This is a genomic window from uncultured Dokdonia sp. (assembly GCF_947492535.1).
GTDB lineage: Bacteria > Bacteroidota > Bacteroidia > Flavobacteriales > Flavobacteriaceae > Dokdonia.
The window spans coordinates 346029-403699 of the sequence record NZ_CANLNH010000003.1 but is presented as its reverse complement, the minus strand read 5'-3'; the positions used below and the strand labels follow the sequence as shown (position 1 = coordinate 403699).

Annotated in this window: 48 protein-coding genes and 1 tRNA gene (2 of these 49 cut by a window edge); 25 read left to right on the top strand and 24 right to left on the bottom strand. The window is 34.3% G+C overall.

The annotated features are described in order from the left end of the window. Together Q1A60_RS06330 and Q1A60_RS06325 are read right to left on the bottom strand one after the other, a co-directional pair. Window positions 1–2274, bottom strand: the 5' portion of a protein-coding gene (locus tag Q1A60_RS06330; RefSeq protein WP_299764990.1) for a methylmalonyl-CoA mutase family protein. Its footprint begins 1149 nt before the window's first position; 2274 of the gene's 3423 nt are visible here — the first part of the coding sequence; its start codon is at window positions 2272–2274; its stop codon lies off the left edge, out of view. 264 nt (window positions 2275–2538) lie between these two features. After that, the gene (locus tag Q1A60_RS06325) at window positions 2539–3492 is read right to left on the bottom strand and encodes an MBL fold metallo-hydrolase (RefSeq protein WP_299764992.1); all 954 of its coding nucleotides are present in this window, start codon (window positions 3490–3492) and stop codon (window positions 2539–2541) included. Window positions 3493–3524: 32 nt separating this feature from the next. On the opposite strand from Q1A60_RS06325, the gene Q1A60_RS06320 reads away from it, so the two are divergent. From Q1A60_RS06320 to Q1A60_RS06310, 3 genes are all read left to right on the top strand, one after another. After that, window positions 3525–4232, top strand: a complete 708-nt coding sequence (locus Q1A60_RS06320) for a DUF4197 domain-containing protein (RefSeq protein ID WP_299764994.1) — start codon at window positions 3525–3527, stop codon at window positions 4230–4232. A 207-nt stretch (window positions 4233–4439) separates the two neighbouring features. Then, complete coding sequence (locus tag Q1A60_RS06315) at window positions 4440–4607, top strand: Lacal_2735 family protein (protein WP_299764996.1); 168 nt, start codon at window positions 4440–4442, stop codon at window positions 4605–4607. A gap of 330 nt (window positions 4608–4937) precedes the next feature. Beyond that, window positions 4938–5108 (top strand): hypothetical protein, encoded by a 171-nt coding sequence (locus tag Q1A60_RS06310; protein WP_299764999.1) that lies wholly within the window; start codon window positions 4938–4940, stop codon window positions 5106–5108. A 31-nt stretch (window positions 5109–5139) separates the two neighbouring features. Here Q1A60_RS06310 and Q1A60_RS06305 read toward each other — a convergent pair whose 3' ends face one another. The 5 genes from Q1A60_RS06305 to prfA are packed head-to-tail and all read right to left on the bottom strand — an operon-like array spanning window position 5140 to window position 8981. Further along, window positions 5140–5634, bottom strand: a complete 495-nt coding sequence (locus tag Q1A60_RS06305; protein WP_299765001.1) for a hypothetical protein — start codon at window positions 5632–5634, stop codon at window positions 5140–5142. Window positions 5635–5657: 23 nt separating this feature from the next. Further along, window positions 5658–6443, bottom strand: coding sequence for a helical backbone metal receptor (locus Q1A60_RS06300; protein ID WP_299765003.1), 786 nt, complete (start codon window positions 6441–6443; stop codon window positions 5658–5660). Between the two features lie 10 nt (window positions 6444–6453). After that, complete coding sequence (pyrF, locus tag Q1A60_RS06295; RefSeq protein ID WP_299765005.1) at window positions 6454–7275, bottom strand: orotidine-5'-phosphate decarboxylase; 822 nt, start codon at window positions 7273–7275, stop codon at window positions 6454–6456. An 8-nt stretch (window positions 7276–7283) separates the two neighbouring features. Further along, window positions 7284–7862, bottom strand: a complete 579-nt coding sequence (locus Q1A60_RS06290) for a hypothetical protein (RefSeq protein ID WP_299765007.1) — start codon at window positions 7860–7862, stop codon at window positions 7284–7286. Between the two features lie 39 nt (window positions 7863–7901). Continuing rightward, a complete protein-coding gene (prfA, locus tag Q1A60_RS06285) occupies window positions 7902–8981 on the bottom strand; it encodes a peptide chain release factor 1 (RefSeq protein WP_299765009.1) in 1080 nt (359 codons plus the stop codon). Between the two features lie 69 nt (window positions 8982–9050). Here prfA and Q1A60_RS06280 point away from each other — a divergent pair, with 69 nt between their 5' ends. Next, window positions 9051–9575 carry a peptide-methionine (S)-S-oxide reductase gene (locus Q1A60_RS06280; protein WP_299765011.1) on the top strand — a complete coding sequence of 175 codons (525 nt, stop codon included), beginning with the start codon at window positions 9051–9053 and terminating at the stop codon, window positions 9573–9575. Here Q1A60_RS06280 and Q1A60_RS06275 read toward each other — a convergent pair. Then, window positions 9562–10686 carry an aspartyl protease family protein gene (locus tag Q1A60_RS06275; RefSeq protein WP_299765013.1) on the bottom strand — a complete coding sequence of 375 codons (1125 nt, stop codon included), beginning with the start codon at window positions 10684–10686 and terminating at the stop codon, window positions 9562–9564. The genes Q1A60_RS06280 and Q1A60_RS06275 overlap by 14 nt on opposite strands. A gap of 239 nt (window positions 10687–10925) precedes the next feature. Between Q1A60_RS06275 and Q1A60_RS06270 the strand changes: the two genes are divergently transcribed. Continuing rightward, window positions 10926–11111, top strand: a complete 186-nt coding sequence (locus tag Q1A60_RS06270; protein ID WP_299765015.1) for a hypothetical protein — start codon at window positions 10926–10928, stop codon at window positions 11109–11111. Window positions 11112–11286: 175 nt separating this feature from the next. Here the strand turns inward: Q1A60_RS06270 and Q1A60_RS06265 are convergent, their stop codons facing one another. Then, on the bottom strand, window positions 11287–12468 hold the full coding sequence (locus tag Q1A60_RS06265) for an AIR synthase related protein (RefSeq protein WP_299765422.1): 1182 nt from the start codon (window positions 12466–12468) through the stop codon (window positions 11287–11289). A gap of 240 nt (window positions 12469–12708) precedes the next feature. On the opposite strand from Q1A60_RS06265, the gene Q1A60_RS06260 reads away from it, so the two are divergent. The 3 genes from Q1A60_RS06260 to Q1A60_RS06250 all read left to right on the top strand — a co-directional run bounded on the left by Q1A60_RS06260 (window position 12709) and on the right by Q1A60_RS06250 (window position 17909). Next, the gene (locus tag Q1A60_RS06260) at window positions 12709–16062 is read left to right on the top strand and encodes an ankyrin repeat domain-containing protein (RefSeq protein ID WP_299765017.1); all 3354 of its coding nucleotides are present in this window, start codon (window positions 12709–12711) and stop codon (window positions 16060–16062) included. Between the two features lie 396 nt (window positions 16063–16458). Further along, complete coding sequence (locus tag Q1A60_RS06255; protein WP_299765019.1) at window positions 16459–17145, top strand: MBL fold metallo-hydrolase; 687 nt, start codon at window positions 16459–16461, stop codon at window positions 17143–17145. A 62-nt stretch (window positions 17146–17207) separates the two neighbouring features. Next, entirely contained in the window at window positions 17208–17909 is a 702-nt protein-coding gene (locus tag Q1A60_RS06250; RefSeq protein WP_299765021.1) for a hypothetical protein, read from the top strand. A 131-nt stretch (window positions 17910–18040) separates the two neighbouring features. Here the strand turns inward: Q1A60_RS06250 and Q1A60_RS06245 are convergent, their stop codons facing one another. The 9 genes from Q1A60_RS06245 to Q1A60_RS06205 form a co-directional block, all read right to left on the bottom strand. Next, window positions 18041–19561 (bottom strand): carboxypeptidase regulatory-like domain-containing protein, encoded by a 1521-nt coding sequence (locus tag Q1A60_RS06245; RefSeq protein WP_299765023.1) that lies wholly within the window; start codon window positions 19559–19561, stop codon window positions 18041–18043. Then, window positions 19551–20978, bottom strand: a complete 1428-nt coding sequence (locus Q1A60_RS06240) for a CsgG/HfaB family protein (protein WP_299765025.1) — start codon at window positions 20976–20978, stop codon at window positions 19551–19553. Before Q1A60_RS06240 ends, Q1A60_RS06245 begins: the two co-directional genes overlap by 11 nt. 22 nt (window positions 20979–21000) lie before the next feature. After that, window positions 21001–21408 carry a curli assembly protein CsgF gene (locus tag Q1A60_RS06235; RefSeq protein ID WP_299765028.1) on the bottom strand — a complete coding sequence of 136 codons (408 nt, stop codon included), beginning with the start codon at window positions 21406–21408 and terminating at the stop codon, window positions 21001–21003. 6 nt (window positions 21409–21414) lie between these two features. Then, complete coding sequence (locus Q1A60_RS06230; RefSeq protein WP_299765030.1) at window positions 21415–22209, bottom strand: CsgE family curli-type amyloid fiber assembly protein; 795 nt, start codon at window positions 22207–22209, stop codon at window positions 21415–21417. Window positions 22210–22241: 32 nt separating this feature from the next. Continuing rightward, a complete protein-coding gene (locus Q1A60_RS06225; RefSeq protein WP_299765032.1) occupies window positions 22242–22787 on the bottom strand; it encodes a hypothetical protein in 546 nt (181 codons plus the stop codon). A gap of 175 nt (window positions 22788–22962) precedes the next feature. Further along, the gene (locus tag Q1A60_RS06220; protein ID WP_299765033.1) at window positions 22963–24417 is read right to left on the bottom strand and encodes a hypothetical protein; all 1455 of its coding nucleotides are present in this window, start codon (window positions 24415–24417) and stop codon (window positions 22963–22965) included. A 51-nt stretch (window positions 24418–24468) separates the two neighbouring features. Next, complete coding sequence (locus tag Q1A60_RS06215; RefSeq protein ID WP_299765035.1) at window positions 24469–25911, bottom strand: hypothetical protein; 1443 nt, start codon at window positions 25909–25911, stop codon at window positions 24469–24471. 293 nt (window positions 25912–26204) lie between these two features. Next, window positions 26205–27653, bottom strand: a complete 1449-nt coding sequence (locus tag Q1A60_RS06210) for a hypothetical protein (protein ID WP_299765037.1) — start codon at window positions 27651–27653, stop codon at window positions 26205–26207. Window positions 27654–28142: 489 nt separating this feature from the next. After that, window positions 28143–30329, bottom strand: a complete 2187-nt coding sequence (locus tag Q1A60_RS06205) for a glutamine synthetase III (RefSeq protein ID WP_299765040.1) — start codon at window positions 30327–30329, stop codon at window positions 28143–28145. A gap of 199 nt (window positions 30330–30528) precedes the next feature. Here Q1A60_RS06205 and Q1A60_RS06200 point away from each other — a divergent pair, with 199 nt between their 5' ends. After that, window positions 30529–31539 carry a glutamine synthetase beta-grasp domain-containing protein gene (locus Q1A60_RS06200; RefSeq protein ID WP_299765042.1) on the top strand — a complete coding sequence of 337 codons (1011 nt, stop codon included), beginning with the start codon at window positions 30529–30531 and terminating at the stop codon, window positions 31537–31539. A gap of 122 nt (window positions 31540–31661) precedes the next feature. On the opposite strand, the gene Q1A60_RS06195 is transcribed toward Q1A60_RS06200, so the two are convergent. Together Q1A60_RS06195 and Q1A60_RS06190 are read right to left on the bottom strand one after the other, a co-directional pair. Further along, complete coding sequence (locus tag Q1A60_RS06195; RefSeq protein WP_300007413.1) at window positions 31662–32006, bottom strand: hypothetical protein; 345 nt, start codon at window positions 32004–32006, stop codon at window positions 31662–31664. Window positions 32007–32090: 84 nt separating this feature from the next. After that, window positions 32091–33035 (bottom strand): calcium/sodium antiporter, encoded by a 945-nt coding sequence (locus Q1A60_RS06190; protein ID WP_299765046.1) that lies wholly within the window; start codon window positions 33033–33035, stop codon window positions 32091–32093. 154 nt (window positions 33036–33189) lie between these two features. On the opposite strand from Q1A60_RS06190, the gene Q1A60_RS06185 reads away from it, so the two are divergent. The 5 genes from Q1A60_RS06185 (at window position 33190) to Q1A60_RS06165 (ending at window position 40313) form a co-directional block, all read left to right on the top strand. Further along, a complete protein-coding gene (locus Q1A60_RS06185; protein ID WP_299765424.1) occupies window positions 33190–35394 on the top strand; it encodes a bifunctional (p)ppGpp synthetase/guanosine-3',5'-bis(diphosphate) 3'-pyrophosphohydrolase in 2205 nt (734 codons plus the stop codon). Between the two features lie 29 nt (window positions 35395–35423). Continuing rightward, window positions 35424–35876 (top strand): transcriptional repressor, encoded by a 453-nt coding sequence (locus Q1A60_RS06180; protein WP_299765048.1) that lies wholly within the window; start codon window positions 35424–35426, stop codon window positions 35874–35876. A gap of 9 nt (window positions 35877–35885) precedes the next feature. Further along, on the top strand, window positions 35886–37160 hold the full coding sequence (locus Q1A60_RS06175; RefSeq protein ID WP_299765051.1) for an adenylosuccinate synthase: 1275 nt from the start codon (window positions 35886–35888) through the stop codon (window positions 37158–37160). A gap of 146 nt (window positions 37161–37306) precedes the next feature. Continuing rightward, window positions 37307–39124, top strand: a complete 1818-nt coding sequence (locus Q1A60_RS06170; RefSeq protein ID WP_299765053.1) for an OstA-like protein — start codon at window positions 37307–37309, stop codon at window positions 39122–39124. A gap of 10 nt (window positions 39125–39134) precedes the next feature. Then, window positions 39135–40313: an aspartate aminotransferase family protein gene (locus tag Q1A60_RS06165; RefSeq protein WP_299765055.1), complete on the top strand. Its 1179-nt coding sequence runs from the start codon at window positions 39135–39137 to the stop codon at window positions 40311–40313. 135 nt (window positions 40314–40448) lie between these two features. Here the strand turns inward: Q1A60_RS06165 and Q1A60_RS06160 are convergent, their stop codons facing one another. From Q1A60_RS06160 to Q1A60_RS06145, 4 genes are all read right to left on the bottom strand, one after another. Then, the gene (locus Q1A60_RS06160; protein ID WP_299765057.1) at window positions 40449–41555 is read right to left on the bottom strand and encodes an OmpA family protein; all 1107 of its coding nucleotides are present in this window, start codon (window positions 41553–41555) and stop codon (window positions 40449–40451) included. Window positions 41556–41756: 201 nt separating this feature from the next. After that, entirely contained in the window at window positions 41757–42779 is a 1023-nt protein-coding gene (locus Q1A60_RS06155) for a GntG family PLP-dependent aldolase (RefSeq protein WP_299765059.1), read from the bottom strand. 48 nt (window positions 42780–42827) lie between these two features. After that, window positions 42828–45227: a zinc-dependent metalloprotease gene (locus tag Q1A60_RS06150; RefSeq protein WP_299765061.1), complete on the bottom strand. Its 2400-nt coding sequence runs from the start codon at window positions 45225–45227 to the stop codon at window positions 42828–42830. A gap of 99 nt (window positions 45228–45326) precedes the next feature. Then, window positions 45327–46418, bottom strand: coding sequence for a hypothetical protein (locus tag Q1A60_RS06145; protein WP_299765063.1), 1092 nt, complete (start codon window positions 46416–46418; stop codon window positions 45327–45329). A gap of 139 nt (window positions 46419–46557) precedes the next feature. On the opposite strand from Q1A60_RS06145, the gene prfB reads away from it, so the two are divergent. The 11 genes from prfB to Q1A60_RS06090 form a co-directional block, all read left to right on the top strand. Further along, a protein-coding gene (prfB, locus tag Q1A60_RS06140; protein ID WP_299765065.1) for a peptide chain release factor 2 occupies window positions 46558–47662 on the top strand; the annotation gives its coding sequence in 2 pieces (ribosomal slippage) (window positions 46558–46620 and window positions 46622–47662; 1104 coding nt in all). Between the two features lie 58 nt (window positions 47663–47720). Then, window positions 47721–48338 carry an HAD family phosphatase gene (locus Q1A60_RS06135; RefSeq protein ID WP_299765067.1) on the top strand — a complete coding sequence of 206 codons (618 nt, stop codon included), beginning with the start codon at window positions 47721–47723 and terminating at the stop codon, window positions 48336–48338. A 47-nt stretch (window positions 48339–48385) separates the two neighbouring features. Further along, complete coding sequence (arsC, locus tag Q1A60_RS06130) at window positions 48386–48727, top strand: arsenate reductase (glutaredoxin) (protein ID WP_299765070.1); 342 nt, start codon at window positions 48386–48388, stop codon at window positions 48725–48727. Between the two features lie 49 nt (window positions 48728–48776). After that, window positions 48777–49130 carry a hypothetical protein gene (locus Q1A60_RS06125; protein WP_299765071.1) on the top strand — a complete coding sequence of 118 codons (354 nt, stop codon included), beginning with the start codon at window positions 48777–48779 and terminating at the stop codon, window positions 49128–49130. A gap of 91 nt (window positions 49131–49221) precedes the next feature. Beyond that, window positions 49222–51657 (top strand): TonB-dependent receptor, encoded by a 2436-nt coding sequence (locus Q1A60_RS06120; protein WP_299765073.1) that lies wholly within the window; start codon window positions 49222–49224, stop codon window positions 51655–51657. Window positions 51658–51841: 184 nt separating this feature from the next. Next, the gene (locus Q1A60_RS06115; RefSeq protein ID WP_299765075.1) at window positions 51842–52294 is read left to right on the top strand and encodes a hypothetical protein; all 453 of its coding nucleotides are present in this window, start codon (window positions 51842–51844) and stop codon (window positions 52292–52294) included. Between the two features lie 339 nt (window positions 52295–52633). Beyond that, complete coding sequence (gene gldF / locus Q1A60_RS06110) at window positions 52634–53359, top strand: gliding motility-associated ABC transporter permease subunit GldF (protein ID WP_299765077.1); 726 nt, start codon at window positions 52634–52636, stop codon at window positions 53357–53359. Window positions 53360–53368: 9 nt separating this feature from the next. Next, window positions 53369–55063, top strand: coding sequence for a gliding motility-associated ABC transporter substrate-binding protein GldG (gene gldG, locus Q1A60_RS06105; RefSeq protein WP_299765079.1), 1695 nt, complete (start codon window positions 53369–53371; stop codon window positions 55061–55063). 121 nt (window positions 55064–55184) lie between these two features. After that, complete coding sequence (gene dnaN, locus Q1A60_RS06100; RefSeq protein WP_299765081.1) at window positions 55185–56303, top strand: DNA polymerase III subunit beta; 1119 nt, start codon at window positions 55185–55187, stop codon at window positions 56301–56303. Window positions 56304–56425: 122 nt separating this feature from the next. Beyond that, entirely contained in the window at window positions 56426–57499 is a 1074-nt protein-coding gene (locus Q1A60_RS06095) for a M28 family metallopeptidase (protein ID WP_299765083.1), read from the top strand. 110 nt (window positions 57500–57609) lie between these two features. After that, a tRNA-His gene (locus Q1A60_RS06090) sits at window positions 57610–57671 on the top strand; it runs 14 nt beyond the window's last position.

The following is a 57671-nucleotide window of genomic DNA, read 5'->3' as shown; positions in this document are numbered from 1 at the left end:
TAATACTTGATCACCCGTAACTCCTAATAGCATTAATCCTAATCCATCATTTCCTTCTGGTAAATCTCCTTGATAACTAGGTCTTGTTTTTCCTTTATAAATGGCTGCAATCTTAGCTTCTACTTCCGCTTCAAGACCATGCTCTTTAATGTATTTTTCACAATTCTGATCTATGGCAGCATTCATAAAGAATCCTAATAGCATAGGTGCTGGACCATTAATCGTCATACTTACAGATGTCATTGGGTGACTTAAATCAAATCCAGAGTATAATTTTTTAGCATCATCTAGACAACAAATACTTACTCCTGCATTTCCAATCTTTCCATAAATATCAGGACGATGTCCTGGATCATTTCCATAAAGTGTTACACTATCAAAGGCAGTACTTAGACGCTTAGCTGGCATTCCTAAACTCACATAGTGAAAACGTTTATTGGTACGTTCTGGTCCTCCTTCTCCTGCAAACATACGTGTAGGATCTTCTCCTGTACGTTTAAAGGGATATAATCCTGAGGTATATGGAAACTCGCCTGGTACATTTTCTTGTAATATCCATCTCAGTATATCTCCCCAAGCTTCATACTTAGGTAATGCTACTTTAGGAATCTGTGTGTGTGATAAAGACTCCGTATGGGTATCTATTTTAATCTCTTTATCTCTTACTTTAAATGTATAGACTGGATTTTTGTAACGATTTACTTTTTCATCCCATCCCGTAATCACTTCCCAATTATAAGGATCAAGGTCTAACTTCACACGATCAAATTGTGCGACTAAGAGTTTTAGTAGGTCTTTATCTTCTTGAGATACTTCCTCAGAGGCTTCAAACGCCACCCCTGATTTATCTAGTTCCGGTTTTGCGTTTAATAAAGTCTCTATAGTTTTATATATCCCGTAAAGACGTTGTGCTGTTTCTTGTTGCGCTTTCGCGGAAGCGTCATACGCTCTATTATTTTCTGCAATCTCACTTAAATAACGTGTACGTGATGGTGGGATCACAAAGATTTTCTCACTCATCTCTTTACTAATCGCAAAGGTAGATTCTAAGTTTGCTTCGTTTACCTCATTTACTTTCTCCATAATCTTCTTATAGAGAGTGTTCATCCCTGGATCGTTAAACTGAGATGCTATCGTTCCAAATACAGGTAAATCATCTTGGTGCGTATCCCATAAGTTATGGTTACGCATATACTGTTTTTTAACATCACGAAGCGCATCTAAAGAACCTCGTTTATCAAACTTGTTAATAGCTACCAGATCTGCAAAATCAAGCATATCTATCTTTTCAAGCTGTGTAGCAGCACCAAATTCTGGAGTCATTACATACAATGAAGTATCAGAATGCTCTAATATCTCTGTATCCGACTGTCCAATTCCTGATGTTTCGAGTATAATCAAATCATACTCGGCAGCTTTTAATACTTCAATCGCTTCTGCTACATATTTTGAAAGTGCTAAGTTACTTTGACGCGTCGCTAGCGAACGCATATATACTCTTGGAGAATTAATTGCATTCATACGAATACGGTCTCCTAATAAAGCACCTCCGGTTTTACGTTTAGACGGATCTACTGAGATCAACCCTATAGTTTTCTCTGGAAAATCAATTAAGAAACGACGTACAAGTTCATCTACTAAAGAAGATTTTCCTGCACCTCCAGTTCCTGTAATTCCTAATACAGGCGTAAGTGAAGTCTTATTTTTTATATGAATCTTTTCTAACGCTTCAGCAGCTACTTCAGGAAAGTTTTCTGCGGCAGAAATTACTCGTGCAATAGCTCTAGGGTTTTTCTCTGTTAGATGGTTTACTTCCCCATTTAATTGATCACCTACAGGAAAATCTGATTGTTGTACTAAATCATTAATCATTCCTTGTAATCCCATCTCACGTCCATCATCGGGAGAATAGATACGGGTAATCCCATAATCCATTAACTCTTTAATCTCTTCTGGAAGTATAACACCGCCTCCGCCTCCGAAGATTTTAATATGATCTGCTCCTTTTTCTTTTAAAAGGTCATACATGTATTTAAAATACTCATTATGACCTCCTTGATATGACGTTAACGCAATGGCATTGGCATCTTCTTGTATTGCTGTATTAACCACCTCTTCTACACTCCTATCATGACCTAAATGAATAACCTCTACGCCTGTACTTTGAATAATACGACGCATGATATTTATAGCAGCATCATGCCCATCAAATAGGGAAGCTGCAGTAACGATTCTTACTTTATATTTTGGAGTATAAGGTGTGGCTTGTTTCATCTTCAAAAAAAGGGTGTTTTATGGATGCAAATTTACGTAATATTCAATAAAAATGTCGATTTATTTATAATCATATAATAAAAGGCAGTAAACCTAAAAGCGTGCTCTAGACCATATAAAAGGAATCGACCTAAGAATAGAGATATTAAACCAAGATCCCGCTGAAAAAGCAGGATTAGCTTGCCTGCCGGCAAAGGCAGGTTCAACTTACACTATTAAGCGCGTCTTACAGACTTCTCAACATTGAGTTTCACTAATAAACAACTATAAACCAAAAATAGCTCCTTGGTTTGCAAAACGATACCCTTCTTCTTCTAAAGCTATTCTTTTTGAATTGTTTTTATACAATGCAGGGTTAGAATGATTAAAATGTATAAAAATCACTTTTGATTTTACGGTCTTGTTTTCATCTTTAAAAAATACTGTTGTTTCATCTATAAATGGGTGCGGTACTTCACTCATAGGCCTAGGAATTTCTCCTTCAGAAAAAAACGTTGCATCTATAAATGCATAATCTACTTTCTTAACTTCTTCTACAATAGATTTTTCCCATAGAGACCATTTATTAATATCCGGAATGAACAAGGCGGTTCTGTTAGGTCCTTCAATTCGGTACCCGACTGTTTCAGAAAACTCATCTCTGTGTGGTACAAGGAATGGTGTTATTTTAAGCTTTCGCGAAAGCGTAATTAGACTATCTCCCTGCATAGATTGAATTGCTATATTTTTTAAATCTACTAACTGGCTCCATGGACCATTGGTTTCTAAAAAAGTTTTCATCTTGGGCATTGCATACACAGGTATATCTTTACTTCCCATCGCTTCTCTACCAAAATGCATGAGTCCCGTATAATGTCCCATGTGTGCATGTGTTAAGAATACACCGTCTATAATGGATGCCGTAGGAAGCTCTTTGTCTAACAGGTATAATTGCTCTGGCATATCGGGTGTTGCTTCAAACAGGTATTTCTTTTGATGCTCACGATCTATAAGTCCTAAACTCACTACAAGTTCTCGTGTTCTTCTAGCATCTGCTACAGCCTTAAATTCCTTAGGATTATTGATATGCGGCATCCCGCCATCTTGAGCAACGCCAAGTATCTTAATATATACCTCATTTTCTAATTGAGATGGAATAGGTGCTTGGACTTCTTTAGAACTATCATTACAACCCAAAATGAATAGTGATATAGGTATTATCAAAAATCTTAAATTCATATCTTTACTGAAATTATATCAAAGATACCCAAATGAAAAAGTTTATCGCTCTCTGCATGGTCATCTGCCTAAGTTCTTGTGCAGAATTACAACAAGTTGTTAATAATCTTCCTCAAGATGGAGGAAATGTACTCTCTCAATCTCAAATAGGTAATGGTCTAAAAGAAGCATTACAATTGGGAATCGATAAGCAAGTATCAAAGCTTACAGCAAAAGATGGGTTTTATAAAAATCAACTAACAAAGATTTTACTTCCTGAAGAATTACGTAAAGTAGATAAGACATTAAGAGATATAGGATTGGGTAATCTTGCTGATGAAGGTTTAAAAGTCTTAAATAGAGCTGCTGAAGATGCAGTAAAAGAAGCGACGCCTATATTTATAGATGCGGTAAAAGGAATCACATTTGCTGATGCAAAAAATATCTTATTAGGAAGTGATAATGCAGCGACACAGTATTTAACATCCAGAACAGAGCAAGCCTTATATAGTAAATTTAACCCTGTGATTAAAAACTCTTTTAGCAAAGTAGGAGCCGATCAAATATGGGAAAACCTTATTAACCGATATAACAGTATTCCACTTACGAATAATGTAAATCCTGATCTTACTGATTATGTAACGCAAGAAGCTCTAAAAGGAGTTTATAAAATGATTGCTGTAGAAGAAAAACAAATACGTACAAAATATACGTCTAGAACTACTGATCTTTTAAAGCGTGTATTTGCACTACAGGATTAAAGTAAGAAGTATACCTCATATAAAAAAGAGCAATATGACCTAGTTCATATTGCTCTTTTTTAATACTCTCTATATAAAATATAGGTATTAAATCATTGTTGTGAGAATATACAAGTATTTAATTTCACAACATTAAACATCTAACTATCAATTTTTTACGTAACTTTAATAAGACCCAAACAATAACCAACAAACAAACCAATCTAAATGACTACTATTTCAAAACATATTCAGTTTAAAGAATATTTGGAACGAAAGCATAAACGGCTTATTGAAGAAGCGTATAATGTTAGGTATACAGACTCTAGTTTGAGTGATGTACTTACCTACGAAGCGCTTAAACTAGATCAGAAACTAAAATTTTTACAATTTTAACTGCTTCAAGTTTATACATCAATAATTAATTATACTACTCATTTTTCTTCGTCTATACTAAGATGATAGATCTGTTTTTCTACGTTATAATTTCTAGCTAAAAGTAGAGTTCACATAAATTCATTGTAATTTTTCAATATTAAAACTCCCGTAATATATTGAAGAACTACAATATATAAGATAATACCACAAAATCTTAATACAATTAACATACTGGTTATCATGTATTTACATTTAGATATTTTAATGGTATAACTTTAGCATATGACTAAATAACTATTACTTATAGTTGCTCTAACAAATTATTTCGTCAAAATTAAACACCGTATTATGAAGACTGCTAAAACAAACCAAAACAATTACAAAGAGTATTTAGAAAATGAACAAAAAAGACTTATTGAAGAAGCATATAATGTAAAATATACAGATTCAAGCTTAAGTGACATTCTTATATATGAAGCACTCAAATTAGATCAACAATTAAAATTTTTACAATTTTAATTGCTGAGATATGCGACCAATTATCATTAAATTACTGTACTAGAAATGAAATATTAGTAAAAGTTCCATTAGTTAATGTTACCATTTCTCCGTCTATGTTTGTCGCTACTCCATTAAATGTTCCAGAAATTATTTGATTTTCTATATCCAGATTTGTTATTGTTATTGTCCCAATAGGGTTTTCTGAAATAGCAGATAAAAAACTATTATATTGGATATTATTATTATTTTCAGAAACTGAAAAAATTCCTTCTGTAAGTAATGGATCATCAAAGTTAATACTTCCAATTTCAATAGTTACTAAATCAAATGTTGTCTCAATTACTGCTGTTAATCTAATAAAACGACCTTCGCTTAATAATAAAGCTGTTTCAATATTATTACTACTAAAATTTTCTCCATTTACATCTACTGTAATAGTATTGTCAGTAAATTCATTTGGAGTAATTGAAGTGTCATCATCAGAAGAACAACTTGCGATAATCAAACTACTAAAAAGTAATAAGTAAAAAATGTTTTTTTTCATTGAAATCATAGTTAATTAAAAAATTATAATTGTTTTAATAAGGAATTAAAATAATCAAACGCTCCTAGTAATCTACTTCCATACCAAGAGAAGTATTCGCCATCTACCAATACTATTTTCGCATTGGTGTATGGGGTAACTTCTTTTATGTGCTTTTCAGCGAAAGGAAAGGGTTCTGAAGATAAAAAGATATACGCTACATCTTGAAGTTGTTCTAGCTGTACTTCTGGATATCTTCCCTCTTGTGATGTAAATACATTATCAAAACCGCATATCTCTAGTAAATAATCAATAAAGGTGTCGGAACCAGCAACCATCCAAGGGTCTTTCCAAATGAAATACCCTACTCTTTTACGTGACATTTCTCTAGGCATGTTTTTTAAAAAATCTTGATATCTCTTTTGAATATTTTGAACTAGACGAGTAGCTACAGGTTCTATTTGAAAAATAGCACCGTACATCATAATGAGGGAAAGTGCATCTTCAATATTCTTGATATCAGAAACATGTACTGGAGCAATAGCTTCCATATCTCGTACTATCTGTTCTGTGTTTTCTTCTTTATTACAAAGAATGATATCTGGGTGTAGTGTTTTTACTTTATCTATATGGAGTTGCTTGGTACCGCCTACAACTGTTTTTTCTTTTGTAAGACCTACTGGATGTACACAAAACTTAGTGATACCAACAATATGTTCTTTTAATCCTAAATCAACGAGTAATTCTGTTTGACTTGGAACTAAAGAAACAATACGCAATGGAGTATCCGAAAACTGAAGTGTTCTGCCTAGTTGATCTTTATAGTGCATTGTCAAGGAATTAAAGAGCTTCTTGAAGAATAGCTCTCATCGATTCTTGCATGTTTTTTGCGACTTCACGAGCTGCGATAGCAAAGTCTTCGCCCTGTGATTTATAAATAATCCCTCTAGAAGAGTTGACTAAAAGACCAACATCTTTGGTCATTCCATATTTGCACACTTCCTCAAGACTTCCACCTTGCGCACCTACCCCAGGAACTAATAAAAAGGCCTCAGGAATAATAGCGCGGATATCGGTTAGGTATTCGGCTTTAGTAGCTCCTACAACATACATCAAACGATCACTATTTTCGTAGGTTTTTGATGTTTCTAGTACTTTTTTATAGACTTCTTGGTTTCCTATCTTCTGTGTTTGAAAATCAAAGGCTCCTTGGTTGGAAGTTAAAGCAAGTATAATGGTATGTTTATCTTCAAACGCAAGAAAAGGCTCCACAGAATCACTTCCCATATACGGAGCAATGGTGATTGAATCAAAATTAAGAGATTCAAAAAATGCTTTTGCATATCGTGTGGAGGTATTTCCTATATCTCCTCGTTTTGCATCGGCGATCGTAAATTGCTCTGGGTAATTTTCATTCAGATAGTTGATGGTTTTTTCTAGAGATTTCCACCCTTCTATACCATAAGCTTCATAAAAAGCAATATTAGGTTTATACCCTACACATAAATCATGTGTTGCGTCAATAATCGCTTTATTAAATGCAAAGATGGGATCTTCTTCTTTTAATAAATGCTTTGGAATTTTATCAAGATCAGTATCTAATCCTACGACAAGGAAAGATTTCTTTTCTCGAATTTGAGCGACAAGTTCTTGTGTGGTCATTATAATTCTTAATTAATATAATACGACAAATGAATGTAAGATATATTTTCTAAAACGGAAAAACTCATGTAATAACTTTCATATAGTCTTTGATCCATAAAATGAATATGTCTTTTATTATCTTCAACTTCAATGCTTATTCTTCCGTTCTCAATACATTCTCTGATGATTTCACCATCAAAATCCTTGATTAAATCAGATATCCATATTACTTGTTGGAAAATAAAATCTTTCTTCTCTTCAAAATCAATGACTCTATCATATACAAAATCAGCTTGAACGGTAAAATGATCACAACCGCCACGTGTTAAACCAAGTCCCCAATGATCATTAAGAATTATTTCAGCCGTTTTAGATTCATCATCCCAAACGTAATTTTCTAATTCCTTAATACCTTTTAAAAATTCATCTGTTTGCGTAGCTTGATCAAAAATACAATCTTGCTCCATTAAAACATTAGAACTATTTGTAGTGATAACTTCATTTTCGTTTTCCTGAATTTTAACTGCTACATTATTTAATGTAGCCTCTTTACATCCAATAAATAAAAATAGAATTAGGATTGATATTGATATTCTTCTTTCCAATTTATAATGTACTTTATTTTATACAACAAGTACTTACGATTACAATTCCCCTTCGTTAGCCTTCAACTTCTCTGTATTTTCAACTAATTGTAATTCGTCTAATATTTTCTGAATATCACCATTTACAATATTTTGAAGATCATATAGCGTCAATCCAATACGGTGATCAGTCACACGTCCTTGCGGATAGTTATAGGTTCTAATTTTTGCACTACGATCTCCACTACTTACTTGCGAATTACGTTTTGCAGCATCTTCTTCTTGTTTTTTAGCAAGTTCTAAATCATATAAACGTGAACGAAGTACCTTAAAGGCTTTTTCTTTATTCTTATGCTGTGATTTTTGATCTTGACATTGTGCTACTAATCCTGTAGGAATGTGTGTTAAACGCACTGCCGAATAGGTGGTGTTTACCGATTGTCCTCCAGGTCCCGACGAACAGAAAAAATCAATACGTACATCTTTCATTTCAATTTGTACATCAAACTCTTCGGCTTCTGGAAGTACCATCACAGTGGCAGCACTTGTATGCACACGTCCTTGTGTTTCTGTTTGAGGTACACGTTGTACACGGTGTACACCTGCTTCAAACTTTAACGTTCCATATACATCTTCACCTGTAATTTCAAATTGGATTTCTTTAAACCCTCCTGAAGTCCCTTCAGAAAAATCTACCGTACTATGACTCCATCCTTGTTTTCCATCTACATACTTGGTATACATTCTGTATAAGTCTCCTGCAAAAATACTTGCCTCATCCCCTCCTGTTCCTGCACGTATTTCTACCACGACATTTTTAGCATCTTCAGGGTCTTTAGGAATAAGCATCATTCTGATTTTCTCTTCCAATTCTGGAATAGCAGATTTTGCTTCATCCATTTGCATCTTAGCCATTTCAACCATCTCTGCATCACTTCCGTCTGCAAGAATCTCTTCTGCTTCGGTAAGATTATCAGTGTACTCTATATATTTTGCACGCTCATCCATGAGCGCTCTTAAATCTTTATATTCTTTATTGAGCTGAACATATCGTTTTTGATCAGATATAATATCTGGTTGAATGATTAAGTCACTCACTTCATCAAAACGTTGTTTTACGATCTGTAGTTTTTCTAACATAATTGCCTTCTGCTTGCCGCGAATTTACAATTTTCAATTGATATTTTCTTTGCGTATCATTGCTTTTAGTTGTATAATTTTCAATTAAAAGAATATCTTATTAAATCATTAGAAAAAATAGCATTTGGAGGCGGTTGCCATTGGTGTACAGAAGCTGTATTTCAAGCCATCAAAGGTGTAAAAAAAGTGGAGCAAGGCTTTATTGCTTCGACGGCACCTAATGATTCTTTTTCTGAAGGTGTTATTGTTCATTTTGACCCTCAGTGTATTCTTTTAGAACAACTTATTGAAATTCATTTACACACTCATAAATCTACGAGTAATCACAGTTTTAGATCTAAATATAGATCGGCTATGTATTATTATGATAAGACGCAAGAGTCCGCTTTCGCGAAAGCGGTATTAAAATTACAACCGCAATTTTCAGACCCCATTATTACAAAGGCGCTTCCTCTGATTACATTTAAACTAAATGACGAATCCTTTTTAGATTATTTTAAAAGAAATCCGGACGCTCCTTTCTGTACTCGATATATCGATCCTAAATTGGAAAAATTGCAAAAAGAATATGCAAACTGGATTAAGGAGTCATAAACATCTGTTTTTTCTCGACGGTTATACGTTTTCCATCTTTAAAAACAAATTCAAAACTTTTTCCTTCTTTACTTAGTTGTCTTTGATACTTATTGAATGTACAAAAATCTGTAAATGTACTTCCATTTAGACTTATGACTTCATCTCCTTGTCGGATCCCAAGATTCCATGCTTCACTCCCTTCTTTTATATGTAAAACAACAACGTTTCCATTTTTTACTACAGCGGAACAATCATAGTTCTGTAGATCGCTTTTAATGGTAGCATCAGAAACATACAATTGATCATGGCTTAAGCTCATAAACAAACGTTTATCGTTCCATAAATTATTTCCAATCTTTGTACTTTGATTTCCATAATCTACAGCTGGAGAAAGCGTCACATTTTCTGATTGTAATTCTGGTAATTGTACCGTTGTATTATATGTCTTGGTGAGTGTACCATTTACATCATAAAAACCACTGTAAAATGTAGCTTTAGGATAGCTATCTATACTTGTAAGATTATAAGCTTTTTTGTTTATATCTGAATCTCTAGCTCCTGTATCTAATAAAAATTTAATTTTCTTTCCATTCATTTCCATAAAAACAGCAGGGCGATTATTTGTAAAATCAAAATCTAACGCGTGCATTTCTTTGACTTCATCAGGATAAAAATCTGGTGGAGACATAATGAGTATTTTTTTATCAAAATCAATCGTCCAATTAAAATGTTGTGTGATATCTACCCCTAATATACCGTCTACATTATAGCAAGTAAAAATCTCACTATCACCAGCATTTAAGGTTCTATGTTTTTTAATTTCTCTACTTCCTAATTGAATAATTCCACTTTTATAATAGTGCATCTTCGTGCTAGAAGCATTAGAAGATTTTACATTTACTGATTTGGACGTTCGTTTTAAATCATCTGCGACCCATGAAAACCCAACAGTTGATTGAGCTCCTGTATCAAAAGCAAATTCTTTTTCTACACCATTAAAAGTGATAGGAACAATAATAAGCCCTAGGTCATTTCTGAAAGGAATGGTGTCTTGATATACTGCGGATTGTTGTGATTGAAGCGTTATTGATATAAAGCTTATACATAGAAAGAGAACTATTTTTTTCATAATAATAAGATGATTAACAATAAATAGACAAAAAAATGATGTGGATGTTACAATCTGTCATTTACAAAATAAAGGAAATAAGAATACCATTTCTATAGTCATCATGCTGCTAGAGTCTATTATACTAGTAATATGAGTATTACACATATAAATGTATATGTTAAAGTATATTATACATGAAGTATATTGTAAGAATATTCTTATATTTAGAATATTACTAACTTTCAAATACTACAAATATGTTTACAAAAATTAAAGGAATCAAAGGAGTCAAGTCATTAAGTAACGTTGAACAAAAAGCAATATCCGGAGGATTTTGGGGTGGTTGTGAACAAGGTATATGTGGCGATGATAATGACTGTGCTTGCGGTGTTTGTCAATTTTTTACCGAAACACCTTTCCCAGTGGGCACATGTTTATTTTAATTTGTAATTCAAAATAGGTAGTATTCACATGTCTAATAACTATCTAAAATTACATTGTGTGCCCCCTTTCTAATTAGGCAAACAAACCATTATTAAATAAAAAATCCTTTAAAATTAGCTTTAAAGGATTTTCTATTTTTAGACATTATATGATTTCCTATGTATAGGAAATGAATTAGTATTTAAACTCTCCCTTATCACTCGTAATCGTCAGTTTCTTCCCTTCTTCGCTAGCTTCTACCCTACCCACAATCTGTGCTGGTACATTAAAAGACTCAGAAATGGCTATCAACTCCTTTGCAATGGTCTCATTACAATAAATCTCCATACGATGTCCCATATTAAAGACTTGATACATCTCTTTCCAATCGGTACCACTTTCTTTTTGGATCAAATCAAATAAAGGTGGTACCTCAAAAAGGTTGTCTTTTATAATATGAAGATCTTCTACAAAGTGAAGAATCTTTGTTTGTGCGCCTCCACTACAATGTACCATTCCGTGAATGTCTGTAGCATCATATTTTGAAAGGATTTCTTTAATGATAGGTGCATACGTACGTGTTGGAGATAACACTAATTTTCCTGCATCAATAGGGCTATTGTCAACAGTGTCAGTGAGTTTTTTAGATCCGCTATAGACTAAGTTACTTGGTACGGCAGCATCAAAACTTTCTGGAAACTTTTGCGCTAAATAGTTGTCAAATACATCGTGTCTCGCTGATGTTAAACCATTACTTCCCATACCTCCGTTATATTCGATTTCATAGGTTGCTTGTCCAAAAGAAGCGAGCCCAACAATCACATCTCCAGGTTTTATATTTGCATTATCAATCACATCACTACGTTTCATACGCGCTGTGACCGTAGAATCTACAATAATAGTACGCACCAAATCACCTACATCTGCCGTCTCTCCTCCTGTCGAATGTATGGTTACGCCAAAATTCTTTAAATCTGCTAGTAATTCTTCAGTTCCATTAATAATCGCAGAAATTACTTCGCCAGGAATTACATTTTTATTACGCCCTATGGTAGATGATAAGATAATATTATCGGTAGCGCCTACACAAAGTAGATCATCTACATTCATAATCAACGCATCTTGAGCGATTCCTTTCCACACGGAGATATCACCCGTTTCTTTCCAATACATATACGCAAGTGCCGATTTTGTACCTGCACCATCGGCATGCATGATCAAGCAATACTCATCATCACCCGTCAAGTGATCTGGTACTATTTTACAAAATGCTTTCGGAAATAATCCTTTGTCTACATTTTTAATAGCATTGTGTACATCTTCTTTTCCTGCAGATACGCCTCGTAGCGCATAACGTTTTGAAATATCTTGGCTCATAGGTTGTTTTCGAGCTAACAAAAATAGGTATAATTCATTAGATTTTTCGAGTATACGCTTTCGCGAAAGCGTATAAAACCATAAATAATGACTGAAAATTCTTACTTGCATTTAATAACCTAATGTCTTACAAATAAATAATATGCATTTATATCTAATAATCTATTTTAAAACCTGCATTTTACGTATTTTAGAATGGTATATTATTCCCCCTTTATACATTAAAAAACAGTTATAAAATTGAAATTAGCCAACGTAACCAAAGTAGTTCCTATGCTACTTTTACTATTTTTTATAGGGAATATATATAGTCAAACGCAAGATGTTATTGGTCATGGATTTGATATACGTTATATAGATCCATTAGATTGGAGTCAATCGTCTAAAGGAAAAGCACTTTTAGAAGGAACTCCTACCCGATCTACAAATACACAAAGCTTTCCAGAGTCACACATCTTTGTGACAAATTCATATGAATTTGAACAACATGTTTTAGAGACAGACACTATTGATTATCCCTATATCGCATACAATAGTAAAGCGCATTACAAATTGTACGACACCTGCGAAAATAAAGATGTGCTCATGGTGTATACCAAAAAGAAAGTTGGGACCGCTACAGCCTTACTTCCTATAAAAACTAGTACTCCAGATAGTGCGTTTGTAGAAGATTTTAATAGATTGGGTCGCGATATTACTCCAAATGGTTTCATTGCTAGATATGGTACTCACATTGCGCAAGAAGTCGCGTACGGTGGTGTTTTTATACTTCAGAACTCTATTGCAAAAAATGATTATATCTATTCGCCTTATGATAAGGAGGCTTTCAAAGAAAAGGTTATTGAAGATATACAGCAACAACAATCAAATAGTGACGATACAGATCCCTTCATCAATGCTAAAAAAGGAAGACCGTATACCGTAGGTGGTGACAAAAACCAATTATGGTTTACTGCTTGGGAAGCAAGCGTTTCTAAAAACACACAGGCACCTATTGAAGTACGATTAATACCTATTGTAGACGTTTTACGCTCTTTAGCAGTACCAGACATAGAAGAAAAATCTAAAAAAATAGAACTTTTAGAAGAAGCTACAACCATTGCGATCCAGTCTGCTCGTGATCAAGTGAGTAGAAAGCAATTCAGTACTTTTTTCAAAAAATATTCTTTACGATTTAAGCAGGAGATCATAAGTTTTGTAAAAAAGAGTATGGGCCCTGTGAAAACAAGTGGTGAAGATTATACTGGAGATATATTTTTTGGTGGGTTTTCTAAAGACGAAGCACTACTACATACCAAACCGCTTATAGAAAGAGGTGGCTTACGTTTAGAAACACTCATCACCGACGAAGTAGTTACACTAGATAAAAATGTAATCGTCACCATTAAACCCGAAGACATTGAGTATGGATATATGAGTGTCTGGGATGACACTAAAAAACTATTTAAAAGCAAAGAGCGGAAAAGATTACGTGTTGCTGGTTCTGAAGAAGCAAAGACCTATTATAAAGATGCGCTATTGAATAATGTCCAAAAAACAATTACACTTACCTCTGTAGACGATCATATTTATGAGGTGGTGTATACTATGGAACTTGTAAGAGAAACAGACCTTCTTAAGAATACAAATACACAATACAATTATGTAATCGATTCTGAACTAGTTGCTGCTGCTGCTACTGGAAACTTAGAACGACTTGAATCACTCTTTTTAAGAAATGCGAATGTAAGTGCGCAAGGCCTTATAGAAGCTGTTATTGTAAACAAACAACCTATTGAAATTCTCAATTATATTTTAGATCAAGGAGTGCGTGCTACTACACGAGATTTGGATATCTTATTTGAACGAGAAAACTTTAATGAAGCATATGCACTGACATTGTTAGAAAGAGGCGCTATTCCTAAAAACAATATGATCTATAAGGCGGTTGCTTATAAAAGTGCTCCTGTTGTGTATGCTCTTTTTAGAGAAGGCGCTCAGCCTCGTAATAACGATCTTTCATTTGCATTGCAATTACGGTACTACCCTACTGTAAAAGCACTCATGAGCGAAGATTATGATGTTTTTGAAGCAGAAATGGATCAATTATTACTCGCCATTGAGAATGATGATAATGATCTTGCTAAAAAGTTTATAGCGATGGGAGCAACTGCAGATGCTTCCATGCTAGAAAAAGCCATCAAAACGGATAATATAGATCTTAAGAATACGATAATCCCAATTACAGAGGCCAATAATGAATCTTTAGAAGTTGCTGCGGCTATCAATGATGAAAAGCTTTTTGAATACTTTATAGATAAAGATGCTAAGATCAATACGAATGTGGCTGTAGAAACGGCTATAGATAATGAGAATATAAATATTCTTGATATGGGATTAAAAAATGGTGGAGAATCTTCACAAGCATTAGAATATGCCATTATTAAAGAGAATAAACCTGCCATTGAAGTTGCTTTAAAGAATAAGGCGAAACCAGAACCTGTATTTGCATATGCAATAGAAAGTGAAGATTTACAATTATTTGAAGATGCATTACTTACCTACGGCGGTTCTTATGAAGAAGCATTAACAGCCTCTGTAAAAGGAGATAAATTAGAATTTGCGCAGTTAGTCTTAGCAGAAAATAATGATACGGTTAACACAAATGATGTTGTTCCTATTGCTGTAGAAAATGAAAACTTAGAAATGGTTACACTCCTAGTAGATAATAGTGCCAATCCAACAGAAGGTATTGAAACAGCTGTTCGTGTAGAAAACATTCCTATTGTACAATACTTAATATCTGAAGGAGCAGAAACCATGAGTCCTGAGTTAATTACAAGTGCCGTAAAAGGTGAAAATCTTGAATTATCAAGAGTACTTGTAGAACAAGGGAATGCTAATGTAGATGATGCTATACAAGCCGCAGCCGAAACTGCAAATGTTGATATTACTGGATACCTGTTAGAAAAAGGAGCTACCGCAGACAATGCGCTTAAAGATGCCATGGAAACTACCAATGAAGAAATTATTCTCATGCTTATGGAGAAAACGACTTCAATAAGTGATAATGCACTTTCTATAGCATGTAGGAAAGGAAATCTAAGTGTTGTAAAATACCTTTCAGAGAAAAAAGGTTTTGATATACAAAAAGGTGTATTTGATGCTATTTATTACAAACAAGATAACGTATTAGAATATTTATTAGCTAATGGTGCAAAACCATCTCCTAAATTATTAAAAGATGCGATCTCTGTCAACTATATCTCTGGTATAAAAACACTCATTACTAATGGTGTTGATGTGAATCACATCTACGATACAAATGAAACTCCGTTATTAATTTGTATACGAGAAATGGTGACCGAAGATGCACAACTCATTGCTTTTTTATTAGAGAAAGGAGCAGATATTAATGCCACAAATGGTGTTGGAGAAACTGCGACACATCTTGCTGCACAAAGAGGTACTGCTTTTACTGAAGTGATAAAAACACTAATAGGCAATAATGCAGATTTAACTCTAAAAACGCTCAAAGGGAAGACTCCATTGGACTACGCTTCAGATCGAGAGATCAAATCTTTACTAAAAAAAGGCATGAAGAATAATCGTTGATATTGTTTTCTTTAATGATTAACGAATACCTATATCCAACAAATACACTGCACACAAATCTATAAACGCAGTAGAATCTTAAGGAAACTCACTTGAATTAATTACATTTGAACACATTATAAGATCGTAATTGATTATCTTAAATCAACTCTCTATAAATTGGCGTAACTACTTAAATTTAATAGATGATAACAAAAAAAAACTGTTTTTGTTTTAGTAATATTTTTTACTTCATGTCTATCAGTTATAGGTCAGGTAAATCTAAATGAGCAAAAATGGATTCACGGCTCCAAAGATTGTGATGAGAATAATGATGAACCCATACAAGTTGTTCAGTATGATAAAAATACATGGATATTAAGACAAAATAAATGTACTAATTATGAAGCTCCATTTATGTTCTTATTTCTAGGTGATGAGAAAGCATTATTGATGGATACTGGAGCAGTAGAAGAAGAATCAACATTCCCTTTATACAAAACAGTTTCAACTATTATTCACAATTGGGAAAAACAACAAAATAAAAAAGTAAATTTAATTGTGGCGCACACCCATAAACACGGTGATCACTATGCGGCAGATGGACAATTTAAAGCTAAACCAAATACAACTTTAGTAGGTCTAGAAAAAACTAAGGTTATTGATTTTTTTAAGTTTATTGATTGGCCTAATGATATAATTAATTTCGAACTTGGAAATCGATTATTAAAAATTATCCCTATTCCAGGACATCAAGAGGCATCGATTTCAGTATACGATACATCTTCGCAACTATTGCTTACAGGCGACACATTTTATCCTGGTCGGTTATACGTTGACGATTGGCTATCATTTAAAAATAGCATTAATAGACTTGTAAATTTTTCAAAAAAACATCAAATACAACATATTTTAGGCAATCATATAGAAATGTCTATAGTTGATGGTGTAGACTACCCAATAGGAACAACATATCAACCGGAAGAAAGGAAACTTCAATTAACTGTAAAAGATTTAGAAACACTTCAATTAGCTCTTGATACTTTGGGAGATATACCTAGTAGAAAAGTATATAAAAATTTTATTATTTATCCGAATGAATAATTAATATACTATCAACTAACAGTTATTAAAAGTTAATTATAAATATATACTCAACTAAACCAATGAAAAAAGCATCACTTATTATAGCATACATATTACTATCAATGCATATAAATGCTCAACACGATCACCAACAAATGAGTAATGATAAGCCATCTACTCATGGTATGCTTCTTTTCGGGAGTGAAGATATTTATGCTTCTCACTTACCTATGTTTTACTCCCCGCATGATTACCAAGTATTATTAGAGTTAACATTCTCAAATGAAGATAAACAAAAGTATATCGAGCACAAAAAACAGCATCCCAACTCACCCACCTATACTATTGCTCCTGAAAGATTTGTTTTACCAGATATGATTAACAATCCAAGACCTTTTAAAATAACTGTTTATCAAGGTCATTTTGAAAGAGGTGGAATAACCATATTAAAAGACATTTCTGTTTCAATCAAACACGTTGTTTACTTCAAAAAGTTTAATCCAAAAGATGCTAAAATAAAGACAGCCGATTATATTTTATTTGGCAATAATAAAGAACAATTTTTAGTGCATCAAATTTCAAATAAACCAGATTTTGAACAGATTATTGAAGTAAAAACCAGTTTACAATCTTTTTCAGAAGATCAGAGATATACTATTCTTACATTAAACAGGGATAATAATTCTCCTATAGGAGTTAGTGGTAATACTGTAATGGAAAATAATACTTCGGTACAATTATTAGAGCAATTATATTTAGAGTTTAATGATCTAAAAAATTAACTAAGTAGCTTAAAAAAAGAATCCGATTAAATATGCTACCTGAAGCATATTTAATCGGATTCTTTTTTATATAAAGTAAGGGTTTAGATATTAAACTCTCTTAGAATAAAATACTGTTTATTTAAAAAAGCTTATTCCCAATCTGGCATATTTGCATTTGTAAACAACTGATCATCATCAGGATTATTACCACCTAATTCAAATAAGAATATAGATGGACTAGCACCTATATTACTATCAACTCTCGTAAATATAATATCACCTTCTGAAGGAGAGAATCTAGGATCTAAATCATTTTGCCCAGTAATTACATCAGTTGTAATTGCAAGACTTGTAGCCAAGGCAACATCATAAATAAATAATCTACTAGAAAAAATTCTGTATTGAGGGTTCTCAGAATTAGAAGTATCCCTAGTATATAAAATACGATCTCCATTAGCACTTATTTGCACACCACCTGCAGCGCCTTGTTCTCCTTCTAAGACTACAATTTCTTCAGTTCCAGTAGATATACGTGCTGTAAAAATTCGAACTCCATAACCATTAATATTATTTGTTTTGATAAGAAGCAAGTCTTCATCAAATTCTTGAACATCTACTTCAGAAATAAAAGAGCCATCGGTAGTCTGATACACTTCACTTAAACCAGTACCATCAGGATTTATACTATATAATGTATCAAAAAATGGATACAAAATACGATCACCATTTGGAGACCACGTAAAGTCTAATTCATCTTGTCTAAATCCAGCTACAGGAATTGTAGAAGTAACTTGTTCTACATTTTCGCCTGTTAAATCCATAGTAAAAATATGAGTATCTCCACCTACTGTTCTAAGAAATGCAATACGTTGTGCTTGATTGTTTCTTCTAGGTCTAAAACTGTTTGTTCCATCATCTGTAAGCTGGAATAAATTCACATCTACTTCAGAATTTCCTTCTCCTCTAGCTCCTGAAAATATGACACTATTATCTCCTTCTTTTTTAACAAATAAGAATGGATTAGATGGGAATGCTAATGTTGAAAACTCACTTATCGTTGAAGAAACAGGATTATTTTCTCCATCATCAACAGTTACTTGCCAAAAGTATGTAGCTCCTAAATTAAGATTAGAAACCGTAAATGTTGTATCCTGCTCTATCTCATAGTTTTCAATTTCATTAGTAAATGCATTTCGTAATTCTAAATCATACGTAAGGGATTCTGCATTAGATACTGAGCTACTCCATACAAACTCAACTTCACTTTCTATATCATCTGCGCCATCTGTAGGACTTAATAATGCGGGTGCTGACGGTGGATCATTTGTAACAGAAGCTCTATCCAATTCAAAAGCAACAGTAGCTATTTCATCAGAAATAACAGCTGCTCCTTCAAATGCAGTATCAAACCCTTCTAATTCTGCCATTACTGAATAGTCATCAACTGTAATATTGAGCAAAGAGAAAAAACCATTCGCATCTGTAAACACAGTACTTGACGATGGGTTTGTTGTTATTTTAACGTTCTCTAATGGCATATCATCTTCACTAGAAATAACGGTACCTGTTAAGCCACCTGTTAATTCATCTTGTATTGTGTCTTCACTACAACTTATAGCAAAGACAAATAGTAATACAGCAAACTTGTATAATATATTATTACTCTTCATTCTGAATATCTTCTATAGTTTCCCTTTTGGATTTGTTTTTCCAATTGAAATTATAATTAACACCTATTCCAAAATTAAAGTAAAAGTCATCTCTTTTACCATTAACTCTGAAATCTAATTCGTCGCTAAAAACAACATTATGTTCTCCAAATACCTTTACTCCGACTCTAGGATTAAGTTTATATTGAACTCCTGCTCCATATTGTAATTTAAAAAATGCTCTTCCAAATAATGTTTGTTCGTTTACAGTTTCTCGAAGATCAACTACTAATCCTGGACCGGCATATATAAAAGGCGCTAAGTCGTCTTTAGGAAGTATATTGAAAATACCATTAATACCTACACTTCCGAAAATGTTTTGATACTGCTCTCCATTATTTAAATCGAAGATAGCTCCGTCTATCCCTACATCAAAAAGACTATTAATATAATGTTGGTATGTAGCAGCGCCATAAAATCCAAGTCGTCGTGTTGCAAAGTCACCATCTATAAGGTTTGCTCCTCCAGAAATACTAATCGTATTTTTATACTCTCTATCTATAAAAAGTCTATTATACAGCGCTTTAGACTCTTCAAACTCTTTATCTTTTAAATAGTCATTTACTAATTGATCATTTACTTCCTTACCATCTTTAGTGCTCCATAATTGATCTTTTACTCCTTCTACAATTAAATCATGTACTGCTTTTTCTATTGCATCTTTTACGGCAATTTGTACAGGTTCACTCTGTGTTATTCCAGTTTCAGCTTCTAATAGTCGTTGAAATTTAACGAATCGAAAAAAGTTACCACTTAATGACTGAGATAGAATTGTTTTAGAAACATAAATTGTTTTAAGAATTTCTCCACTAGTAGTAGAAACAGCACGTAAATACACTGTAATTCGATCTTGTCGATATTGAGAAGAAGCTCCTAATCCAAAATATCTTGCTCCTACCCCTCCTGTAACGATATTAGTATCATAAGATATAATTCCACCTTCTAATATAAGACCCGCATATAATAATGGTGGTAATGGAGGTGTATTAGGATCTAAGTTTTTAATGTACTCTTGTTTTGTATTTCTTATAATATTACGTTCTGTGGTAAGATTACTAAGATTTTCCCTTTCAATAGGTTTAAACCAACCGGAATCTTCTAAGGCTTTAATTAAAATAGTCGTCCCCCCTTGTGTAACTGCAGTACTAAAAGTGCTACCATTTTCTACAGGTTTAAATTGCCCCGTTTGATCACTAAAATTATATACAGCAACTTCTAATTTTTGAGCAGCATCAGGAAGGTCTAGTAGTTTATCTGTAGACTTAGAGAATTCACCTACTCGTGAAGGTTCTTGAAATAAAGGCTGATTAAAATAAGACCCACAGGAATTAAATATAACTAGTACAAATACTAGTATAAGCTTTTTTAAATGATGCATATTATAATACTAATTGCGCGTTCTAATTAGGAACAATGACTTGTGTTTCCTCTCCGTTGGTTGTATCTAAAATATTGATAACAAGCCCTTCTGTACTTTCAAACACTTCTACAGCTAATGTGCCAAATGTAAAGGTTCCTGGTTCTGTTAAATCTCCAATTGAATCTAATTGTTGTTGTGTTAACGTACGAGAAATTTGACTAAGAATTTGATTGTTTAGGTTATTACCAAATCGTTCTAAGTCTGATTGTTGATCTGCTGCGTTTTGTGGAGCTGTAAAACCATTTTGAGCTTGTGCAGAACCTAATAACTGTTGGTAATTAAATGTATCTCCTCCAAAAAAAGGATTAATAGGTCTATATACAAATTGTTGTGCACTCATCGATGTCACAACAAAAGAAATAAATAAAGTAATGATCGTCGTTTTCATAAGAAATTAATAGCGTATAAATTGTTCATTTTGCTTTTCTAATCGATTGAGGAAAGATAACACTCTTTGAAGAGAAATTCTAACCATATTGGTAAGAAATTCTTTTCGAGGTTGTGCAAAAAATTGCCAAACGAGTTTTCCATCAACTTCCACAGTAATTAATGTATTCCTTCTTCTTCCTGGAACTTCTTTAATTAATATATTTTTAGGGGATCGTATCTGTCTATTATAGTATTCACTATAAAACATTCTGAAAAAATCACGTCCAGATTTTGTAAGTGTTTTTTGCAAGACTAAACCGTCTATCGTATAGCCATCTTGAGCTACAGCTTCATCTTGAGATGTTGTTTTTGGGGTATTCCTATTTATATCGATAACTGTTTTACCACCTTGTTCAAGTACAATTCGATCTTTTCCTATAGGCTTATTATCTTTATCATAAACTAATAATAACAATATAATTTTGTCATCAACATTATAATTTACAGTCAATGTTGATAGTATTTTTTTTTCATCTCCTTTCAAAAAGAATAGGTCTGTTTGATTATTTTTAACCACATTTCCTTCTTTATCTGTTCTGAAAACAGAATAATCATACTTTAAATTAATATCTGTAGAGGTTTTATTACGTGCCGCTGCATGAAAGGTATAGAACTCGCTATTACGTTCTATCAGAATTTTAGCTTGAATATCTTTATTGAAAAGTTGTGCATGACTTATGGCACTAACACCTATGAAAAAAACAATAAGTAGAGTTGTTTTCTTAATTGTGTTTACAGCTATTTTATTAGTCAATTTCATAGCTAATAATAGTATAAGAAACAGTTAAGTTATTACTGAAAACTTCTTATAATTATTGTTGGAGAAGCCTCTGTTTGAACAAATCGTAACGATCTTGTTATGGAATTAGTTCCAAAACGCTCAAAAGTAAGGTTGTCCCCTTGTTGTAGTAGGTCCAAAGAAGCATCTTCTGTTGGATTGTTGACAAAATCGCGTATCAAATTAAAATTACCATCTTGCGTTACATTAGTAACTATGGTATTTGCGCGATAATCTAATGCCGTAAAATTAGAGTTTCCTCTTTGAGTTACTTGTATTTCACTAGAGGTAGTATTCGAATTAATAGATGTTATATTTAAATCTCCTATTTGTGTTAAAAAAATACTATTCCCCGTTATTTGTTGATTTCTCACATTTGGAGAAGTATCAAATCCTAAATTCAATAATATAGCAGAACTGACTGATTGGTTATCCAACACAATCTCATTTCCATTAACTTCCTCTTCTCCTGGGTCTTCATCAAATGTTTGGGCAAAGAGCGGAATACTACAAAATGTAGTAATGCAAAAGACAATTAATAAGCGGACGAAATTTTTCATATCTCTAATTTAGAATAAAAATTGTTTCTAGACTAGTATTTAACACTAGAATTTCAATTTATTATAAAAGACAAAAGTTAAACTCGTTTCATAATTAAAATGAATTTAAAATTTATAAAAAAAATAAAAGTAACAGGTGAGCTATGTTACACCTGCTACTTTTACATACTACTTTTTAGTTTATAGGAGCTAAAGAGAATGAAGACACAGTATGTGGAGCAGTTACACCTTGTGCTGTAACTTGGATAAATCCATTCTGAGTTCCCGTTCCTAATGGCCCTTCTTGAAGGATGTCAGCTTGATTTCCTCCTGCACCAGGAGTAAACACACCTTCATTTTGACGAATTGTATAACTCTGCCCATCACGTTGAGTAAGAAGCGCTACGTTATTCTCTCCATGCTGTAAAGTACGTCCATAACTACCTGTTCCAACTTGGAACATATTAGAGTTATTTCCCATTCCAGCTTGAGAAGCAACAGCATTGTTATCATCTCCCCACTGATCTTGTAAAGATGCATGATCAGCTCCATCTTGATTTAATGAAGCTTCATTGTTGTTACCTGTTTGCATTTGTCTTCCAACATTATCAGTTCCACCAGCTGTAAAGAAGCTTTGAGATATAAATGCAGAGTTTTCATTACCATCTTGGATTTGAGCAGCATTGTTAGATCCTGCTTCAGAACTAGCTTGTGCTATAAAAGCGTCATTATCATCACCAGATTGGTTTTGAAATGCAACTCCAGATTCTGAATTCTCTACAACAAGAAAGTTCCCAACAGAACCATCAAAACCAGAAACTTCGCCAAATCTTGAAATTGCATCTGAAGAAACTGTTACTGTCCCATTTGTACCTTGATTGATCTGAGCTCTGTTACCTACAGATCCTTCTGCTTCCTGAATTTGTTCTGCTTGGTTATTATCACCTAATTGAGTTGTTAAAGCAACGTTACGAGCATCACTTCCAGCTGCATTATCTTGCTCTACACGAGATTGGTTATCATTTCCAGTTTGAGATACGATAGCAAATTGTCCTTGGCTATCTTCTGGACCTGCATTTTGACCAATTTCAGAAATGTTTCCTGTACCACTTTGCACAGTAGAAGCATCACTATTATCCCAAGTTTGTAATGTATATGCAGAGTTATCCTCTCCATCCTGCTCTATAGTAGCTGCATTCATTTCTGCTTGATTAGCAGTTCCTTGCATAATCATAGCTCTGTTTGCCGCTGTATCATTATCATTATTCTGATCAATCATTGCATTGTTATAATCACCTTCTTGGAAGATCGTAGACTGGTTATTAAAACCTGTTTGTTCTACTTCTGCAAAGTTTAATTGTCCACTTAAAGACTGATTTCCGTTTACATTTCCGGTTTGCATTACTCTTGCTAAGTTAGCTGTCCCATTTTGATCTGTTAATGTAGATTGAGATGTTCCTGCTTGACGTACTTGCACTGCATTATTTGCTCCATTTTGGATACTTTCTCCAGTATTTGCTCCCATAGCAGAACCTGGAATCTGAGCAACCTGAACCGCTTCACGAGCACCAGTATCATTAGTAGCTGGACTCTGTGCCATTGATACACTAGCAACCGCTAATGCTACAACACTTAAAATTACTTTTTTCATAATTTGTTATAATTTGTTAGTTATTAAATGTGTGAGTAGGGGATGATTTTATTAATTAATAGGTGCCAATGTGAATGCACTCACTGTTTGTGGAGCATTTACTGACTGAGGATTAACTTGTATAAAAGAATTTTGAGCTCCAGTTCCAAATGGTCCTTCTTGAAGGATGTCTGCTTGGTTTCCTCCTGTTCCAGCGCCAAATGCACCTTCATTTTGACGAACTGTATAACTCTGACCATCACGTTGAGTAATTAATGCTACGTTATTTCTTCCATGCTGGATACTTTGTGCATAACTACCATTTCCTTCTTGGAATATATTCAGGTTATTATTTCTTCCTCTTTGTGTAGAAAGAGCTGAATTTGCATCACCAGATTGTACTTGAAGAGCACGGTGATTGTTACCGTTCTGCATTAAACCTAAAGAGTTGTCTGAACCATATTGTTCTTGTCTACCTGTATTACCATTACCGTTTGGACTTCCGAAAGCATTCTGAAGTATGGCAGCACCATTGTTATTCCCATCTTGTATTTGAGCTCCATTATTAGAGTCATTTGTATCTGCATATTGTCCAATAAATCCTTGATTTCCATCACCAGTCTGTTGTTGGAAAGCTACACCATTATCAGAACCTAAAATATTATTAGTACCTCCTAATATAGAAGGGTCTAAGGCTGCTGTATTTAAATAAGCTTGCTCTGCTGCTGGAGCCTGAAATATTTGGTTACTCACACCTTGACTTATAACAGCAATATTCCCTGTAGATCCTTCAGCGCTTTGATTTTGTTCTGCGCTGTTGTTACTACCTGATTGTGCAGTATATGCACTGTTACGCGCATCACTTCCTGGTGCATTATTTTGGTTTACTAAAGATTCATTATCCTCTCCAGATTGAGTAACTAGAGCAAATTGACCTTGACTTTGGTTAGGTCCTGCATTTTGAATAATTTCAGATGTGTTATTTGTTCCATTTTGAATAGTCCAAGCATCACTATTATCAAAAATTTGCAAAGTAGATGCAGAGTTTCCTTCTCCATTCTGATCTATCATGGCCTCATTGTCTTCAGCCTGTTGTCCAACACCTTGCATGATCATTGCACGGTTTGCATCCGTATCATTATCATTGTTTTGTTCAACCATAGCATTATTCCCATCGCCTTGTTGCTCAATAGTAGATTCGTTATTGAATCCATCTTGATCTACTTCAGCAAAGTTTAACACGCCACTTTGTGCTTGTACTTCTCCTGTTTGGAAAACTCTAGCCAAGTTGGTTGTTCCATCTTGATTTGTCAGCACAGATTGTGATGTTCCTGCTTGACGTACTTGTACGGCATTACTTGCACCGTTTTGAATAGATTCACCTGTGTTTGCTCCCACAGCTGAACCAGAAATTTGTGGTACTTGAACTGCTGCTCTAGCACCAGATTCTTGCTGTTGCCCCATAGCTACAACACTAACACATAGTGCTGCAACTCCTAAAATTACTTTTTTCATAATAAAAGAATTAGTTAATTAAATTATTAAATAGATATTATTTGCGAACACATACAGATAATCATATTTGTATAAGAATATGAATAACTAGATATGTTCAGTCTAATATATTTATCTAGCCATGCTAGATGAAATGTATTTTGGGGGGAGAATTTAAAATACATTACTTTTAAAATTATAAAACCTCTTACAAATCCCTTAAGACAGTATTATACTATCTTAAGGGGATATGTTTTATAATTTATATTGAAAATTATGCAATTACTAATAATATGTAGTAATTACATAATTAATTAATCATTGATAGGTGCTAATGTAAAAGTTCCAACTGAATGTGGAGCTGTTACACCTGAAGCACTGAAAGGAGTAAATCCTCTTTGAACACCAGTTCCGAACGGTCCTTCTTGAAGAACGTCTGCTTGGTTATTTCCGTTATTTCCAAATTGGTTTTCATTTTGACGGATTGTATAACTCTGACCATCTCTTTGTGTAAGGAAAGCCATATTTCCATTACCATGTTGTAATGTTCTTCCGTAACTACCATTTCCTTCTTGAGTAACATCAGAATAGTTAGCTGTTCCTCTTTGAGAAGCTACTATTGTATTATCATCTCCAGTTTGTGACTGTACAGAAGTATGTAATCTATCATTTTGAACGATTGTTGCTGCATTATCATTACCTACTTGTACTTGAGAAGATACATTACCAAACCCAGTATCAGGAGTTAAATTTTGAATTGCTTGTGCTACATTACCATCTCCATTTTGAGATTGAGCAGAATTATTACCATCTCCAAACTGAACAATTACTGCATCGTTTTCACCACCAGTTTGTGTTTGAAAAGCTACTGCATTTGTTGCTTCAAGACCAGCTCCATCATCATCAGCAGCAAGAGTTGGATCAAATGCATTTACTGCATCAAAGATTTCATCTTGTCCCGTTGAGTAAATTGAAATATCTCCTGAAAAACCTTGTAAAACATCTGCATTATTTCCTCCAGCACTTCCAGAAGAAACTTGAATTTGCTCTACTTTATTTCCAACACCTGTTTGACGAGCAAAAGCACTGTTACGATCTTGATCTCCATCTGCACCAGATTGGTTTACACGAGATTCATTATTCATTCCTGTTTGATCTACAATAGCAAAATGCCCAGCACTATTTTCTGGACCTGCATTTTGGTTAATCTCAGAAGTATTCCCTACTCCATTTTGAACAGTAGATGCATCACTATTATCATACGTTTGTAATGTATATGCAGAGTTGTCTTGACCATCCTGCTCTATAGCAGCGTCATTATCTTCTGCATTATCTCCAGTTCCTTGCATAATTTGAGCACGGTTTCCTAGTGATTCTTCTCCTGCATCATTATTTTGACTGATAAAAGAATTATTGCGATCTCCTTCTTGTACCGAAGTAGCTTGGTTGTTATAACCTGTTTGTTGTACCTCTGCAAGGTTTAACTGTCCGCTTAATGCTTGATTACCATTAACGTTTCCAGTTTGCATCACTCTCGCTAAGTTAGCAACACCATTTTGATTTGTTAGTGTAGATTGTTCTGTTCCTGCTTGACGTACCTGAACAGCATTGCTTGTTCCATTCTGAATGGACTCCCCAGTGTTTGCTCCTGTTGCTGAACCAGAAATCTGTGCTACTTGCACTGCTTTTTGAGCCCCTGTGTCTTGTGCATACGTTGCAACACTAAATGTTAGCGCAATAGCGCTTACCAATAATTTTTTCATAATAAAAAGTAGTAGTTAAAATTTTATAAATTAAAATTGCTAACAACTGACTTTCAAAAACAAACGCACACAATGTAACACATAGATAAAACCTATGATTGTTATATTATATAGATGTTTGGCAACAAATTATAATATGGGGTACTATAATGTAATTTTATATTTTAATGTATTTAGAGGGGGAGAAATATTAAATACGAGAGCTAAATTATATAAATAAGCCAATGATACAAATAGGAATGACAACTTTTCGATCAAAGGAAAACTACGAATTCATCGTATTCGACCTAAACACCAGTAAAAACTATACTTGACACTAGAAAAAAAAATAAACGAATCGATTCAGGTTAAAAATGCTGAAAGTAAATTCCTACGTGTTTTTACGTATTTCGTGTAATGATTTTACTTTACGCTTAAACAACAAGTCTAATTTAGCATACGAATCACCTATTAATAAATTAAATTTCAGGTATTTACACCTTAAATTAGTTAATTAATGAATAATAGCTCTCTATATTTTGGTAGTGGCCATAACTCATCTTCTACTAATAGTTCTAATTTATCACAATGGTGTCTTATTTTTTGCAGATATGGAAACACTTTATTACAATACGATTTAGATTTTGGTATTAGTTCCATTTGATTTGCCTTCTTACGAGCTTCTGTCATTTCAGTAATACAAGCATTTAATGATTCTATATGACTAGAAATTTCCTTTATAATATTTGTTTGTTCTTTAGCTAAAGACATATATGCATGATCGCCATAAATATCTTTTAACCCTTTTACATTTGTAATAAGAACGTTTTGATATCGCAATGCTGTAGGAATAATATGATTTCGAGCTACGTCACCTAAAACTCTACTTTCTATCTGTACTCTTTTGATATATTCTTCTATTTCTATTTCATAGCGCGCTTGTATTTCTACAGCATTCATAATATTTAATGATTCATATAATGAGATCGCTTTCTTAGATATTTTCTCTTCTAGCGCATCAGGTGTATTTTTATTATGACTTAATCCTCTTTTTTTTGCTTCCTTCTCCCAAGCTGCTCCATACCCATCTCCTTCAAAACGAATATTTTTACTCTCTTTAATATATTCACGCAATACATTAAAGATAGCATCATCTTTTTTCATTGATGATTCATTAATAAGTATATCTACTTCTTTTTTAAAGAGCTTTAACTGATTAGCTACTATCGCATTAAGAACGGTCATAGGATGTGCACAATTTGCTGTTGCACCTACGGCTCTAAATTCAAATTTGTTTCCTGTAAATGCAAAGGGTGATGTTCTATTACGGTCTGTATTATCTAATAATATCTCTGGAATTTTCCCTATCACATTAAGTTTTAAATCTGTTTTTTCTTGTGGTGACAATTTACCATCTGTCACCTTCTCAAGCTCATCAAGCACTTGTGTTAATTGAGACCCTATAAAAACCGATAAAATACCAGGAGGTGCTTCATTAGCTCCTAATCTGTGATCATTTCCTGCACTAGCAATAGATGCTCTTAACAATTCTTCATAAGAATGTACTGCTTTGATCGTATTAATAAAAAAAGTGAGAAACTGTAAATTTTTCATGGGTGTTGTACCAGGACTTAGAAGATTAACTCCTTTATCTGTTGCTAAGGACCAATTATTATGCTTTCCGCTCCCATTTACACCCGCAAATGGTTTTTCGTGAAATAATACTTTAAAATAATGACGCTCAGCAACCTTTTCCATAACATCCATCAATAAAGAGTTATGATCTACTGCTAGATTTACTTCCTCAAAAATAGGTGCAATTTCAAATTGATTAGGTGCCACCTCATTATGTCTCGTTTTAATAGGAATTCCAAGAACCAAACATTCTTGTTCTAATTGTTTTAAATATGCTAATACCCTAGAAGGAATCGATCCGAAATAATGATCATCAAGTTGTTGTCCTTTCGCGGAAGCGTGCCCTAAAAGCGTACGACCTGTTAAAGCGATATCTGGACGAGCAGCCGCTAATGCACTATCAATAAGAAAAAACTCTTGTTCCCACCCTAAGGTTGCATGTACCTTACTTACATTTTTATCAAAATAACGAGCCACATCTGTTGCTGCAACATCTATCTCTTGTAATGCTTTTAATAAAGGGGTCTTATAATCCAATGCCTCTCCTGTGTAGGCCACAAAAACTGTAGGAATACATAGTGTTGTATCATATATAAATGCAGGAGATGTAGGATCCCATGCTGTATAACCTCTTGCTTCAAACGTATTACGTATCCCTCCATTAGGAAAACTAGAAGCATCGGGTTCTTGTTGTACTAATTGTGCTCCATCAAATTTTTCAATTACGTGTCCTTCTGTAGTGATTTCAAAAAAGGCATCATGCTTCTCTGCAGTAGCTCCTGTAAGTGGCTGAAACCAATGTGTATAATGTGTTGCTCCTTTGGCTAATGCCCATGCCTTCATTCCTGTAGCAACTGCATCGGCAGTAATGCGATCTATATTACGTCCTTTATATATAGCTTCAGTTACATTTTCAAAAGCAGACTTCGGTAAGTGTTGTCGCATTGACTGCTCTCCAAATACATTCATATTATAGGACAAGGAACGAATTCCTTCTTCTTTTGGAACTTGAACAGATCGGTTTTGAACATCTTGAAGCGCTTGAAATCTAAGAATAGGCATAGGATAAGATATATGTATAATCGATTAATAGTAGCAAATATACGAGTATTTCAAAAATATATGATATTTTTTAGTCACCCCCTAAAAAATAGGGGGTGTTAATAACTAAAATTAAATTTTTAATAATTACCCCCTAAAAATTAATACACATTACATATATAATTATATATTTGCATCGTAATTAAAAAAACACGCCGTTATGAGCAAATCCAAATTAGAGTACATCTGGTTAGATGGATACAAGCCAACTCAAAACATGAGAAGTAAAACTAAAGTTGTAAACGATTTTAGTGGAAAATTAGAAGATTGTCCAATATGGTCTTTTGATGGATCATCAACAAAGCAGGCATCTGGTGGAGCATCAGATTGTTTATTAAAACCTGTAGCTATTTATCCAGATCCACAACGTGAGAATGGATTTCTAGTAATGACTGAGGTTTTAAATGCTGATGGAACTCCGCATGAATCAAACCATAGAGCTCAAATTGATGATGATGACAATGATTTCTGGTTTGGATTTGAGCAAGAATATTTTATTATGGATTCTGCTACACAGCTACCTTTAGGATTTCCAGTAGGTGGATACCCTGGACCTCAAGGAATGTATTACTGTTCTGTAGGTGGTAGAAATACACATGGGCGTGATTTTGTAGAAGAACATGCTGATTTATGTATTGCTGCTGGACTTAACTTTGAAGGAATTAACCAAGAGGTTGCTTCTGGACAGTGGGAATTTCAATTATTTGCAAAAGGAGCTAAGAAAGCTGGTGATGAAATCTGGGTAGCTCGTTATTTATTAGATCGTCTTACAGAGCAATACGGATGGTATATAGAATACCACCCTAAGCCAGTAAAAGGAGATTGGAATGGATCTGGTATGCATGCTAACTTCTCAAATACAACATTACGTACTTGTGGTTCTCAAGAAGTTTATGAGAAAATATGTGAAGCATTTCGCCCAGTAGCAGCAGAACATATCGCTGTATATGGAGCGTATAATGACCAACGTTTAACGGGACTACATGAGACTGCATCTATTCATGATTTCAGCTACGGAGTATCTGATCGTGGTGCATCTATTCGTATTCCAATTATTACAGTAGAGCAAGGATGGAAAGGATGGCTTGAAGATCGTCGTCCTGCATCTAATGGTGATCCATATAAAATTGCAGGTCGTATTGTTACAACTGTAAAAAGTGCAAAAATTTAATTAATTATTATATATTTCCTAAAAGCCTCATTAGTATATTCTAATGAGGCTTTTTTGTGGTTATATACGCTTTCGCGAAAGCGTATAAAGGCATATCACACTAGGGATTTTAATTAATCATATCACTTTGTATCGTATAAATCTCTTCTTTTTTCTAGTTCTATTAATGCTTCCTTATTACTATTTAGAATAGCACAAGCATACCTTTCATACATATCAGGGTACTTTATTTTAAGATGATCCATGATCTTCCAATATACATAAGGACTATTCAAATCTTTAGTATCAAATATTGAGTATCGTTTTCTAGATTTCGGGTATTTTTTCCAGAAGTTTCGGTAGGAATCGTATTGATAATTAGCTATAATTTCAGCTATTTCATAAATAATAGTATCTGGAACACCTCCATTTACACTCTTAGAATAATACCCTTTAATCTTTTCAAAAAATACTATTTTGGATTCCAATATATAGGAGGCGTTTAATCGACTCCATCTATTAGGAATACCAAAATATTCTAATAGTTTTATGTATTTGGTTTTTCTCAATATCTACAAGAAAGTAAATCCTACAAATACAACATAGGCAACAAAAAGAATCAATCCCTTATATCGGGATAATTGTAATCGTTTTGGTATAAATGCCAGAGGCAAGAGAATAACCGCAAACCCAATCATCCAGAAGATATTTGTAGATAAAATGGCATCATCTACTACAGAAATCGGTTTAATAATAGCGGTAAGTCCTAATACTGAAGCAATATTAAAAATATTAGACCCAATAAGGTTTCCTAACGAGATAGCTTTTTCTTTCTTAAGCGCTGCAATAACAGAAGCTGCTAATTCAGGGACACTCGTCCCTATAGCAATAACTGTCACAGAAATCACATAATCACTAACTCCAACAGCTTTAGCTAGTTCTGTAGCGCCCTTAACAAGCCATTCAGAACCAAAATACAATGCGGTTCCTCCTATAGCTAGCCAAATGAAAATTTTAAAATAAGAACTTTGAGCAAGCCCGTCATCTACACCGTCTTCATCTACTTGTTTCTTTTTACGTGCTCTTCGTATCAATACAAAAAGATAAATAATGAGGCAACTCACTAAGCCTATTCCTTCAGTCTGTGATAGTTGCTCATCATTTTTCAATAAAAAATATAACGCAATAGAAAACAGCAACATAACCGGCCAATTAAAACGATAAAAATCACGATCTACTGTTAATGAAGATATGATTGCCGTAATTCCTAATACCAATCCTATATTAGCAATATTAGAGCCTATTACATTACCAAGTGAAATATCTGAGAGCCCGTCATAAGCTGCTTGTAAACTTACCAATAGTTCTGGAGCAGACGTGGCAAAAGAAACTACGGTAAGCCCAATTACCATCTTAGAAAGATTAAGCTTAAAAGACAATCCTACAGAAGAGCGTACTAGAAACTCCCCTCCTACTACTAATAACAACAATCCAATTAGGACATAAAATATACTCATGTATGAACTTTTCGACGAAGATAACAAATAGTAATCGTCACGCGTACACCAAAAATTAATGTTTTCTTCACTTTATGTATGACATTGTTAATAAGGGAATACTTTTTGCTTTGTCTATTACATATAAAGCAGTACATTAGTTATTGATATGGAACTGACCCAAGAGTACATAGAAGCCGAAAACAAAGAGCTTACACGCCAGTATAAGAAATTACTGCGCATCAGTTATCAAACGCTTACTACTGAGGATAAGAAAATGATCCGAAAGGCTTTTGATATTGCTGTAGATGCGCATAAAGACCAGCGTCGTAAGTCTGGAGAAGCGTATATATTTCATCCGCTTGCTGTAGCACAGATTGTCGCTAGTGAAATAGGATTAGACGCTACATCAATTGCATCTGCATTGCTACATGATGTTGTAGAAGATACTGAATATACACTGGTGGATCTTGAACAACTTTTTGGAGAAACTGTTGCTCGTATTGTAGATGGGCTCACTAAAATATCCAACTTAAAAAAGGATAGAGATGTCTCATTGCAAGCTGAAAATTTCAGAAAGATGCTATTAACTATTAATGAAGACCCTCGGGTTATCATTATTAAAATAGCAGATCGTTTGCACAACATGCAAACGATGGATGCCATGAGACCAGACAAACAAACAAAAATCTCTAGTGAGACCTTATATATCTATGCCCCTCTTGCTCATAGAATGGGGCTTTATAACATCAAAACGGAACTTGAGGATTTAAGTCTTAAATATACAGAACCAGAAGTATATCAAGATATAAAAGACAAGATCAAAGAAAGTAAAGAAGAACAAGACAAATACATAAAGGATTTTAAAAAAGTAATTGAAGATTCCCTTAATCTTGAAGGTCTTAATTACGAAATTAAAGGTCGTCCTAAATCTATCTATAGTATCCGTCGTAAAATCTTGAATCAAGGGATTAATTTTGATGAGATTTATGACAAGTTTGCGATACGTATTATCTACAAAAGTGATGTTGCCAATGAGAAATTCTTAGCTTGGAAGATTTATTCTATTGTTACAGATCACTTTAGACCCAACCCTACTCGTTTAAGAGATTGGATTTCATCTCCTAAATCTACAGGATATGAGGCATTACATATTACAGTAATGGGACTTAAAGGGAGATGGGTAGAAGTGCAAATTCGTTCTGAACGTATGAATGAAATTGCCGAAAAAGGGTATGCAGCCCATTTCAAGTACAAACAAGGCGATGATGGTGATAAAGGACTTGATGAATGGATTAATAGACTCCAAGAAGCACTTGAAAATCCAGATACAAATGCCGTCGATTTTGTAGAAAATTTCAAGCTCAATTTATATAATAAAGAGATTTTTGTATTTACTCCACAAGGAGATCTTAAATCGCTACCCAAAGGAGCTACCCCATTGGATTTTGCCTTTAGTGTACATACAGAAGTTGGGCTACATACTAGAGGAGCTCGCGTGAATGGTAAATTAGTGCCATTAAGTCAAGAGTTAAAAAGTGGCGATCAAGTAGAAATCATTACCTCAGAGCAAGCCAAACCAACAAATAACTGGTTAGACTACGCTACAACAGCTAGGGCTAGAGCCAAAATTAAATCATCTCTAAAAGATGAGAAAAAAGAAACAGCGGCAGACGGAAAAGTTATTCTTTCGCGAAAGCTAAAATCACAAAAAATTCAACTTAATGAAAAGACTATTAACGAACTCGTCTCTTACTTTAAACTAAATACGAGTTTAGATCTTTTTTATCGAGTAGGCATTGGGACTATTGACAATAAAATGATTAAGGAATTTGCAGCCCAACGCAGTAACGCATTTGTGAGCTTCTTTAAAAATAAAATCAGAAAACCTACCACTGTAGAAAATGTAGACCGTGATGAGATTACCAATAAATATGATGATCTTGTTTTTGGGGTAGATGAACAAAAATTAGATTATAAGTTTTCAAACTGCTGCAATCCAATACCTGGAGATCCTGTATTTGGTTTCACCACCATTAATGAAGGCATTAAAGTTCATAAAAACAATTGCCCAAATGCTATTTCTTTGCGCAGTAAATATGCATACAGAGTGATTCCTGCCAAATGGATAGACTCAAGTGCTCAAGGACATAAGGTAGATATTCGCCTTACAGGAATTGATAATTTAGGACTTGTAAATCAAGTTACAAAAGAGATTTCTGATCATATGCACGTAAATATCAAGAGCATAAGTTTTACAACTAATGGAGGTATTTTTAATGGAAATATTACGGTAATAGTTCAAAATAAGGAGCATCTTAAAAAGTTAATGGATAATCTTAAAAAAATCAACGGAATTGACAAAGTCACTCGATTATAATTCCGTAACTTTACATCTTTAATAGCACTATGAGTGTAAATTCTACCATAAACAAAGATCAAGAGGTTGTAAAGAGTGTTTTTACAACATACTTAGAAGAAAAAGGACATCGTAAAACACCTGAGCGCTACGCGATACTACAGGAAATTTATAACAACGATGAGCACTTCGATATAGAGTCTCTTTATATCAACATGAAAAACAAAAATTATCGTGTAAGTCGTGCTACACTTTACAATACCATAGAACTTTTATTAGAATGCGGATTGGTACGCAAGCATCAATTTGGAAATACCCAAGCTCAATATGAGAAGTCTTATTTTGATAAACAGCATGATCATGTAATTTTATCAAATGGTGAAGTCATTGAGTTTTGTGATCCGCGTATTCAGGCTATTAAAAAAACAATCGAAGAAGTTTTTGATATTACAATAGATAAACACTCTCTTTATTTTTACGGAAAGAAAAACACCTCTAACTAATATATACGAATGGCAGTAGACTTACTACTAGGGCTCCAATGGGGCGACGAAGGAAAAGGAAAAATTGTAGACGTACTTACTAAAGATTATGATATCATTGCTAGATTCCAAGGAGGTCCTAATGCAGGGCACACCTTAGAATTTGATGGCATTAAACATGTATTACATACTATCCCTTCTGGGATTTTTCATGATAATGCGATGAATATCATAGGAAATGGCGTTGTGATTGATCCTGTAATTTTTCAAAAAGAATTACAAAACCTAGATAAGTTTGAAGGATTAGATTACACTTCAAAAATATTGATTTCACGTAAAGCACATTTAATTCTTCCTACGCATCGTCTTTTAGATGCTGCCTCTGAGGCCTCAAAAGGAAAAGCCAAAATAGGGTCTACTCTTAAGGGAATTGGACCTACGTATATGGACAAAACGGGTCGTAATGGAATACGTGTAGGTGATTTAGAATTGGCAGATTGGAAAGATAGATATACAAATTTGCGTAAGAAGCATATTTCTATGATCGATTTCTATGATGCAAAAATTGAATACGATTTACAAGAGTTAGAAGCTGAGTTTTTTGATGCGGTTGACGTTTTAAAGAAACTTACATTCATAGATTCTGAAGAATATTTACATCAAGCACAAAAATCAGGAAAGACCATTCTTGCTGAAGGTGCTCAAGGGTCTTTATTAGACATTGATTTTGGAACGTATCCTTATGTTACTTCTTCTAATACGACAGCCGCAGGTGCATGTACTGGATTAGGGATTGCGCCTAATAAAATAGGAGATGTGTTTGGTATCTTTAAAGCATATACGACACGTGTAGGATCAGGTCCCTTCCCTACTGAGTTATTTGATACTGATGGAGAAACAATGGGACGCGTAGGTAACGAGTTTGGAGCAACCACAGGACGTCCACGTCGTTGTGGATGGTTAGATCTTGTTGCCCTTAAGTACGCCGTACAAGTAAATGGTGTGACACAACTAATGATGATGAAAGGCGATGTTCTTTCTGGTTTTGACACGCTTAAAGTATGTACAGCCTATAAATACAAAGGAGAGACTATTGAACATTTACCATACAATATAGAACCTGAAAATGTAGACGTTATTTATAAAGAAATGAAAGGTTGGAAAGAAGACTTAACTGGTATGACAGAAGCTTCTCAATTACCACAAGCGCTTAATGAATACATAGATTTTCTAGAAAAAGAATTAGAAACGCCTATCAAAATTGTTTCTGTAGGACCAGATCGTACACAAACAATTATGAGATAAGGTATTATTCAATATCATATAAAACCCGCAAGTATCGTACATTGCGGGTTTTTTAATAAATATATAACTCGCTTTTGAGACTTTGTTAACTACCTTTTGAGACCACATTAACGCTTTCAGAAGTCAATTTGTTTATTTTTGCTACAATGCATATCAAAAAATACATACTTACGTTACTTATTGCTGTTTTTGCTTTCGCGAAAGCGTATACGCAAGAAGAACGTAAAGAGATTGACATCACTTCTGATGTCACAGAAAAAAATGAAGTTGAATATCCTGGTGCCGTTATTTTATATAAGAGAAAAAAGCAAGTATATATATCACATGAAGGTGTTGAAATGTGGTGTGATATTGCCTTTCATTACAAAGAAGAAAACTTTGTAAAAGCTTTAGGAAATGTAAAAATGAAACAGGGAGATTCTGTTTCGATGCGTAGTAAGTATGCAGAATACAGTGGAGATACCAAATTTGCATTTGCTGCGGGTGATGTATGGCTGAAAAAAGACACAACAGTCGTTACTACAGACACCATGTATTTTGATCGTAATAAACAGCAATCTTATTATCGCACAGGAGGTATAGTAACCTCTCCTAATAGCAAAATCACAAGTCGTATAGGGCGTTATTATCTTGAAGAAGATAAAATATCATTTATCAGTAATGTAGAGGTTACAAACCCTGAATATGTGATCAATAGCGAGCAATTAGATTTTTATAGTGAAACTGAACATGCGTACCTATACGGTCCTACCACCATCACTAGTGAAGCTTCAAAAGTATATTGTGAACGAGGCTTTTATGATACTAAAAACGATTATGGATATTTTGTGAAAAAATCACGAATAGACTATGATAATCGGCAAGTTTATGGAGATAGTCTTTATTTTGACAGGACTCGAAATTACGCTAGTGCCACTAATAATATTAGAGTAAAAGACACGCTCAATAAAAGCCTTATTAAAGGGCATTATGCAGAAGTATTTAGAGACAAAGACTCTGTATTTATCACGCAACGAGCGGTTGCAATTACTGAGCAAGAAGGCGATTCTATTTATGTACATGGGGATAAGCTTATTGTTACTGGAAAACCTGAAAATAGAATTGTAAGAGGCTATTATAATGTACGTATGTTTAAAAGTGATATGAGTGGTAAATGTGATTCTATTCATATCAACCAAAAAACAGGACTTACACAAATGATACGAAGGCCCATCTTATGGAGTGATGAAAATCAAATTACGGGAGATAGTATACATCTTATTAATGATGCGATTACTGAAAAACTAGACTCTTTAAAAGTGTTTAATAATGCATTTATCATTCAAAAAGATTCTATAGATGGGTTTAATCAGGTAAAAGGGCAAAAACTCTATGGATTTTTCAATAAGGAAAATCAGTTAGACTCGGTTAATATTCTGAATAATGCAGAGAGTATTGTATATATGCGAGAAGAGAATGGAGAGCTACAAGGTATTGACAAAAGCAAATCTGCTTCTATTACTATTCTATTTGTAGATAAAGCGATAGATGAAGTTATAAAATATAAAAACCCTGGCGGTAACATTTGGCCAGAATCTCAATTTATATTACAACAGCAAACCTTTGAAAATTTTGAATGGCGAGGAGACGAACGCCTCCTTAGTAAAGAGGATATTTTTAAAGGAGAACCTCCATTTACGTTAACAAAAATACAAGGTATTCCCTTGCCTGTCATAGATAGTGACTTCTTTGAAGAATCTGAAGAAGATGGGCCAGAAAAACCAAGCGCCTCCAATTTATCAGAAAATGAATTATCAAATAGAGAGGAAGATAAACCCAAAATAGGTACGGAAGAAGAAGATGAAATCACAAAACGCCAAAGAGAATATCTTATAAATCGGAATAAAGCGACTTCCTCTTCCAAAGAAGAGAGTTCTCCTAGCCAATTAAACCCGAAAAAGAAGAAGAAAAAAGGAGATGGATAACCTATAGCGTATGAAATCTGATTTTCTAAAATATCAAGCACAAACAACACCACACCCATTAAGTTTTGAGGTAGACCGTGCCGAAGGGAGTTATATTTATCATAAAAATGGAAAAAGATACCTAGATTTTGTTGCAGGAGTTTCTGCCTGTAGTTTAGGTCACCAACACCCAAGAGTAAAAGAGGCTATTCATAAACAACTAGACTCTTATCTTCATGTAATGGTATATGGGGAATATGCACAAGAAGCACCTATACAATTATCAAAGTTATTAGCTTCATTATTACCCGACACGCTTAATAGCACATACCTTGTAAATAGTGGAACAGAAGCTATAGATGGTGCTATAAAGTTAGCTCGAAGAGTGACAGGTCGTAGTGAGATTATTGCTGCTTTAGATGCCTACCACGGTAATTCGTATGGCGCTTTAAGCCTTATGAGTCATGAAGAGCGTGTTGCCCCATTTAAACCCGTCATAGGTGGCGTTTCTTTTATAAAGTTTAATTGTCAAAAATACTTAGAACGTATTACTACAAAAACGGCCGCTGTCGTTCTTGAAACAATACAAGGTGGTGCTGGTTTTATTGAACCTCAACACAATTTTTTAAAAAAAGTTAAAGAGCGATGTCAATCTGTAGGTGCATTATTAATTCTTGATGAAATTCAACCAGGTTTTGGACGCACAGGAAAGCTTTTTGGATTTGAACATTATCAAGTAGTTCCTGATATTCTAGTCATGGGAAAAGGCATGGGTGGCGGAATGCCTATTGGAGCCTTTACAGCTTCGTATGAACATATGCAACTATTATCAGACAATCCAAAATTAGGACACATTACGACGTTTGGAGGGCATCCTGTAATTGCTGCTGCCGCGCTGGCTACATTACAAGAAATTACAGAAACTACACTCATTGAAGACACCCTCAAAAAAGAACAACTTTTTAGAACATTATTAGTACATCCATTACTTACTGAAATTCGAGGAAAAGGTCTTATGCTTGCTGCACTCACACCTACAGCAGAAATAGCAACACAAGTGATCTTACGATGCCAAGAAGAAGGTCTTATCTTATTCTGGTTACTTTTTGAAGAAAGAGCTATTCGTATTACACCACCCTTAACAATATCTGAAGATGAAATTCGAGAAGGCTGTGCCATTTTACTTAACGTACTTAATGAAATTCAGTAACTTTTAATCCTCTTATATACGCTTTCGCGAAAGCATACTAAGAAATAATCTTTTTAAATAATAAACTTAAAATATAAAAAAGGCGTTTCAATGAAGAAACGCCTTTTCATTTGGCTGATTATATAGAATATAATCTTAGTTATTTATTAAACGGAATTCAGTTCTTCTGTTTGCAGCATGCTCACGCTCAGTACAAGAAACTCCATCAGCACATCTGTTTTTAAGCTTACGCTCTCCAAATCCATTAGCAACTAATAAACTATTATTAATTCCTTTAGAAATTAAATAGTTAGCTACTGATTGTGCACGACGCTCAGAAAGATCTTGGTTAGAAGATGCATTTCCTCTAGAATCAGTATGAGAAGCAATCTCTAATTTTACACCTGGGTTTTGAGCTAATAAAGGTAATAAACGAGTATCGATTATGTTTTTAGCTGCAGATGTAAGTGTTGCGCTGTTTGTATTCCAGTTGATAGGAAGTGCTTGGTACTCAACAAGAGCACATTCTACTTCTCTCCAAGTAGTTAATCCTCCTTTTTGCTTAAGAACTTCTTTAGAAACTGTAGTATATGTAGCAGGAACTACTTCTTCTGTAGTTGTAGCATCTTTTGTAAGTACAGTTTTTGTAATGTTTGCATACTCTGCAGGAATTTCTTCTTCTACTACACGAGCTGGTTGATCAACTACTCTTTTAGTATACGTAGCATCTTTAGATCCACCTGGAGTAGACTGTACAGAAGCATCAGCAGCTAACGTACGGATAGAAACCGTTTGGTATTCTGCTGGGTATCCTTTGTAACACCAGTAACGACAATCATCTGGATTACTAGAAGCACAATCAGGAGCTGGAGCACCTAATTCCCACTGAGCATATGCAGATTTCGTTTCGATAGTTTCAGATCCATTAGCAAAAGAAGCAGGAATAATTCTTAAAGAAGATCCCGATGTACTTTTTACATAAGATACTGTTTCAGTTTTATACGTAGCTGGTATTACTTTAAGACGCTTTGAAGCTTCTTTAACTAATACTCTCTCTGTTTGAGTTTCGTATTGAGCAGGAACTGTCTTTAATACTTTATAAGCTGGAGTCTTTTGAATCTGTACCGTCTGAGTTTCGTAAATATCAGGAGTAGTACAACGTACATAACATTTTCCAGGCTCTGGATTTGCTGGTAAATCTTGAGCGTTCGCTGATGCGAAAACAAGACCAAAAACAGAACATAATAATAAAATTTTCTTCATAATAATTGATAGTTTAAAGTTAATGTGTTGGAAATCATATTAAAAGTACAAAAATATATGATTCATTTTAACACATGCTTTAACATAAATTAAGAAAGCTTTAACATGGATGAAATACACTAAAATATCGTCAAATGACACAAATCACATCATTTTTAACTAGTACAATTACATTTACTACTAAAATTCAAAGAAAATCATCTATTCAAATTCGGCTAAAAACGTCAGAAAACGTTCGTGATGGGCTTTAGAATAATCAAAATGAGTGACAATACGTAACTTCCCCTGTCCCATATCGCTTATAGCTATTTGTCTTTCAGACAATTGCTTCATAAAATCGTGTTTTGAAGGCGTTTCTAAAAGATTGAAAATGACAATATTAGTATCAATAGGCTCTACAGAAGCCACAACATCTAATTTCTCTAATTGCGCTCCAAGTTCTTTCGCTTTTGTATGATCAATCTCCATCCTATCGATATGATGATCTAATGCATAAATACCTGCTGCAGCCATATACCCAACCTGACGCATTCCTCCGCCTAATATTTTACGCACTCGGATTGCTTTATCCATAAATTGTTGTTTCCCTACTAATACAGATCCCATAGGGGCTCCTAATCCTTTAGATAAACACACAGAAATCGTATCAAAAACTTCTCCGTACTGTTTTGGATTTTCATTATTAGCTACCATCGCATTCCATAAACGCGCTCCATCTAGATGAAAACCTAATTCATGATGATCACATACATTTTTAATTTTTTTAATCTCTTCAAAATCATAACAAGCTCCTCCTCCTTTATTGGTTGTATTTTCTAAACAAACTAAGGTCGTCAACGGGCTATGATAAAAATCTGGAGGATTGATAGCCTCTTCAACCTGAGAAGCAGTAATCATTCCTCTATTTCCAGAAAGGAGTTTACAAGAAACACCACTATTAAAAGAAACACCTCCTCCTTCATAATTATAGACATGAGCGTACGCATCTGCTATTAATTGTTCTCCAGGTTGTGTATGAATTTTTATAGCTGCTTGGTTGGTCATACTCCCTGTCGGGAAATACAATGCACTATCCATCCCAAACATCTCGGCAATACGACGTTCTAATTCATTTACAGACGGATCTTCTTTATATACATCGTCGCCTACTTCTGCATTCATCATAAACTCCAACATTTCTGGAGTTGGTTTTGTAAGTGTATCTGATCGTAAATCTATTTTCATAAAATTATAGCAATATATTATTTGACTATTCCTAATAAAACATACTCATTACTCCTGAAAACATCCAATAGGAGAACCATCTGGAATTTTTGGAGAAGGCAATACTTTAAAGGTTTCTGGTTTATCTAGTGTTTTCTTGATTTGATCTTTTATGTTTATATCATTAATATCTGTAGTACTTAACGATGGTACAATAACAGATCGTAATACATATTTTACAGTGGCCTTTGTTTGAGGAATTGCTCTTGGATGCACATATAAATTTAAAAGATGCTTCACTACATTATAATTAACCGTAGTCTGAACTTGTTTTTTATAGGCATCTTTCTCATTTGCCATTATTGTTTCTTTGACAAGCATTTCCAACATGTCTTGTAAGCCTACTTGTTTTGAATCTACTGCTTTTTGTTGCACTAATCGGTTAGCACGTTCAGGATGTAATAATAACCCTAACGTCATATCACTTGCTGTTGCTGCAGTCCCTAATGCATCAAAAGCAACACCCGTATTACTTTTAAAACTTTCACGTGTTCGGTTATACCCATGAGCTCTAGGCGGAAATAATGTCAATTTATCTTTAGGGATCATAAGGGTACTTGCTTTTAGTGTCTTGAGCACACTTGCTAGCGCTTGTTTTTGCGCTTTAGCATCTAGCACTTCTGTTACTTTAAGTTGGGTATCTCCTTTTACTGCATAATTATAATCTAATCCTCCTATCATTTTTACCGCAGCTTCTGTTTGATAACGGTGATAAAAATAAAGAGGCACAAAAACATCTTCCAACACAGAATACGGTTCGTTCGTTCGAATATTATCTACAGAGAAATTAGTTATAGCATGATTACGCAGTTCTAGTACATTTTCTAGTTCTTCATCTGCTTGCGTTCCATTATCCCAAAGATGTGCTTTGTAATGTGCGCCTCCTTGTGGTCGTGCATCACTATCAGTAATATAACGCAGGCCATTTTTCTCGGCTGTTTCTAGTACATTATTTAAATAATCACTTTCTGTCATGCCCGTAGGAACAATACCATAACTATAGGCAACCGTTACTTTATCCCATGCACCTATTCCTGTGGCGTATGCATCAGAAAAATCAACCACTCCATTCTTTAAACGCAATGTAGGATGTGGATAATCCATCACACTGGCTCTCCCATTTGGACTTGCCGCAAAGTTATGTGCAAAACCAATCGTATGTCCCACTTCATGAGCACTTAACTGTCGTATACGTGCTAGTGCCATTTCTAACATAGGTTGATAGTTTGTGTCGCTTTGCGCAAAAGGTTTATTCATAAGTGCCTGAGCAATTAAAAAGTCTTGTCGAATTCGCAAACTTCCTAAACTTACATGTCCTTTAATAATTTCTCCAGTACGAGGGTCAGTTACACTAGCGCCATAGCTCCATCCGCGGGTACTACGATGCACCCATTGTATTACGTTATAACGTAAATCCATAGGATCTGCATTTTCTGGTAACATCTTTACTTGAAAAGCATCTTTAAATCCAATAGCTTCATATGCTTGATTCCACCAACGAGCACCTTCTAATAAGGCTGAGCGTACTGGCTCTGGGGTTCCTGGATCTAAATAATAGATAATAGGCTCTACAGCCTCACTTACTGCTGCATTTGCATCTTTTTTGATTAATCGGTGTCTATTGGCATATCGCTTACGGATAGGTTCTTGGACAGGCGTTGCATAATCTAAAAAGCTAGTAGAGATATTTCCTGCTCTTGGATCAAAGGCTCTTGGTGTATAACCATCATCAGGTAACTCGACAAAAGAGTAATGTTGTATAAGTGATACTGAAGAAGCATCTGGTGCTACTGTTCTAAGGTTTCTACCTGTAGGCTGTCCTTTAAAGGTTAATAGTGCTTCAAACTCTGTATTTTTTGGAAAGCTCTTTGTGCGTTCCATCGCTAGAGCGCTTCTATTTTTATCTATTTTATATCCACCTTCTTTTTGAAATTTTAAACGATTGGCTACACCGTGCGTATCTTCCATTAGGAATGGGGTAAAATCAATGATATAGGTATTCCCTTTGGTTTCTTTGATAGGAAAACCAAACAATACAGAGGTCGCAAATGCTTCTTGTATAGACCTACGTTCTAATTCGTTGGACGTATTAGCTCTATAATTTTGATTCGGCTGTACTAATAATAATTTATTACCAGCTTTTTTAAAATACACAATCGCAGAACCTCCTAGTTGCCCTCTATCAAGCCCGATGTCATTAGATCCAAGCCCTGTACGTAATGAATGTACATATAAAAACTCTTGATCTATTCTATCTACTTCTAGGTATAACTTATCTGCACTTTCATCATAATGCATCTTAAAATATCCTTCTTGTGTTTGAAGATTTGTTTTTCCTTCTAAGAATTGGGCATTAGCAATTACAGCATAAAATACAGCTATCATTGACACTAGTAACGTCTTTCTCATATCGCTTAAATTTGAAGAGACCTAAGATAGTGGTTTGTACGCTTTCGCGAAAGCAGAATTAGAAATCCTCTCTTACAAAATATAAACAGTTATAAACAACTATGATCTTGGAATAACAACAAGACCTAATGATTGATCTGCGACAGCGACATGTGTTTCATTTGCAGCAATACCTGTAGGTTGATTTAACGTTCCTAAAGAAGTAACAACACTGGAAGATGATGGATCAATCACATCTACCTCAGTATTAGTAACACCTACGACAAAAAGGAATTCTCCATCTGTACCAATATTTGTAGGTTCATACCCTAGCGGTATTTGAGATACGGCATTGTTATTATCAAGATCAATGACTTCTACACCTTCTGCAGCAAAATTTGCTACATATAGGCTTCCATTAAGATATTCACTTTCTACAGGGAAGTTTGCTGGCCCAAAAGGAGCGCCAAATGGTCCTTGAAATTGCCCTGATGTTAATACCACTACATCAGGTGTAGATAGCACAGCGCCTGCCCCATTAAAATTTACAATCTGTATTCCCCAATTTGCTACATTCCCTAAATCCTGTGAATAAAAGCCTTGTGCACCTCCAGAAACGGGTCTTACAAAAACGTCTGGAGCTCCCGTACGATTATCAACAATAGGAATTCCATTAGTAGCAAGTTCTAATGTTCCTTGTGAAGCTGAATAATTAAAGATTTGTGTATTAGATCCACCAGCACCTCCAGAAACTGCTAGGACACAATTGGCAGCAGATAGTCCAGAAAAAATAGCAAAGTTTGCAGATACTGTAGCTACGACTTCTGGTACTAAGGGATCTGTATAGGTAAGCATTTGAATGGTCGTTCCATTTTGTATAAATAATAATTCATTTACGGGATCTACCGTTATATCATCGGCAGCAATGGCAACAGAACTACGCTGATCTGTCGCTAGCTCTGCAATTTGAATTGTATTTCCGCAAGTAGCATATGCATGACCATTAACAACAACTACATTTGTACAACCATCGGCGCCAAGTATTTCTCTAACTCCTTCAGATAATTGAATTTTATCTTGATTTTGTGTGTCGTCAACTGTTTGAGAAATCGTTGTTGCATTCGAAATAAGCAATTCTTCTTCTACGGTATCTGAACTACAAGAAAATAAAAATAGTGTCAGTAAAAATAAAGCATAAGAGGTACGTAACATAGCGGTAGTTTTTAAAGTGTATACATAGCTATGTCGATGTAATTTAAAAAAATTACATCACGAACTTTATAAGTATCTCAATTTAATCATTGAAAATCTATTGTAATCTTTTATTTTTGATATCTACTTTATAACCATTATGATTACAGCAGAACAATTAAAATCACTCCAAGAGCGTATAGAAAGCTTAAGGAGATATCTTTGACATAGATCGAAAGCTTATTGAAATAGCAAACGAAGAAGAAAAAACATTTGACCCAAATTTCTGGAACAACGCAAAAGAAGCGGAAGCTTTTATGAAACTACTCCGTTCTAAGAAAAAATGGGTGAAAGATTATGAGACTGTAAAATCTCAAACAGAAGATCTCGAAGTTCTTTATGAATTTGCAAAAGATGGAGATGCTTCTGAAGAAGAAGTACAAAAACAATACGAAACTACTTTAGATTTATTAGAAAACATCGAATTTAGAAACATGCTTTCTGAAGAAGGTGACGAAATGAGTGCTGTATTACAAATTACTGCAGGAGCTGGCGGAACAGAAGCTTGTGACTGGGCAAGTATGCTTATGCGTATGTATTTGATGTGGGCTGAAAAGAAAGGATATAAAGTCAAAGAACTCAACTTTCAAGAAGGAGATGTTGCAGGTATTAATACAGTCACATTAGAGATCGATGGAGAGTTTGCTTTTGGTTGGCTTAAAAGTGAAAATGGCGTTCATAGACTGGTACGTATTTCTCCTTTTGATAGCAACGCTAAGCGTCACACCTCTTTTGCTTCTGTATATGTATATCCACTTGTAGATGATACGATAGAGATTGATTTAAATCCTGCTGATTATGAAATTGTGACCGCAAGATCCTCAGGAGCTGGTGGGCAAAATGTAAATAAGGTAGAAACTAAAGTACAACTTACCCACTTCCCGAGTGGCATTAAAATTTCTTGTTCTGACAGTAGATCTCAACATGATAATAGAGCGACAGCGTTACAAATGCTTCGATCGCAATTATATGAAATTGAGTTGCGTAAGCGTATGGAAGCACGCCAAGATATAGAAGCGAGTAAGATGAAAATAGAATGGGGATCTCAAATAAGATCCTATGTATTAGACGATAGACGTGTGAAAGATCACCGTACTAATTATGAATACAGACAGCCAGAAAAAGTATTGGACGGAGAAATTGATGCTTTTTTAAAGAGTTACCTTATGGCCATGGGGCAAGAAGAAGCAAGTGACCAATTATAATCGAAGTATATACGCTTTCGCGCCTGCCTGCTGGTAGGCAGGAAAGTGGAAAAGAATTATGAAAGAAATAAAAACAATCATATTTGATTTAGGAGGTGTCTTAATAGACTGGAGTCCGGAATATGTATATCTCAAAGAGTTTAGAGGCAATCGTGCAAAAATGGATTGGTTTTTACAACATATTTGTGCTTGGGATTGGAATGTAAATCAGGATGCTGGTTATCCTATAGCCAAAGCCACCGAAGAACGGATCGCATTATTTCCAGAGTATAAAGAACTCATAGAAATGTATTATGGCCGTTGGGAAGAAATGTTGGGCTATGTACATGAAGGCACCTTAGCGATTTTGAAAAAATTAGTAGATAATCCAAACTATAGAGTACTAGCATTAACCAATTGGAGTGGAGAAACATGGCCTAAAGCCATTGCAAAATTTCCCTGGCTACAATGGTTTGAAGGAATTCTAGTCTCTGGCGATGAGAACATGCGTAAACCATTTGCTTCTATTTACAACCTCATGCTTGATCGTTATAATATACATGCAGAAGAAGCTGTTTTTATAGATGATAGTTATGCAAATATAGAAGGTTGTGAAGCTGTTGGTATCACGGGAATTCATTTTAAAAATGCGCCTACTCTAGAAATACAATTAAGAACCTTAGGAATTATAATATAAATAATAACCCATTAATTTTAGTACGCTTTCGCGAAAGCAAACCCATTATGATTAAAATCTACCACCACCCAAAATGTTCAAAAAGCCGAGAAGGATTAGCCATTGTTGAAGCTTCTGGCAAACCTTTCCAAATTATAAAATATATGGACGAGCAACTGCCTGTTCCTACGCTAGAACGACTTATTGACACTTTAGGGATTAAACCTATGGAATTGGTTCGTACAGATGAAACCATATGGAAAGAAAGCTACAAGGGTAAAAAACTAACTGATAATGAGATTATAAAAGCACTTGCTACGCATCCTAAACTCATACAAAGACCTATCGTTGTTAATGGAAAAAAGGCAATTATTGGACGTCCACCCTCAAATATTAAATCTATTTTGTAAATTCACACCATAAAATTAAATTCTATCTAAATAATATTACTTATTCATTATGAAAAAAATAATCGCAATAGTAGCGCTATGTTTCCTAGGATTAGGCGTTGCTCAAGCTCAGGTTTCTACTCAGACACCATCTGCAAAAAGTGCATTACAAACTGGAGTTGTTGAGATGCTTACTCAAAAACTAAATTTATCTCCTCAACAAGTTTCTTCTATAACTAAAATTATGGGTGTATTTGCTCAGTCTAGAAAAACAATTACTGAATCTACGGGTATGACTGCAGATTTAAAAGCAGAAAAACTTAAGAAAATAAACGACAGAGAAGATTTAAATATGAAGAACATACTTGATGAAACTCAATATGCAAAATTCCAAGAATTAGCCGGAGAACTTAGAAAAGGATAATTTCTTTAACTCCTGTTTAACATACAGATTAACGCTAGTTTAACAACTAGCGTTTTTTTATGGAGTAATTTCGACGAAAATTACCAAAATAATGAAATCGACCATCATTTTTGTATTACTTCTACTTTTCGTTTTTTCTCTTCAGGCACAATCGCCACAAGGAAAAGAAATTACACTTTCTGGTAAAGTTCAAGATAAAGAAGGGGCTATTCCTTTAGAATATGCAACTATTACTCTTATAAACAAACGTAATCCAGAAGCTGTAAATGGAGGAATAACAACTACTAATGGTACATTTTCTATTAAAACACCGGCAGGACTATACGATATCAAAATCGAATATATCTCTTTTCAACCTGTAGTATTAAAAGATCAAAAACTATTTAAGAATACTTCTTTAGGTACGATTAATTTAGAGATTGATGCAGCCACACTAGAAGAAGTTACTGTCATTGCAGAAAAAACCACTGTAGAATACAAACTAGACAAGCAAATTTATAATATTGGTAAAGATCTTACTGTACGAGGAGCCTCTGTGTCTGATGTATTAGATAATGTCCCATCTGTAACAGTCGATGTTGAAGGTAATGTTGCTTTGAGAGGTAATGGTGATGTTCGTATCTTAATTAATGGAAAACCGTCTGGACTTATAGGACTAAGTGGAACCGATGCCTTGAGACAACTGCCAGCAGAATCTATAGAGCGTGTAGAAGTGATTACATCTCCTTCTGCGAGATATGATGCCGAAGGAAGTGCAGGAATATTGAATATCATTCTTAGACGTAGCAAATTACAAGGGTTAAATGGAGCCGTTACTGCAAACATTGGTAACTTTGATACTAGAGGGATTTCTGGAAATGTAAACTATAGAACTGGAGATTTCAATATTTTTGCTACTGGAGGATATAATATTAGAGGTTCTGAAGGCAATACGTTTACAAGTCGTATACAGGAAGGTGGTTCTTTGATTGAAGATAGAGAATTTACTAGAGAACGTGGAGGCCTTACAGCTAATTTTGGCGTTGAATATTATATAGATGACAACACAAGTATTACTGCTGCTGCGGTAGTTAGAGATAGTGATAATGAGAATGAATCGCTAAATAATATTACTCAGACTAGCGGAGACGATATCTTTTTATCACAACGCTTTGCTCCAGAAACAGAAGAAGATCTCACCTCCCAATTCAGTTTAAATTTTGATAAAAAATGGGAGAATGATGGAAATCTCTCTATAGAGTTTCAATATGAAAATTCAGAAGAAACAGAATTTGTAGATATTAGAAATAGTTCTCTAAATACAGGTACTCCAACGGAACTAGAGACCAATGAGACTATAGAAGATCAAAAACGTTTTTTTGCACAAGTAGATTTTGTACAGCCTTTAGGAGACAATGCTCGTTTTGAAGCTGGATATCGAGGAAACATAAGAGATTTAGATACTGATTTTATTGTGTTTGATAATAGTATTGATGAGGATAATGAAAATGGTGACTTATTATTAAATACAGATCTTACCAACAGTCTCATCTTTAAAGAAAATATTCATGCACTATACACTCAATACGGAAGTAAGATAAATAAGTTCAATTTCTTATTAGGCTTACGTATGGAGTATACTGATATTGAAATTGACCAACAAACTGTAAGCGACTTTAATAGTAGAGATTTTACTAATTTTTTTCCTACGGTAAATTTAAATTATGAGTTAAACGAAAAGGAAACAGTTAGTTTTGGATATAATAGACGTATTAGGAGGCCTCGTGGTTTCTTCTTAAATCCATTCCCATCTAGGACGAGTGCTACTACCTTCTTCCAAGGAAACCCAAACCTTAATCCAAGTTTATCAAATGGAGTTGATCTGGGGTACCTTAATAAGATAAGCAAATCACTTACCCTTAATGGTTCTATATTTTTTAGACGTACGGAAGATACTTTCCAATTTGTTTTCTTAGAGACAGGAGAAACTACGGTAGTTAATGGCGAAGAAGAAGATGTTTTAACGAGAACGCCAGTTAATCTTTCAAGAAATGATAGGATTGGAGCTGAAGCAACACTCACCTACTCACCTACAAAAAAATGGAGAGTAAATGCCAACGTAAATGTATTTAACTCTGAAACTGCTGGTGAGTTTGATGGTATTGATTTTGGGGCAAGTAACTTTACTTGGACAGCCAGACTTAATAATAAGTATACATTGCCATGGCGTATTGATTGGCAAACACGTATCAATTATCGCGGTCCCTCTGTAAATGCCCAAAGTGAAAATGAAGGTATTTTCTCTGCAGACTTTGCATTTAGTAAAGATTTATTCAAAGAAAAAGCTTCTTTAGCACTTAATATTAGAGATATTTTTAACTCTAGAGTTCGTAGATCTACTATCAATTTTCCTTTCCCAGGAGAAAGTGAATTTCAGTTTAGAGAACGTTCTATCAATTTATCATTTACATATCGTTTCAATCAAAAGAAAAAACGAAACGGTTCTGGTAGAGGTTTTAACGGCGACGGAGAAGATTTTGAAGGATAATCTCTTTTACAAAATGTAAAATACTTAGTATCAAACAGTCCTATTTTGTCACTTTTATATATCAATTATTAATTTTCATGAATTTCGATTTCTTTATTCATGAATATTGGAATAGATAGATTGTAGCACTTATATACTCATACTAGTTTTGGGGTATCAAATAATAATTCTAAAACTATTAATTATGAAATTAAGAATCACAAGCATTTTATGTATTTTTTTAGCAATTGCATGTTCAACAGAAGAAGTTGAAATTAACGAAGTTGAAACATTAGAAACGATCTCTTTAAACCAAAAAATCGTAGATCAACTTAACACCGATGGGTATGAAGCCATACTAACTGATGAAGATAAAGTTATAACAGTTGGCTTTAAAAATTCAGAAAGTTTTATTTCTAAAATAAATGACATCTATGATGTTTTAGAAGTGAATGACCCCAAAATTGACATTAATACTTCTAGTTCTCAAAACAGAGTATCTGACACACAGTGTGAACAAGGCGAACCATATACTTCTGACGATGGAGCAAATTGTGTTACTTATGTATGCTGGGGTACAGGTTTAGCACCTGTTTCAATGGGTTCTGTTGGTGATGTACATTACTCTTACTATACAAGTTGTAGTGGTGGAAACTAAAATCAATGATGTATTACTAGTTATCATTAGGGGTTAATACGATAATTCAGTAATAAAACAAAAGAGGCTGTCTAAAAAAGATGTAATCATCGTCAAACTGAACTTGTTTCAGTTTCTCATTAAATTGATAATTAATGTGATAAGATTCTGAAATGAATTCAGAATGACGTATTAAGTTGCTTTTTAGACAGCCTCTTTTACACTCTTTTTAAACATATCATAAAATATTTACAATACATATAAGTTATACCAGTATCACTATTTATGAATAAAACTTTTACAGTTTAAAAAAACTACACTAGATTTACAAATTGAATAACCCCTTATAAAATAGAGCCTTTGTTAGCGATATTAAAAAAAGAAATCAATTCATTTTTTGCTTCCCCTGTTGGGTACTTAGTAATTAGCTTATTTCTTGTTGTAACTGGATTGTTCTTATGGGTATTTGAAGGTGAATTTAATATCCCTAGTACTGGATTTGCAGATTTAGCGCCTTTTTTTCAATTAGCCCCTTGGATTTTCATATTCCTCATCCCAGCAATTACCATGCGTAGTTTTAGTGATGAGCAAAAAACAGGAACTTTAGAGCTGCTTTTAACAAAACCTATTTCAACACTACAACTTGTTTTAGGCAAGTATTTTGGAGCTTTACTCCTACTTATCATTACATTACTCCCAACACTAATATATGTAGTAGCCATCTATCAATTAGGAAATCCTGTAGGGAATTTAGATGTAGGAGTCACCATAGGGTCATATCTAGGATTAGTGCTTCTTGCGGCAAGTTTTTGTTCGATGGGAATATATGCCTCTACCCTATCAGATAATCAGATTGTAGCTTTTATACTTGCTGTTATGTTCTGCTTTATTTTCTATTTCGGAATAGAAGGTATTGCCAGTTACCTACCAGGAAATTTTAGAACATGGATTACTAATTTTGGTATGCAAACACATTATGACAGCATTAGCAGAGGTGTTATAGATACTAGAGACTGTATATATTTTATAAGTATTATTGCCTTTTTCATATACCTAACTAAAAATAAACTTCAAAAAACTAGATAGTCCACTTTCGTGAAAACGTTTAAAAAAATACCCGCTCTTATTCCTGCTATCATTATTCTGATAGGCATTAATTATGCAGCGTCTTTTTTTCACAAGCGGTATGATCTCACTCAAGATAAAAGATACACCTTAAGCGATCCTGCAAAAGCTGTGATAGATCAAATTCAAAGTCCGCTTATTGTAGATGTATTTTTAGAAGGAGACCTTCAGCCAGAGTTTAGAAAACTTCAAAACGAAACACGTTATTTACTGGAAGAGATTTCAAATTATAATCCTAATGTATCCTTTGCGATTTCAAACCCAGTTGAAGATGGCGCTGATGCGAGTATCGTTGCGCAACAATTTGCTAGTTTTGGTATGGCTCCGCTCCCACTTACTGTAAAACGTAATGGCGAAAAAAAAACGCAGACACTGTATCCATGGGCAACAGCAAACCATAATGGAAAAGCCATCCCCATATCACTTATAAAAAATATTGCAGGCGCTTCTCCTGAACAATTTGTGTATGCTTCTATTCAAAATCTAGAATATGCATTTATAGATGGCTTCAATCGCATATTAAATGCAAAAACCAAGCGCATTGCCGTATTAAAAGATAATGGCGAATTACCAGATGCTAAGATTGCAGATATGTTTCGCAAACTAGGTGAGACCTATAGTATCGCTCCGTTTCCAATGAGTGCGGTATCTGAAAACCCTGAAAGAGCCTTACGAGCATTACAAAATACTTTTGATCTAGTTGTTGTAGCAAAACCAACCAAAGCATTTACAGATGCACAAAAATTTGTTTTAGACCAATACACCCTTAGCGGTGGTAATTCTTTATGGCTTATTGATGCAGTAGCCATGGAAAACGACAGCTTGCGAAATCCAGATGGAAAAGCATTGGCCTTTCCTAGGGACTTGAATTTAAATGATCAGTTTTTTAAATATGGCATTCGCATTAACCCTGTGTTAGTTAAAGACTTATATTCCGCACCTTTAAGTCTTGCTTCAGGTGATGGAAGCCAATCAAAGTACCAACAACTTCCTTGGTTTTATCAGCCGGTTACTCCTTCTTTTAACACACATCCTATCAATACTAATATAGAACGCCCTGTACGTTTTAATTATGCCAATCAGATAGAACTGCTCAATAATACCTCTTCTCTAGAGAAGACGGTTTTATTATCATCCAGTATCCTTACTAAACTTGAAGGGACTCCCAAAGAAATATCCCTAGACGAAATATCTATTGAACCAAATGAGCAAGATTATCAAGCAGGACCACAACCGCTTGCGGTTCTCTTAGAAGGGAGTTTTGAATCTGCATTTAAAAATCGAGTTCTACCCTTTAAAATGGATAGTATACGCTTTCGCGAAAGCGCAATTAACCCATCTAAAATGGTAGTGATTGCAGATGGTGATCTTATCGCAAATGATGTTGACAGTAAAGGGAATCCTTTAGAATTAGGTTTTGATTATTTTACTAGAAAACAATACGGAAATAAAGAGTTTTTGCTAAACACAGTCAATTATCTTCTCGACGATAATGGTCTTATTAACATACGAAGCAAAGAGATTGCACTCCCATTTTTAGATACTCCAAAAGTTGCTGATACTATAAACAAGTGGCAAGCCTTAACCATAGGGCTTCCGTTGATTTTTATTTTCATTTTTGGCGTACTATTTTTCACCATTCGAAAACGTAAGTACGCAAGATAGCTGTTGATAAGTTTCTTTCTTAGACCGTCGCATTTAAAATATATTTGTAAGTAGGTATTTCTATATCAGAAATACAATTTCAAACAATTTCAAATTTTGCAATAGCAATCCAATATTTACTATGAAATTTATAGTCTCTAGTTCATACTTACTCAAACAATTACAGGTTTTAGGAGGGGTCATCAATAATAGCAATACACTTCCCATTTTAGATAATTTCTTATTTGAATTGGATGGTAATTCACTTACAGTTTCTGCGTCAGATCTAGAAACTACAATGATGTCTAAACTAGAAGTGGAGTCTGAAGATCAAGGAACTATTGCATTACCAGCAAGATTACTTCTAGATACCTTAAAGACATTCCCTGAGCAACCACTTACCTTTACACAGGAAGAAAATAACACTGTAGAGATAAGCTCAAATCATGGTAAGTATGCATTAGCATATGCAGATGGTGCTGAATTTCCAAATGCTGTATCTCTTGAAGATCCAAGTGTTGTAAAAATCCCTAGTAGCGTATTAGCCACAGCGATAAGCAACACAATTTTTGCAAGTGGTAATGATGATTTACGTCCTGTAATGAGTGGTGTTTTCTTTCAATTTGCCACAGACGGACTTACCTTTGTCGCAACAGACGCACACAAGCTTGTAAAGTACAATCGTACCGATGTAACCGCTTCACAAACTGCTGAATTTATAATGCCAAAGAAACCTCTTAATTTATTAAAGAGTATCCTTGGAGCTAATGATGATGACGTAACGGTTGCCTATAATGATTCTAATGCTAGGTATACATTTGATAACGTAGAGCTTATTTGCCGTCTTATTGATGGGAAATATCCTAACTACGAAGCTGTAATTCCTAAAGAAAACCCTAATAGACTGACCATAGATCGTAATCAGTTTTTAAATTCTGTGCGTCGTGTGTCTATCTTTTCAAATAAGACAACACACCAAATACGTTTAAAAATTGCTGGTGCAGAGCTTAATATTTCTGCAGAAGATATCGATTATAGCAATAAAGCAGAAGAACGTCTTACGTGTGATTATCAAGGCGACGATATGCAAATCGGATTTAACTCGCGTTTCTTAACAGAAATGCTTAATAATATGAATGCCAATGATGTTTCTTTAGAAATGTCATTACCCAACAGAGCTGGTATTTTAACTCCTATAGACGGCTTAGACGAAGGAGAAAGTGTTACGATGCTTGTAATGCCTGTAATGCTCAATAACTAGATTAAGTGTTAATTACTAAAGAGCGACTTCACAAAAGGAAGTCGCTCTTTTTTTGATTGGTATTTCCATAGTATTTTCCCATTAATTTTGAGTACTTTAGCTGCTTTAATAATTAGATTTTAATGAAAAGAATATTTCTTATACTCGCATGTAGTGCTATTGTGATTTCGTGTAAAGAATCAAAAAAAACAGTTACTACTCCAGAAAAACCTGTATATATAGATGTTACCTCACTTGAAGGCGATGGCGACAAAGTACTTCCAACCTATATGGAAACCATTACAGAAGAAGAACTGAAAGAAATGCTCTATGTGTATGCGGGTGATGAAATGGAAGGAAGAAATACAGGAGATCCAGGTCAAAAAAAGGCTGTTGAATATTTACGCAATTATTATAAAGAAATTGAGATAGCATCTGGTACACCTGATGGAAATTACTTTCAAAAAGTACCCAAAGAGTTTTTTAGAAGAAATAGCGGTTTAAATGATTCAGAAAATGTACTTGCATTTATCAAGGGATCAGAAAAACCAGAAGAAGTACTTGTGATATCTGCACATCTAGATCATGTAGGAATGGACTCTAAAGGAAATGTTTACAATGGCGCAGATGATGATGGATCTGGTACGATTGCACTTTTAGAAATAGCAGAGGCCTTTAAACAAGCGATTAAAGATGGATATCCTCCTAAACGTTCTATCCTCTTCTTGCACGTAACAGGTGAAGAAAAAGGACTGTATGGTTCTAAGTATTATGCTGAAAATCCAGTATACCCTCTTGAAAACACCATTGCAGATCTTAATATAGACATGATTGGTCGTAATGATTTTGAACATCCTAATGATAATGATTATGTATACCTCATCGGATCTGATAAGTTAAGTACAGAACTACACCAAATTTCTGCTGCTGTAAACATGAAGTATTTCAATATGAATTTGGACTATCGCTATAATGCAGAAAACGAACCAAATCGTTTTTACTACCGTTCTGATCATTATAATTTTGCAAAGCATAATGTACCTATCATCTTTTACTTTAATGGGGTGCATGAAGATTACCATAAAATAACAGATACGGCAGATAAAATTAATTATCCTTTATACCATAGACGTGTACAACTTATTTTTGCAACTGCCTGGGAATTAGCAAATAGAAAAGAACGTCCAGTCGTAGATAAAGCAGTGCCAAAACCATAAAACACTAGCTCATATATAATATAAAGCTTCATAAATTTTATGGAGCTTTTTTTTATAAAACTATTGTCATTGTGATGATATTGTTTATCTTTGCAGTCGCTAATTAAAATGGTGATTGTAGCTCAGTTGGTTAGAGCGCCTGATTGTGGTTCAGGAGGTCGCCGGTTCGAGA

What these genes read in the sequence shown, in the direction of transcription:
- Q1A60_RS06325 (WP_299764992.1), bottom strand. Translation starts at nt 3,492, where the DNA reads ATGAATTTAAGATTTTTGATAATACCTATATCACTATTCATTTTGGGT.
- Q1A60_RS06320 (WP_299764994.1), top strand. Translation starts at nt 3,525, where the DNA reads ATGAAAAAGTTTATCGCTCTCTGCATGGTCATCTGCCTAAGTTCTTGT.
- Q1A60_RS06315 (WP_299764996.1), top strand. Translation starts at nt 4,440, where the DNA reads ATGACTACTATTTCAAAACATATTCAGTTTAAAGAATATTTGGAACGA.
- Q1A60_RS06310 (WP_299764999.1), top strand. Translation starts at nt 4,938, where the DNA reads ATGAAGACTGCTAAAACAAACCAAAACAATTACAAAGAGTATTTAGAA.
- Q1A60_RS06305 (WP_299765001.1), bottom strand. Translation starts at nt 5,634, where the DNA reads ATGAAAAAAAACATTTTTTACTTATTACTTTTTAGTAGTTTGATTATC.
- Q1A60_RS06300 (WP_299765003.1), bottom strand. Translation starts at nt 6,443, where the DNA reads ATGCACTATAAAGATCAACTAGGCAGAACACTTCAGTTTTCGGATACT.
- pyrF (WP_299765005.1), bottom strand. Translation starts at nt 7,275, where the DNA reads ATGACCACACAAGAACTTGTCGCTCAAATTCGAGAAAAGAAATCTTTC.
- prfA (WP_299765009.1), bottom strand. Translation starts at nt 8,981, where the DNA reads ATGTTAGAAAAACTACAGATCGTAAAACAACGTTTTGATGAAGTGAGT.
- Q1A60_RS06275 (WP_299765013.1), bottom strand. Translation starts at nt 10,686, where the DNA reads ATGAAAAAAATAGTTCTCTTTCTATGTATAAGCTTTATATCAATAACG.
- Q1A60_RS06270 (WP_299765015.1), top strand. Translation starts at nt 10,926, where the DNA reads ATGTTTACAAAAATTAAAGGAATCAAAGGAGTCAAGTCATTAAGTAAC.
- Q1A60_RS06265 (WP_299765422.1), bottom strand. Translation starts at nt 12,468, where the DNA reads ATGAGCCAAGATATTTCAAAACGTTATGCGCTACGAGGCGTATCTGCA.
- Q1A60_RS06255 (WP_299765019.1), top strand. Translation starts at nt 16,459, where the DNA reads ATGTTCTTATTTCTAGGTGATGAGAAAGCATTATTGATGGATACTGGA.
- Q1A60_RS06250 (WP_299765021.1), top strand. Translation starts at nt 17,208, where the DNA reads ATGAAAAAAGCATCACTTATTATAGCATACATATTACTATCAATGCAT.
- Q1A60_RS06245 (WP_299765023.1), bottom strand. Translation starts at nt 19,561, where the DNA reads ATGAAGAGTAATAATATATTATACAAGTTTGCTGTATTACTATTTGTC.
- Q1A60_RS06240 (WP_299765025.1), bottom strand. Translation starts at nt 20,978, where the DNA reads ATGCATCATTTAAAAAAGCTTATACTAGTATTTGTACTAGTTATATTT.
- Q1A60_RS06235 (WP_299765028.1), bottom strand. Translation starts at nt 21,408, where the DNA reads ATGAAAACGACGATCATTACTTTATTTATTTCTTTTGTTGTGACATCG.
- Q1A60_RS06230 (WP_299765030.1), bottom strand. Translation starts at nt 22,209, where the DNA reads ATGAAATTGACTAATAAAATAGCTGTAAACACAATTAAGAAAACAACT.
- Q1A60_RS06225 (WP_299765032.1), bottom strand. Translation starts at nt 22,787, where the DNA reads ATGAAAAATTTCGTCCGCTTATTAATTGTCTTTTGCATTACTACATTT.
- Q1A60_RS06220 (WP_299765033.1), bottom strand. Translation starts at nt 24,417, where the DNA reads ATGAAAAAAGTAATTTTAAGTGTTGTAGCATTAGCGGTTGCTAGTGTA.
- Q1A60_RS06215 (WP_299765035.1), bottom strand. Translation starts at nt 25,911, where the DNA reads ATGAAAAAAGTAATTTTAGGAGTTGCAGCACTATGTGTTAGTGTTGTA.
- Q1A60_RS06210 (WP_299765037.1), bottom strand. Translation starts at nt 27,653, where the DNA reads ATGAAAAAATTATTGGTAAGCGCTATTGCGCTAACATTTAGTGTTGCA.
- Q1A60_RS06205 (WP_299765040.1), bottom strand. Translation starts at nt 30,329, where the DNA reads ATGCCTATTCTTAGATTTCAAGCGCTTCAAGATGTTCAAAACCGATCT.
- Q1A60_RS06200 (WP_299765042.1), top strand. Translation starts at nt 30,529, where the DNA reads ATGAGCAAATCCAAATTAGAGTACATCTGGTTAGATGGATACAAGCCA.
- Q1A60_RS06190 (WP_299765046.1), bottom strand. Translation starts at nt 33,035, where the DNA reads ATGAGTATATTTTATGTCCTAATTGGATTGTTGTTATTAGTAGTAGGA.
- Q1A60_RS06180 (WP_299765048.1), top strand. Translation starts at nt 35,424, where the DNA reads ATGAGTGTAAATTCTACCATAAACAAAGATCAAGAGGTTGTAAAGAGT.
- Q1A60_RS06175 (WP_299765051.1), top strand. Translation starts at nt 35,886, where the DNA reads ATGGCAGTAGACTTACTACTAGGGCTCCAATGGGGCGACGAAGGAAAA.
- Q1A60_RS06170 (WP_299765053.1), top strand. Translation starts at nt 37,307, where the DNA reads ATGCATATCAAAAAATACATACTTACGTTACTTATTGCTGTTTTTGCT.
- Q1A60_RS06165 (WP_299765055.1), top strand. Translation starts at nt 39,135, where the DNA reads ATGAAATCTGATTTTCTAAAATATCAAGCACAAACAACACCACACCCA.
- Q1A60_RS06160 (WP_299765057.1), bottom strand. Translation starts at nt 41,555, where the DNA reads ATGAAGAAAATTTTATTATTATGTTCTGTTTTTGGTCTTGTTTTCGCA.
- Q1A60_RS06155 (WP_299765059.1), bottom strand. Translation starts at nt 42,779, where the DNA reads ATGAAAATAGATTTACGATCAGATACACTTACAAAACCAACTCCAGAA.
- Q1A60_RS06150 (WP_299765061.1), bottom strand. Translation starts at nt 45,227, where the DNA reads ATGAGAAAGACGTTACTAGTGTCAATGATAGCTGTATTTTATGCTGTA.
- Q1A60_RS06145 (WP_299765063.1), bottom strand. Translation starts at nt 46,418, where the DNA reads ATGTTACGTACCTCTTATGCTTTATTTTTACTGACACTATTTTTATTT.
- Q1A60_RS06135 (WP_299765067.1), top strand. Translation starts at nt 47,721, where the DNA reads ATGAAAGAAATAAAAACAATCATATTTGATTTAGGAGGTGTCTTAATA.
- arsC (WP_299765070.1), top strand. Translation starts at nt 48,386, where the DNA reads ATGATTAAAATCTACCACCACCCAAAATGTTCAAAAAGCCGAGAAGGA.
- Q1A60_RS06125 (WP_299765071.1), top strand. Translation starts at nt 48,777, where the DNA reads ATGAAAAAAATAATCGCAATAGTAGCGCTATGTTTCCTAGGATTAGGC.
- Q1A60_RS06120 (WP_299765073.1), top strand. Translation starts at nt 49,222, where the DNA reads ATGAAATCGACCATCATTTTTGTATTACTTCTACTTTTCGTTTTTTCT.
- Q1A60_RS06115 (WP_299765075.1), top strand. Translation starts at nt 51,842, where the DNA reads ATGAAATTAAGAATCACAAGCATTTTATGTATTTTTTTAGCAATTGCA.
- dnaN (WP_299765081.1), top strand. Translation starts at nt 55,185, where the DNA reads ATGAAATTTATAGTCTCTAGTTCATACTTACTCAAACAATTACAGGTT.
- Q1A60_RS06095 (WP_299765083.1), top strand. Translation starts at nt 56,426, where the DNA reads ATGAAAAGAATATTTCTTATACTCGCATGTAGTGCTATTGTGATTTCG.